The sequence below is a fragment of the Agromyces marinus genome, from assembly GCF_021442325.1.
In the GTDB taxonomy this organism is placed as follows: domain Bacteria; phylum Actinomycetota; class Actinomycetes; order Actinomycetales; family Microbacteriaceae; genus Agromyces; species Agromyces marinus.
Genome location: NZ_CP087879.1, coordinates 2448133 through 2504704 on the forward strand (window position 1 = coordinate 2448133; position 56572 = coordinate 2504704).

At 71.3% G+C, this 56572-nt stretch carries 51 protein-coding genes (1 of these 51 cut by a window edge); 16 read left to right on the top strand and 35 right to left on the bottom strand.

Annotation, left to right across the window (positions count from 1 at the left end; all coding sequences use genetic code 11):
* Positions 1-8: 8 nt before the first annotated feature.
* The 3 genes from DSM26151_RS11355 to DSM26151_RS11365 form a co-directional block, all read right to left on the bottom strand.
* Positions 9-1388, bottom strand: coding sequence for a cell division protein PerM (locus tag DSM26151_RS11355; protein ID WP_234659651.1), 1380 nt, complete (start codon positions 1386-1388; stop codon positions 9-11).
* Positions 1389-1418: 30 nt separating this feature from the next.
* Positions 1419-2843 (bottom strand): anti-sigma factor, encoded by a 1425-nt coding sequence (locus tag DSM26151_RS11360; RefSeq protein ID WP_234659652.1) that lies wholly within the window; start codon positions 2841-2843, stop codon positions 1419-1421.
* Between the two features lie 157 nt (positions 2844-3000).
* Positions 3001-3552: a hypothetical protein gene (locus DSM26151_RS11365; protein ID WP_234659653.1), complete on the bottom strand. Its 552-nt coding sequence runs from the start codon at positions 3550-3552 to the stop codon at positions 3001-3003.
* Positions 3553-3898: 346 nt separating this feature from the next.
* Between DSM26151_RS11365 and DSM26151_RS11370 the strand changes: the two genes are divergently transcribed.
* Positions 3899-6205, top strand: a complete 2307-nt coding sequence (locus DSM26151_RS11370) for a prealbumin-like fold domain-containing protein (protein ID WP_234659654.1) — start codon at positions 3899-3901, stop codon at positions 6203-6205.
* Positions 6206-6317: 112 nt separating this feature from the next.
* Here the strand turns inward: DSM26151_RS11370 and sucD are convergent, their stop codons facing one another.
* Together sucD and sucC are read right to left on the bottom strand one after the other, a co-directional pair.
* Positions 6318-7226, bottom strand: a complete 909-nt coding sequence (gene sucD / locus DSM26151_RS11375; protein WP_234659655.1) for a succinate--CoA ligase subunit alpha — start codon at positions 7224-7226, stop codon at positions 6318-6320.
* Positions 7227-7263: 37 nt separating this feature from the next.
* A complete protein-coding gene (gene sucC / locus DSM26151_RS11380; RefSeq protein ID WP_234659656.1) occupies positions 7264-8430 on the bottom strand; it encodes an ADP-forming succinate--CoA ligase subunit beta in 1167 nt (388 codons plus the stop codon).
* A 210-nt stretch (positions 8431-8640) separates the two neighbouring features.
* On the opposite strand from sucC, the gene DSM26151_RS11385 reads away from it, so the two are divergent.
* Entirely contained in the window at positions 8641-9363 is a 723-nt protein-coding gene (locus tag DSM26151_RS11385) for a VIT1/CCC1 transporter family protein (RefSeq protein WP_234659657.1), read from the top strand.
* Between the two features lie 104 nt (positions 9364-9467).
* Positions 9468-12485, top strand: coding sequence for an FG-GAP repeat domain-containing protein (locus DSM26151_RS11390; RefSeq protein WP_234659658.1), 3018 nt, complete (start codon positions 9468-9470; stop codon positions 12483-12485).
* A 144-nt stretch (positions 12486-12629) separates the two neighbouring features.
* Here the strand turns inward: DSM26151_RS11390 and DSM26151_RS11395 are convergent, their stop codons facing one another.
* The 3 genes from DSM26151_RS11395 to DSM26151_RS11405 all read right to left on the bottom strand — a co-directional run bounded on the left by DSM26151_RS11395 (position 12630) and on the right by DSM26151_RS11405 (position 17057).
* On the bottom strand, positions 12630-15113 hold the full coding sequence (locus tag DSM26151_RS11395) for an ATP-dependent helicase (protein WP_234659659.1): 2484 nt from the start codon (positions 15111-15113) through the stop codon (positions 12630-12632).
* 76 nt (positions 15114-15189) lie between these two features.
* The gene (locus tag DSM26151_RS11400) at positions 15190-15882 is read right to left on the bottom strand and encodes a response regulator (protein ID WP_234659660.1); all 693 of its coding nucleotides are present in this window, start codon (positions 15880-15882) and stop codon (positions 15190-15192) included.
* Entirely contained in the window at positions 15879-17057 is a 1179-nt protein-coding gene (locus DSM26151_RS11405) for a sensor histidine kinase (RefSeq protein WP_234659661.1), read from the bottom strand. Before DSM26151_RS11405 ends, DSM26151_RS11400 begins: the two co-directional genes overlap by 4 nt.
* 226 nt (positions 17058-17283) lie before the next feature.
* Between DSM26151_RS11405 and DSM26151_RS11410 the strand changes: the two genes are divergently transcribed.
* A complete protein-coding gene (locus DSM26151_RS11410) occupies positions 17284-18000 on the top strand; it encodes a hypothetical protein (RefSeq protein WP_234659662.1) in 717 nt (238 codons plus the stop codon).
* Positions 18001-18104: 104 nt separating this feature from the next.
* Here the strand turns inward: DSM26151_RS11410 and DSM26151_RS11415 are convergent, their stop codons facing one another.
* Positions 18105-18884, bottom strand: a complete 780-nt coding sequence (locus DSM26151_RS11415) for an ABC transporter permease (protein WP_234659663.1) — start codon at positions 18882-18884, stop codon at positions 18105-18107.
* On the bottom strand, positions 18881-19891 hold the full coding sequence (locus DSM26151_RS11420) for an ABC transporter ATP-binding protein (RefSeq protein ID WP_234659664.1): 1011 nt from the start codon (positions 19889-19891) through the stop codon (positions 18881-18883). The genes DSM26151_RS11415 and DSM26151_RS11420 overlap by 4 nt, the downstream gene beginning before the upstream one ends.
* Positions 19892-19952: 61 nt before the next feature.
* Between DSM26151_RS11420 and DSM26151_RS11425 the strand changes: the two genes are divergently transcribed.
* Entirely contained in the window at positions 19953-20966 is a 1014-nt protein-coding gene (locus DSM26151_RS11425) for a helix-turn-helix transcriptional regulator (protein WP_234659665.1), read from the top strand.
* A 9-nt stretch (positions 20967-20975) separates the two neighbouring features.
* Here the strand turns inward: DSM26151_RS11425 and DSM26151_RS11430 are convergent, their stop codons facing one another.
* Positions 20976-22019, bottom strand: a complete 1044-nt coding sequence (locus tag DSM26151_RS11430) for a glycerophosphodiester phosphodiesterase family protein (RefSeq protein WP_234659666.1) — start codon at positions 22017-22019, stop codon at positions 20976-20978.
* 175 nt (positions 22020-22194) lie between these two features.
* Between DSM26151_RS11430 and DSM26151_RS11435 the strand changes: the two genes are divergently transcribed.
* The gene (locus DSM26151_RS11435; RefSeq protein WP_234659667.1) at positions 22195-23004 is read left to right on the top strand and encodes a Bax inhibitor-1/YccA family protein; all 810 of its coding nucleotides are present in this window, start codon (positions 22195-22197) and stop codon (positions 23002-23004) included.
* A 105-nt stretch (positions 23005-23109) separates the two neighbouring features.
* Here the strand turns inward: DSM26151_RS11435 and DSM26151_RS11440 are convergent, their stop codons facing one another.
* Both DSM26151_RS11440 and DSM26151_RS11445 read right to left on the bottom strand, forming a co-directional pair.
* The gene (locus tag DSM26151_RS11440) at positions 23110-24387 is read right to left on the bottom strand and encodes an RNA polymerase sigma factor (RefSeq protein WP_234661884.1); all 1278 of its coding nucleotides are present in this window, start codon (positions 24385-24387) and stop codon (positions 23110-23112) included.
* A 91-nt stretch (positions 24388-24478) separates the two neighbouring features.
* On the bottom strand, positions 24479-24910 hold the full coding sequence (locus tag DSM26151_RS11445) for a YciI family protein (RefSeq protein ID WP_234659668.1): 432 nt from the start codon (positions 24908-24910) through the stop codon (positions 24479-24481).
* A 155-nt stretch (positions 24911-25065) separates the two neighbouring features.
* Between DSM26151_RS11445 and DSM26151_RS11450 the strand changes: the two genes are divergently transcribed.
* Both DSM26151_RS11450 and DSM26151_RS11455 read left to right on the top strand, forming a co-directional pair.
* Positions 25066-25299, top strand: coding sequence for a type II toxin-antitoxin system Phd/YefM family antitoxin (locus tag DSM26151_RS11450; RefSeq protein WP_234659669.1), 234 nt, complete (start codon positions 25066-25068; stop codon positions 25297-25299).
* Positions 25296-25706: a type II toxin-antitoxin system VapC family toxin gene (locus DSM26151_RS11455; protein ID WP_234659670.1), complete on the top strand. Its 411-nt coding sequence runs from the start codon at positions 25296-25298 to the stop codon at positions 25704-25706. Before DSM26151_RS11450 ends, DSM26151_RS11455 begins: the two co-directional genes overlap by 4 nt.
* 107 nt (positions 25707-25813) lie before the next feature.
* On the opposite strand, the gene guaA is transcribed toward DSM26151_RS11455, so the two are convergent.
* Genes guaA through DSM26151_RS11470 form a run of 3 tightly spaced genes read right to left on the bottom strand, consistent with a single transcriptional unit; the run spans position 25814 to position 28543 of the window.
* Positions 25814-27391, bottom strand: a complete 1578-nt coding sequence (gene guaA / locus DSM26151_RS11460; protein ID WP_234659671.1) for a glutamine-hydrolyzing GMP synthase — start codon at positions 27389-27391, stop codon at positions 25814-25816.
* Complete coding sequence (locus tag DSM26151_RS11465; RefSeq protein ID WP_234659672.1) at positions 27388-27882, bottom strand: DUF3817 domain-containing protein; 495 nt, start codon at positions 27880-27882, stop codon at positions 27388-27390. Before DSM26151_RS11465 ends, guaA begins: the two co-directional genes overlap by 4 nt.
* A gap of 10 nt (positions 27883-27892) precedes the next feature.
* Positions 27893-28543, bottom strand: coding sequence for a TetR/AcrR family transcriptional regulator (locus DSM26151_RS11470; protein WP_234659673.1), 651 nt, complete (start codon positions 28541-28543; stop codon positions 27893-27895).
* 71 nt (positions 28544-28614) lie between these two features.
* Between DSM26151_RS11470 and DSM26151_RS11475 the strand changes: the two genes are divergently transcribed.
* Positions 28615-29040 carry a VOC family protein gene (locus DSM26151_RS11475; RefSeq protein WP_234659674.1) on the top strand — a complete coding sequence of 142 codons (426 nt, stop codon included), beginning with the start codon at positions 28615-28617 and terminating at the stop codon, positions 29038-29040.
* 97 nt (positions 29041-29137) lie between these two features.
* Here the strand turns inward: DSM26151_RS11475 and DSM26151_RS11480 are convergent, their stop codons facing one another.
* The 4 genes from DSM26151_RS11480 to DSM26151_RS11495 form a co-directional block, all read right to left on the bottom strand.
* Positions 29138-29941, bottom strand: coding sequence for an SURF1 family protein (locus tag DSM26151_RS11480; protein ID WP_234659675.1), 804 nt, complete (start codon positions 29939-29941; stop codon positions 29138-29140).
* 91 nt (positions 29942-30032) lie between these two features.
* Positions 30033-31763, bottom strand: a complete 1731-nt coding sequence (locus DSM26151_RS11485) for a glycerol-3-phosphate dehydrogenase/oxidase (RefSeq protein WP_234659676.1) — start codon at positions 31761-31763, stop codon at positions 30033-30035.
* Between the two features lie 133 nt (positions 31764-31896).
* Entirely contained in the window at positions 31897-33027 is a 1131-nt protein-coding gene (locus DSM26151_RS11490; protein WP_234659677.1) for a GuaB3 family IMP dehydrogenase-related protein, read from the bottom strand.
* Between the two features lie 44 nt (positions 33028-33071).
* Complete coding sequence (locus DSM26151_RS11495) at positions 33072-34772, bottom strand: ABC-F family ATP-binding cassette domain-containing protein (protein ID WP_234659678.1); 1701 nt, start codon at positions 34770-34772, stop codon at positions 33072-33074.
* Positions 34773-34912: 140 nt separating this feature from the next.
* On the opposite strand from DSM26151_RS11495, the gene DSM26151_RS11500 reads away from it, so the two are divergent.
* A complete protein-coding gene (locus DSM26151_RS11500) occupies positions 34913-36067 on the top strand; it encodes a MalY/PatB family protein (protein WP_234659679.1) in 1155 nt (384 codons plus the stop codon).
* 25 nt (positions 36068-36092) lie between these two features.
* Here the strand turns inward: DSM26151_RS11500 and guaB are convergent, their stop codons facing one another.
* Entirely contained in the window at positions 36093-37595 is a 1503-nt protein-coding gene (gene guaB, locus DSM26151_RS11505; RefSeq protein WP_234659680.1) for an IMP dehydrogenase, read from the bottom strand.
* 243 nt (positions 37596-37838) lie between these two features.
* Here guaB and DSM26151_RS11510 point away from each other — a divergent pair, with 243 nt between their 5' ends.
* Genes DSM26151_RS11510 through DSM26151_RS11525 form a run of 4 tightly spaced genes read left to right on the top strand, consistent with a single transcriptional unit; the run spans position 37839 to position 41821 of the window.
* Entirely contained in the window at positions 37839-39161 is a 1323-nt protein-coding gene (locus DSM26151_RS11510; RefSeq protein ID WP_407650981.1) for a branched-chain amino acid ABC transporter permease, read from the top strand.
* Between the two features lie 15 nt (positions 39162-39176).
* Positions 39177-40157: a branched-chain amino acid ABC transporter permease gene (locus tag DSM26151_RS11515; protein WP_234661885.1), complete on the top strand. Its 981-nt coding sequence runs from the start codon at positions 39177-39179 to the stop codon at positions 40155-40157.
* On the top strand, positions 40147-41061 hold the full coding sequence (locus DSM26151_RS11520; protein ID WP_234659682.1) for an ABC transporter ATP-binding protein: 915 nt from the start codon (positions 40147-40149) through the stop codon (positions 41059-41061). Before DSM26151_RS11515 ends, DSM26151_RS11520 begins: the two co-directional genes overlap by 11 nt.
* Positions 41048-41821: an ABC transporter ATP-binding protein gene (locus DSM26151_RS11525; protein ID WP_234659683.1), complete on the top strand. Its 774-nt coding sequence runs from the start codon at positions 41048-41050 to the stop codon at positions 41819-41821. Before DSM26151_RS11520 ends, DSM26151_RS11525 begins: the two co-directional genes overlap by 14 nt.
* A 553-nt stretch (positions 41822-42374) precedes the next feature.
* Here DSM26151_RS11525 and DSM26151_RS11530 read toward each other — a convergent pair.
* The 3 genes from DSM26151_RS11530 to groES all read right to left on the bottom strand — a co-directional run bounded on the left by DSM26151_RS11530 (position 42375) and on the right by groES (position 45358).
* Positions 42375-43679, bottom strand: a complete 1305-nt coding sequence (locus tag DSM26151_RS11530) for an ABC transporter substrate-binding protein (RefSeq protein WP_234659684.1) — start codon at positions 43677-43679, stop codon at positions 42375-42377.
* A 264-nt stretch (positions 43680-43943) separates the two neighbouring features.
* Entirely contained in the window at positions 43944-44903 is a 960-nt protein-coding gene (gene rarD, locus DSM26151_RS11535) for an EamA family transporter RarD (RefSeq protein WP_407650983.1), read from the bottom strand.
* Between the two features lie 158 nt (positions 44904-45061).
* Positions 45062-45358, bottom strand: coding sequence for a co-chaperone GroES (gene groES, locus DSM26151_RS11540; protein ID WP_055894868.1), 297 nt, complete (start codon positions 45356-45358; stop codon positions 45062-45064).
* Positions 45359-45487: 129 nt separating this feature from the next.
* Here groES and DSM26151_RS11545 point away from each other — a divergent pair, with 129 nt between their 5' ends.
* On the top strand, positions 45488-46717 hold the full coding sequence (locus DSM26151_RS11545; RefSeq protein WP_234659685.1) for a class I SAM-dependent methyltransferase: 1230 nt from the start codon (positions 45488-45490) through the stop codon (positions 46715-46717).
* Here the strand turns inward: DSM26151_RS11545 and DSM26151_RS11550 are convergent.
* The 10 genes from DSM26151_RS11550 to glmS form a co-directional block, all read right to left on the bottom strand.
* Complete coding sequence (locus tag DSM26151_RS11550; RefSeq protein ID WP_234659686.1) at positions 46684-47178, bottom strand: hypothetical protein; 495 nt, start codon at positions 47176-47178, stop codon at positions 46684-46686. The two genes, DSM26151_RS11545 and DSM26151_RS11550, sit on opposite strands and share 34 nt — an antisense overlap.
* A 24-nt stretch (positions 47179-47202) precedes the next feature.
* A complete protein-coding gene (locus DSM26151_RS11555) occupies positions 47203-47616 on the bottom strand; it encodes a hypothetical protein (RefSeq protein WP_234659687.1) in 414 nt (137 codons plus the stop codon).
* Positions 47617-47989: 373 nt separating this feature from the next.
* Complete coding sequence (locus tag DSM26151_RS11560; protein WP_234659688.1) at positions 47990-48379, bottom strand: DUF4190 domain-containing protein; 390 nt, start codon at positions 48377-48379, stop codon at positions 47990-47992.
* A 163-nt stretch (positions 48380-48542) separates the two neighbouring features.
* Complete coding sequence (gene tsaD, locus DSM26151_RS11565) at positions 48543-49592, bottom strand: tRNA (adenosine(37)-N6)-threonylcarbamoyltransferase complex transferase subunit TsaD (RefSeq protein ID WP_234659689.1); 1050 nt, start codon at positions 49590-49592, stop codon at positions 48543-48545.
* Positions 49589-50101, bottom strand: a complete 513-nt coding sequence (gene rimI / locus DSM26151_RS11570) for a ribosomal protein S18-alanine N-acetyltransferase (RefSeq protein ID WP_234659690.1) — start codon at positions 50099-50101, stop codon at positions 49589-49591. Before rimI ends, tsaD begins: the two co-directional genes overlap by 4 nt.
* Positions 50098-50718 (bottom strand): tRNA (adenosine(37)-N6)-threonylcarbamoyltransferase complex dimerization subunit type 1 TsaB, encoded by a 621-nt coding sequence (tsaB, locus tag DSM26151_RS11575; RefSeq protein ID WP_234659691.1) that lies wholly within the window; start codon positions 50716-50718, stop codon positions 50098-50100. Before tsaB ends, rimI begins: the two co-directional genes overlap by 4 nt.
* 34 nt (positions 50719-50752) lie before the next feature.
* Positions 50753-51280 carry a tRNA (adenosine(37)-N6)-threonylcarbamoyltransferase complex ATPase subunit type 1 TsaE gene (gene tsaE / locus DSM26151_RS11580; RefSeq protein ID WP_234659692.1) on the bottom strand — a complete coding sequence of 176 codons (528 nt, stop codon included), beginning with the start codon at positions 51278-51280 and terminating at the stop codon, positions 50753-50755.
* Entirely contained in the window at positions 51280-52419 is a 1140-nt protein-coding gene (gene alr / locus DSM26151_RS11585; RefSeq protein WP_234659693.1) for an alanine racemase, read from the bottom strand. Before alr ends, tsaE begins: the two co-directional genes overlap by 1 nt.
* Positions 52416-52826 (bottom strand): holo-ACP synthase, encoded by a 411-nt coding sequence (locus DSM26151_RS11590; protein ID WP_234659694.1) that lies wholly within the window; start codon positions 52824-52826, stop codon positions 52416-52418. The genes alr and DSM26151_RS11590 overlap by 4 nt, the downstream gene beginning before the upstream one ends.
* Positions 52827-52917: 91 nt before the next feature.
* Positions 52918-54768, bottom strand: a complete 1851-nt coding sequence (gene glmS, locus DSM26151_RS11595) for a glutamine--fructose-6-phosphate transaminase (isomerizing) (RefSeq protein WP_234659695.1) — start codon at positions 54766-54768, stop codon at positions 52918-52920.
* Positions 54769-54860: 92 nt separating this feature from the next.
* Here glmS and coaA point away from each other — a divergent pair, with 92 nt between their 5' ends.
* The gene (gene coaA, locus DSM26151_RS11600; RefSeq protein WP_234659696.1) at positions 54861-55817 is read left to right on the top strand and encodes a type I pantothenate kinase; all 957 of its coding nucleotides are present in this window, start codon (positions 54861-54863) and stop codon (positions 55815-55817) included.
* Between the two features lie 15 nt (positions 55818-55832).
* Here the strand turns inward: coaA and glmM are convergent, their stop codons facing one another.
* A protein-coding gene (glmM, locus tag DSM26151_RS11605) for a phosphoglucosamine mutase (protein WP_234659697.1) crosses the window boundary here: on the bottom strand, positions 55833-56572 show its 3' portion. 622 nt of this gene lie beyond the right edge of the window; the window shows 740 of its 1362 coding nt (coding positions 623-1362); its start codon lies beyond the right edge, outside the window; its stop codon occupies positions 55833-55835.

Here is a 56572-nt window from a genome sequence, read left to right on the forward strand (position 1 = left end):
GAAACCGCCTATCGGCGACCTCCGCGCCCGAACCCGTCGAGCTCGACCGTCTCGTCCGAATCATCCGTACCCTCCGCCGGGCGCGGCTCGGCCGCGTCCCGGCCGGGGCCCTGCCCCTCGGCACGACGCACGTCACCCCACCACGGCGCGTCGTCCGGCACCGCATCCGCGAGCCGGTGGCTCCCCCGCGCACGCGCCGCGAACGCGCCGGCCACCGCACCCGCCGCGACGCTCGCCGCCGCAGCGCCGGCGACGAGCAGGGCATCGGGTCCGACCTCGGCCAGCCGACCCGGACCGGCCGCGCCCGCGGACGCCGCCGCGAGCACCCCGAGGACGATTCCGGCCACGACGCCGGACCCCAGCCCGACCGCGAGCGTCGCCCACCACGGCTCATTTGCCCGCTCCGGCTTCGACCGCGCCACGAGCACGGCACCGCCGAAGCCGAGCAGCACCGGAAGCCCCAGCCACAGGACGCCGAGCGGAGCCCCCTCAGCGGGGAGCCCGCCGAGCAGGGGCAGGCCGGGAACCGGGCCGAGGAGGGTCACGCTCGGCGACACGACCGTTCCCGCTCCGAGCGCGAACCCGGGCCCGAGCATCCAGGCCGCGGCCCAGATGATCACGTTCGGCAGGAGCGCCAACTCCAGCAGCGTGATCGCGAGTCCGCCGTCGATGCCGGCGCCGAGCGCCTGGTACAGGCCGATGATCGTCGGGTGGTCGATCGCGATCCGTGCGGTGACCAGCACCGCAGCGACCGCGATCACCCCGAGCGCCGAACCCACGCCCACGCGGATGGCGGTCCGCAGGCCGGCGACCGCCACCGCGGGCAGCGCATCCTGCTGCGACCGGACGACGGTCGTCGCGGCATCCGTCGCCCACCCGCTCCGCCCGATGGCGACCATGACGCCGGCGAGGACGCCCGCCCCCATCACGACCGCCGGAAGCACCGAGGCCTGCCAGATCACCGGCTGTGCGGCCGGGGCGGCCGCCGACAGCGCGAACGTCGTCGCGAGCGCCGCGGTCGTGACGACCGCCGAGACCGCACCCACGACGGGGGTGCCGCTCGCCGTGGCGCGCCGCCCGATGCGCATGCCGAAGGCGAACGTCAGCACCGCGAACCCGAGCAGCGCCACGCCGATCGTGAACGGCTCATCGGCCCCAGGCATGCCGACGGCCGCAGCCGTCTGCGCGTCGAGCTGCACGACGAGGTCGACGCCGTGCCCGAGCAGCCAGACATCGACGGCCCCGCGGAAGAACGCATCGACCGGCGCCGCGAGCCCGAAGTGGACCGCCCACAGCAGCATCGACGGCACGAGCGCGATGCCCAGTCCGACGAGCACCGCGATCGACGCCTCGAGGGCGGCGAGCAGGGCGATCGTCGTGCGTCTCATCGCACGCGAGCCTATCCGGGTCGCGCGGGCTCAGCCCGCAGGGCGTGCTGGCGGCTGGGGATGAACCGCCTCCGCCGCCTCAGCGCCGGGCGCGGCGGCATCGCCGCCGGGCGCCGCCGCCTCCCCCGCCGGGCGCCGCAGCAGCTGGACCAGCAGCACGGCGAGCAGCGCGAGCACCACGGTCCAGATCACCGTGGAGCCGGTGAGCGGCCGACTCGCGAGCAGCACGAGCGAGGCGGCGACCGCGATCCCGACGTACGCCGCGACGCGCCACCGGTCCAGTTGCTCGCCGAATCGGCCCGTGCTGATCCCGTGCCCGGCGGCGTTGCGGCGCACCGTGCCGAACCCGGCGTCGGCGAAGCCGCGCACCCGCTGCGCGGGCGCCGAGGATCCCGACATCCATGCGATCACCGCGACCGCGACCGCGAGGATCGCGAGGGCGCCGATCGTCGACACCATGAGTTGCGTGAGCCCGCTGAAGAGCGCCTCCGCGGCGCCCGCGGTCATGATCGACGGACTGACGGTGCCGACGAAGAACAGGCGGCCCGTGCCGAAGCCCGCGAGCGTGAGCAGCATGATCGCCGCAAGGCCCGCCCCGGTCCAGGCGAGCGCGACGCTGCGCCGCTTCGCGACGAGCACCCCAGCGGCGAGCAGCACGAGGACCACCCACGGCAGCCACGCGCCGACCGCGACGGCCAGCGCGTAGATCGTCTGGACGAGTACGAGCGAATCGGCCTGCACCACCTGCACGCTGAGGTCGACCGCCGGGATCGCCGAGGCGAAGCCGACGCCCTGGTCGAGGAGGCGCTGCTTGACGGCCTCGACGATCGGACCGAGTTGCACCGAGAGCGTTCCGTCGCCGCCGATCTCGAGCGCCGCCTCCGGGTCGCCCTGGAGCGCCGCCGTCAACTGCTGGTGCGAGACGGTCAGCGCCTGGCGCCACACGGCCGCGAACGCGTCGGAGGCGATCACCCGGTCGACGGTCGACCCGACGAGCGAACTGAGCCCCTGCGCCGCGGGCGCCTCGAGGAGCCCGAGCGCGTCCTCGGCGCGGGGCGGCAGGTCGAGGGCGCGGATGCCGTCGAACACGTCGGAGGTCAGCTGCGGGATGTCGACCTGTTCCTCGATCACGGTCGTGACCTGGTCTGCGACGAACGCCTGGACGTCGGGGTCCTCGGCGAGCGGGCCGAACGTGGCGACGAACCGGTCGGTGTCCACGAGCTCCGCCCGCGCCCAGGCGCTCACGACCGCGACGGGCGCCAGCAGCAGCCCGAGGATCACGAGCAGCGACGCGACCACCGTGCGCCAGCGTCGGCGCTTCGGCCGCGCAGGCGCCGCACCGACCTCGTCGGAGAGGTCGCGGGTCGCCGTGGCATCCGCTCGGAGCCGGTCGTTCTCGGCTTCGAGCTCGGCGATCCGCGCCCGCAGGTCGTCGTCGCTCGTCATCGCGCTCATCGCCGCACCATCCCTCTCCGTCGGCCCGACCCGCTCCGTCGGCCGGTCCCCTGCCGACGATATCGACGCGGGGGCGCAGCGGCGAGCGGTTCGCCCGGCGACACGCCGCGGCATCCGCTCCGGTCGGCCCGCCTCACGCGAGCGGACGCGCACGCGTTCAGTGCACCAGCGCCTTCAGCAAGATCATCGCGAGGCCGAACGCCGCCGTTCCGAGCGCACCCGCGACCTGCACGAGCGGCGATGCGCCGCGCCGCCGGAAGGCCACGAAGCCGAGCACCGCGAGCACGAGGACGCCGACCCAGAGCGCCGCCCACACCGCCCACAGGTCGGGCACCACGCGCGTCGCGCCGAGGAGCAGGATCGCCGACGGGATCAGCGCGGCGACGAGCATGCCGAGCGAACGGCGCAGCGCGATGCCGAACGCCTCGCCGAGTCCGACCGCGCGACCGTCGTCGAACCCGTGGTGGGCGACCGTGCCCGCGTAGACGTGCGCGGCCCAGAACACGAGGACCGTGAGGACCACGGTCCAGAACACGCGCCATGCGCTGTCGCCGTGGCCTCCCGAGACCACGATCATGCCCGAGACGAGGATGACGCCGTACACCGACTCCTCGGTGACGAAGCTCGATCGGAGCACCTGCGCGGCGCTCAGCGGTGTCGACTCGCTCCCGCTCGCCCGAACGCGCCGTCGGTCGCCGGTTCCACTCATCGTTCCACTGTGCCATGGTGTGCCCCCATCTGGGGTCATGAGGATTCCTCGATTTCGGTTCCGGTATCGACGGCGCAGGAGTACGGTGCGGAGTGGCATTACGACCACTACGGCGCGACGTACGCCCGCGACGACCTACCCACATCGCCGGACGCGCTGATGACGATCCACCCGAGCTTCGCCCGTTCGCCCGCAGAGGGGAACGTCCGGCCCGTCCGGACCGGACGACGCTGCGAACACGGAGACGATGATGCCTTCCACAACCCCATCCCGAACGCCCGCGGAACACTCGACGTTCCTGCGGCGATGTCTGCGAATCGCCGCAGGCGCCGGAATGCTCGCCCTGGTGAGCACGGCATTCGTCGCCGGTCCCGCGCAGGCGAACCACCCGGAGGTGAGCCTGGCAGGCAGCGACTTCGAGATCGACACGAACGCGAACCTCATCGTCGACGACGTCGGCCAGACCCCAGCATCGATCGACTGGGCGAGCGTCACGGAGAACCGCAAGGAAGACCTCCCCACCGGCTCGGGTGACGACTCCTTCACCCAGGGAAGCAAGGAGGACACGGCCGTTCCGGTTCCGGAGTTCGGCAGCATCCCGCCGAACAAGAGCGACCTGAAGTACTTCGGCCTGTACCGGGAGAAGACCGCGACGAAGGACTTCATCCACCTGTACTGGACTCGCGTGCAGGACCCGTCCGGCACGACGAACATGGACTTCGAGTTCAACCAGTCGATGGACGACTCCGGCAACGGCAAGACGCCGAAGCGAATCGAGGGCGACCTGCTCATCCAGTACGACCTCGCGAGAGGCGGCACGAGCCCGATCCTCTGGGTGGCCTTCTGGCTGACCGACACGACCTTCGACCCGCCCTACCGCACCGAGGCCGCAACCACCGCCGACTGCGTGGCCGGCAACTCCTTCCCCTGCTGGGGCAAGCGGATCAACCTGACCAGCGCCGCCCTCGCGACCGGATCGATCAACACCACCGCGATCGCCGGCGTCAACGCCGACGGACTCGGCGGGACCAACGCGCAGGGCCAGCCCCTGGGTCTCTCGGCGAGGACCTTCGGCGAGGCGACGGTCGACTTCACGCAGTTGCTGGGCACCACGGGCTGCACGTCATTCGGCAGCGCCTACCTGAAGAGCCGGTCCTCCGACTCGTTCACGTCTGCGGTGAAGGACTTCATCGCACCCCAGCCGGTGAACATCTCCAATTGCGGAACGGTGATCATCCGGAAGCAGACCGACCCGGATGGCGCCACGACGATGTTCGACTACACCAAGTCGTTCGCGACGTCGCCAGCGACCGGGAACACGTTCCAGTTGGCGGACGATGAATCGAAGACGTACAACAACGTCCTCTTCGGCACCGGCCTCACCGTGAACGAGGGCGATCTGCCCGCGGGGTGGAAGTTCGACCGAGTCGACTGCAGCGATAGCACCGGGGTCACTCCGGTGATCGCCGGGAAGCAGGTGACCTTCGCCCTCGACGCGGCGACCGACATCCTCGACTGCACGTACTACAACGAGACCGGTGGGACGGTCATCATCCGCAAGGAAACGGACCCGGCGACAGATCCGGCTGACTGGCAGTTCGGCTTCACGAAGGCGTTCTCGACGCTCGCGGCCTCCGATCCGACGTTCGACCTCGGCCACGGCCAGTACGTCCAGTTCGATGACGTCCTGCTCGGCGAGGACCTGACGGTCACCGAGGACGACCTGCCGGATGGATGGGACCTGATCTCCATCGATTGTGACGACGGCACTGTGACACCGACGGACGTCGATGTCTCGTCGGGGACGGTCACATTCGACATGGCGGACGCGGATGACGTACTCGACTGCACGTATGGAAACCAGACCGGCGGAACGATCATCGTCGAGAAGATCACCGACAGCGGAAGCGGTGAGTTCGAGTTCACCTCGACGACGCTCTCGCCGTCGCCCTTCACGTTGACGACGACCGGCGCCGGTGACGGCGGCAAGGACTCGAGGACGTTCTCCGACCTCGACCCCGGCACGTACGACGTTGCAGAGACCGTTCCGGACAACTGGAACCTCAACACCCCGACATGCGACGACGGCTCCGATCCGGCCTCGATCGGTCTCAGCCCTGGTGAGACTGTGACGTGCACGTTCGTGAACGTCCGCGAGGTCGGTGCGATCGAGATCACGAAGCTGCGCAAGCACGCGGCCGACGGTCTCGGTTCGGACCACCCGTTCGAGGGCGTCGAGTTCACGATCACGGGCGGCGAGTTGACCGAACCCGTCGTCGTGACGACCGACGAGAACGGGGTCGCCTGCGCCACGGGCCTGCTGGTCACCGCGCTCGCGGGCGAGGTGTACACGATCACCGAGACGGTCCCCGACGGCTACGCGCCGGTCGGGACGCAGACCGCGAACGTGACCGAGGCGGCCGACTGTGACGGAGCGAACGGCGGCGCGGTCAAGACCTTCGAGAACACACCGCTCACGAACGTCACGGTGAGCGTCGACTCGCAGGTTCCCGGCGGCACGTTCTCGAGCATCGAGTGCGACGTCCCCGGATCGGACACCGTGTCGCTCGCCGACATGATGGACGACCCGAGCATCACGATCGAGGACCTCGAGCCGAGGACGGTCGTGTGCACCATCGTGATCGACCCATGAGCTGAGGAGGCAGCTCGCACCTGACACGAGGAGCCCCGCCGGCATCGCCGGCGGGGCTCCTTCAGTGGGGGCTGGGTCGACGCGCGAGGCGTCGGCCGCGGCATCCGCTCGGTTATGCGCCCAGCGCCTCGTAGACCTCGCGCAGCAGGAGGGCCGTCTCGGACGGCGTCTTGCCGACCTTGACGCCTGCGGCCTCGAGGGCCTCCTTCTTGGCCTGCGCGGTGCCCGCCGATCCCGACACGATGGCGCCGGCGTGGCCCATGGTCTTGCCCTCGGGTGCGGTGAAGCCCGCGACGTAGCCGACGACCGGCTTGGTGACGTTGGCCTTGATGAAGTCGGCAGCGCGCTCTTCGGCGTCGCCGCCGATCTCGCCGATCATGACGATCGCCTTGGTCTCGGGGTCCGCCTCGAACGCGGCGAGCGCGTCGATGTGCGTCGTGCCGATGACGGGGTCGCCGCCGATGCCGATCGCGGTCGAGAAGCCCAGGTCGCGCAGCTCGTACATCATCTGGTACGTCAGGGTGCCCGACTTCGACACGAGGCCGATCGGGCCCTTGCCGGTGATGTTCGCCGGGGTGATGCCGACGAGCGACTCACCGGGGCTGATGATGCCCGGGCAGTTCGGCCCGATGATGCGGGTCGTGCCGCCCTTGGCCTTCGCGTGCGCCCAGAACTCGGCCGAGTCCTGCACGGGCACGCCCTCGGTGATGATCACGAGCAGCGGGATCTCGGCGTCGATGGCCTCGACGACGGCGTCCTTCGTGTAGGCCGGGGGCACGAACGCGATCGACACGTCGGCGCCCGTGGCCTGCATCGCCTCGGCGACCGAGGCGAAGACCGGCAGCTCGACGTCGGAGCCGTCCTGTGCCTTGTGCAGCACGGTCGTGCCGGCCTTGCGGGCGTTCACGCCGCCGACCACCTGGGTGCCCGCGGCGAGCATGCGCGCGGTGTGCTTGGTGCCCTCGCCGCCCGTGATGCCCTGGACGATGACCTTGGAGTCCTTGTTGAGGAAGATCGTCATTTCTTCGTTTCCTAGTCCTTGATCTCGACGGGCTCGATCAGCCGGCGTTCGCCAGCTCGGCGGCCTTGTCGGCGCCCTGGTCCATGTTCTCGGCGAGCGTCACGAGCGGGTGCGCGGCCTCTTCGAGGATCCGGCGGCCCTCGGCGACGTTGTTGCCGTCGAGGCGCACGACGAGCGGCTTGTTCGCGGCCGAGCCGAGCTCGGCGAGCGCGCCCACGATGCCCTTGGCGACCTGGTCGCACGCCGTGATGCCGCCGAAGACGTTCACGAACACGGCCTTGACCTGCGGGTCGCCGAGGATGATGCCGAGGCCGTTGGCCATGACCTCGGCCGACGCGCCGCCGCCGATGTCGAGGAAGTTGGCGGGCTTGACGCCGCCGTGGTTCTCACCCGCGTAGGCGACGACGTCGAGGGTCGACATGACCAGGCCCGCGCCGTTGCCGATGATGCCGACCTCGCCGTCGAGCTTGACGTAGTTGAGGTCGAGCTCCTTCGCGGCCGCCTCGAGCGGGTCGGTCGCGGCCTTGTCCTCGAGCAGCGCGTGACCCTGGTGGCGGAACTCGGCGTTCTCGTCGAGCGTGACCTTGCCGTCGAGGGCGATGACCTCGCCGTCCTCCGAGAGGATGAGCGGGTTGACCTCGACGAGCGTGGCATCCTCGCCGGCGTACACCTCGTACAGCTTGACGAAGACGTCGGCGACCTTATCGACCAGGTCGGCCGGGAAGTTCGCCGCGACGGCGATCTCGCGTGCCTTCTCAGCGGTGATGCCGGTACCCGGGTCGACCTCGATGCGCGCGAGCGCCTCGGGCTTCTCGACCGCGAGCTGCTCGATCTCCATGCCGCCCTCGACGCTCGTGAGCGAGAGGTAGGAGCGGTTGGCGCGGTCGAGCAGCACCGAGAAGTAGAACTCCTGCGCGATCTTCGCACCCGCTGCGACCATGACGCGCTTGACGACGTGGCCCTTGATGTCGAGCCCGAGGATGTCGCGGGCCGCCGCCTCGGCCTCGTCGGCGTCCTTGGCGACCTTGACGCCGCCCGCCTTGCCGCGGCCGCCGGTCTTCACCTGCGCCTTGACGACGACGACGCCGCCGAGCTTCTCGGCTGCGGCGCGCACGTCTTCGGGGGTGTCGGCGACGATGCCCCGGAGCACCGGCACTCCGTACTTCTCGAAGAGGTCTCTGGCCTGGTACTCGTAAAGATCCACGCTCTGCTTCCTATCGTTCCGCGCGAGAGTGCGCAGGGATGGGTGTGATGGGAGGCCCGGCTGTGAGAGTCTCGACGTCAAGATACCTCGATGTCGAGATAAGTCGAGCCGCGACCATGGTACTCCCCCGCCGCCCGGCCGCCGAACCCGCGGGCTGAGGCGAGCCTTCCCATGCTGGCGCGGCCTCGGGGCCGCTGGAAGACTGCCGACATGACGGATGCCACGGCCGAACCCCTGCACCGGACCGATCCGCACGAGGTCAAGGTGCACGAGAAGCTCAACTGGTTGCGTGCGGCGGTGCTCGGCGCGAACGACGGGATCATCTCGGTCGCCGCGCTCGTGGTCGGCGTCGCCGCGGCGACGACGAACCTCGGCGCCATCCTCGTCGCCGGCGTGGCCTCGGTCGCGGCCGGAGCGATCTCCATGGGCCTCGGCGAGTACGTCTCGGTCTCGAGCCAGCGCGACACCGAGCGTGCGCTCATCGAGAAGGAACGCGATGAGCTCGCGACCATGCCCGATCAGGAGCTGGCCGAGCTCGCGGGCATCTACCGCGGCAAGGGGCTGACTCCGGAGACCGCGCAGCGCGTGGCCGAGGAGCTGACCGCCCACGACGCACTGGGTGCGCACCTCGAGGCCGAGCTGCACATCTCCGAGCACGACGTCGTGAGCCCGTGGCATGCGGCGTGGGCCTCCGCGCTGTCGTTCCTGGCCGGCGCGGTCCTGCCGATGCTCGCGATCCTGCTGCCCCCTCCGGAGTGGCGCGTCGCGACGACGTTCGTCGCGGTCGTGATCGCCCTCGCGATCACCGGCTGGCTCTCGGCGTGGATCGGCGGGGCGCCGCGCACGCGGGCGATCCTCCGGGTCGTCACGGGCGGTGCGCTCGCGCTGGCCGTGACGTGGGTGATCGGCGGGTTGCTCGGCGGGGTGCTCTGACGGGCGTGTTCGCGTGTCCACCGAACGGGGGTGTGCGGATCCTCGAAGCGGGGCGTAGCGTCCGATCGACGTCTCGCGGGCGCGAGCGGACTGCGAGGGTCACCATGTCGGGTGCGATGTCGGGTGCGGGTCAGGCGTTCTCGAGGCGGATGTTCCTACAGGGGTCGACCGCGGTCGCCCTCAGTGCGGGCGCGTTGCCGGGCCTCATCGACCGGAGCAGCGCGAGCGCGCTGGCGTCGGTGGCCTCGCCGGTGCGCGCGTACGCCGAGCCCACGCTCGGCGGGGGTTCCGGCCTCGCGCTGCCGATGCTCAGCGACGGGTTGAACCTCGACCAGCCCCAGTACTACGAGACGATCCAGGCGGGTCGGCGCGTGTTCTGCAAGACGCGGCAGAATGCCGATATCGACGGCGACGGTCAGGATGAACTCATCTATCGAAACCCGGCCGGCATCAGTGCCTTCCGCTTCGACGCCGACACCGGGCAGTGGCTCGCGCTGCCGCCCTCGACGGCCTTCGGCGACGAGGCCGGATGGGACGAGGCGTGGTACTACCCCACCATCCAGACGGCCGACCTCGACGGCGACGGCCGGGCCGAGCTGATCGGCTGGGGCCCGAAGGGCGTCGAGGTGCACCGCTACGATCCCACCACCGAGACCTGGATCGATCTCGGCGTCGCGAATCCGATGACCGGCTCGCTCTGGGCGATGCCGTGGTACTTCCAAACGATGCAGTGCGCCGACATCGACGGCGACGGCCAGGACGAACTGCTGGTGCGGTACAAAGACGGTCTTCGAGCGTGGAAGCTCACCGGCACGTCATGGACGCAGCTCGCCACCATCAGCGCGATGTCGGATACTGCCGGATGGACCGAACTGAGCATGTTCGAGACGATCCAGTGCGCCGATCTCGACGGCGACGGCCGGGCCGAGGTCTTCGCGCGCAGCGCCGACGGGATCGTCGCGTGGCGGTACAGCGCGGGGCAGTGGGTGGCGCTGCCTGCGGGGCCGGAGCTCTCGAATGCCGAAGAGTGGAACTACCCGCAGTACTACCAGACCCTCCAGTCCGCTGACCTCGACGGCGACGGACGAGCTGAGATCTTCATCCGCAACAACACCCAGATCCGCGCGTGGAAGTTCACCGACACCGCCTGGCAGGAACTGCCCCTGGGTCCGATGATGGAAGACAGCGACGGCTGGGGCGACCCGCGGTACTACAAGACCCTCCAAGCCGCGGACCTCGACGGCGATGGACGAGCTGAGATCCTGGTCCGCGGCGGCTTCGAGATCCTGGCGTGGAAGTACACCGGCACCGGCTGGCAGTTCCTGTCTCCCGGCCCCGCGTGGTCGGACGCCGACGGATGGAACGCCAGCCAGTACTACCAGACGATCCAACCTGCGCGGGTCAAGACGAGCGCGGCCGCCAACCCGCACATGCCGGCCACCGAGTCGGGCACCCTCGACGTGCTCTTCGGCCGTTCCTCCCTCGCGATCGAGACGTACCGCATGCTGCCCGACACGAGCTGGACACCGACCTCGGCGCCGTGGCCGACGCTCGACGCAGCCTCGTACGCATACGCCGCAGAGCTGCTCGGCCTCATCGAGAGGAACGTCAGGGACATCTACGGCAACGACGTCGACCTGTCCGCATACGCGGACCAGCTCCATCCGACCCCGGCCCTGCCCACTGGATCGACCATCGACCCCACCCAGTGGGCCGCGGTCTGCGAACAGCTCTACACGGAGCTTCGCTGGGCCGACCAGGTGCAGACCTGGTACCACAACGTGCGTTCCCTCCTCACGGCCACCTACACCGGCGACGACATCGCCCTCCAAGCGGTCGCCGAGACGATCCAACTGAAGGACCCGTCGAGCACCTCGCTCACGCTGTCCATCCTGTCGTTCGTCGCCACCGTCGCCGCCGCGGGGCTCAGCCTGACGGCGACCCCGATGGCCGGCGCCGTCGCCGGCACCATCGGCGCGGCATGCACCCTCGCCGGCTCGACCAGCGGATCCGACAGCGACAAGGTGCAGGACACGATCGCGAACCTCGACAAGCAGCTCCTCGACGCCTTCGAGAGCTCGATCAGGTCGATGGACGACCAGCGTGGGGCGGCGACCGCCGATTACGGACTCATGGCCGCGATCGGCAGACAGATCATCGGGCAGGCACCGGCCTGGGCCTGGGACGATGCCGACCAGGACGCGCTCATGCTCGCGGGCCAACGCCAATACGCCCTGTCCGCGTGGAAGGCACTCGCCGCACCCTCCGGATGGAAGTGGTCGGTCGCCGGCGAGGACGACTACTCGGGCATCATCGATGAGAACGGCGGGCGGTACTACAACAACGGCTGGTTCTGGATGGCGGGCGGCTACCATGCGTACTCCTGGGATCCCGGCGACGACATCTCTTGGCTGTGCCAGTTCTACATGCTGCGGCAAGGCACATCGACCCTCATCGACGACACCGTGCTGCACACCCTCTTCGACGCGTACAACCCGGCGAAGGGCGTATTCCCGCTGGGCGCGAACCTGATCGACGCGGTCGCCGCCCGCCACGGCTGGCCGCGGCTGGGCAGCGCCGGCACCTCCAAGAGCGACTCGGGCTGCTCGGACGTCCCCGATCCCTGGACCGTCGATGGATCGAAGGGCGTCATCTCGGGGTCGCACGCGACTCTCGCGGCGACCGCCGGCACTGCCGCATTCGCCTCGCCCGCGCCCGTACCGACGGCGAAGTCAGCGAAGTCGGCGAAGCCGAAGAACCGCACTCGGCCCGAACGAGACCGGCCCAACCAACTGCACGCACTCGGTATCGATCTCGGTGTGAACGTCGAGCTCTCACGCGACACCGCGGGAGAACTGGTCGCCCTCATCCGGACGACCAACTACGGCCTCACCGCCGCAGAGGAGGTCCGGATCGTCAGCGCGAAGCTCGGTGGGCGCGAGGCCATCGGTCCGCTGCCGAGCCATCACCGCCACGTCGACGCAGGCGAGGCGATCTCGACGCATCTGCGCTTCGTCGGCGTGCCCGGCAAGGCGGGAAAGCAGGTCACGCTGAAGCTCGGACACTCCCACCTCGACGGAGACTACGCGACCACGCTTCAGCTGACACTGCCCACGGTATAGGCCGCCCACCGCGGGTGCAGACCGCCGGCAACGGTCGCCCCGGATCGCCATCGGCCTGCCCCCCATCGGGTCGGACCACGTCGTCCTCGATGACCCGGATCCACGGGCTCCCGTAGGCGGCGCGCTGCGCGCGGATCGGTCAGGTCAGAGCTTCTCGATCGGCGCGATCTTGATGAGGAGCTTCTTCTGCCCGGCGGTGTCGAATCCGACGTGCGCGATGCGCTTGGTGCCCTCGCCGGTGACCTGACGCACCGTGCCCTCGCCGAAGTCGGTGTGCCGGATCCGGTCGCCCGCTGCGAGGGTGAGATCGCCGTTGTCGCGCACGGTGCCGGTGACCCGGTTGGCCCACTCGGTCTTCGGCGCGGCCGACTTCGTGACGCTGAATCGCTCGAGGTCTCGGTCGCGGGTTCCCCACGCGCCGCCGCCCGCGCCGCCGCGGCGCGCGTTGAGCGCGCGCGGCTGGGAACCGCCGCGACCGTTGGCCATGCCGGGCGACTGCCGCCAGTCGACGAGCTCGTCGGGGATCTCCTGCAGGTAGCGGCTCGGCATCGCGACCGACACCTCGCCGAACTGGGCTCGGCTCATCGCGAGCGACAGGTAGAGGCGCTTGCGCGCGCGCGTGATGCCGACGTAGAACAGGCGGCGCTCCTCAGCCGGCCCGCCGGGTTCGGAGGCCGACATCTGGTGCGGCAGCAGTCCCTCTTCGAGCCCGGTGAGGAAGACGGCGTGGTACTCGAGCCCCTTCGCGGTGTGCAGCGTCATGAGCGAGACGGTGCCCGACGCGTCGTCGAGTTCGTCGGCCGCCGCGACGAGCGAGACCTGGGTGAGGAAGTCGACGAGGCTCGCGCCCGGGTTCTCACGATCGAAGTCCTTGGTCTGCGCGAGCAGTTCCTCGACGTTCTCGGCGCGCGTCTCGTCTTGCGGGTCGCGGCTCGTGCGCAGCGTCTCGACGAGCTTCGACCCCTCGATGAGGAACGCGAGCACGTCGGACACCTTCGCTGCGCCCGCGTTGGTGCCCTCGGCGATGCCCTGCTCGCTCGGCACGAGCATCGCGGCAGCCTCGTCGAGGAGCTTCGCGAGGCCCTGGATGGCCGTCGTGGCCTTGGGCCCGAGCCCGAGCCCGTCGGCGGCCCGCATCGCCTGCCGGAACGTGAGGTCGTTCGCCTCGGCGAAGCTCGCGATGGAGGTCTCGGTCGCCGGCCCGATGCCGCGCTTGGGCGTGTTCAGGATGCGCCGGATGGCGAGTTCGTCGAGCGGGTTCGCGACCGCGACGAGGTAGGCCATCGCGTCCTTGATCTCGGCACGTTCGTAGAACTTCGTGCCGCCGACCACGCGGTACGGCAGCGCCGAGCGCACGAAGATCTCCTCCAGCGCGCGAGTCTGCGCATTGGTGCGGTAGAACACGGCGATGTCGCGGTACGCGACGCCAGCGCGGTGCAGCGCCTCGATCTCGTCGGCGACGAACTGCGCCTCATCGTGCGCCGAGTACCCGGTGTAGCCCGTGATCTTCTCGCCGTCGCCGTCGGCCGTCCAGAGCTTCTTGTCCTTCCGGTCGAAGTTGTTCGAGATGACGGCGTTGGCGGCCGAGAGGATGTTCTGGGTCGACCGGTAGTTCTGCTCGAGCAGCACGACCTTCGCACCTGGGAAGTCGCGCTCGAACTCGACGATGTTGCGGATGTCGGCGCCGCGGAAAGCGTAGATCGACTGGTCGGAGTCGCCGACGACCGTCAGGCTCGCGCCGGGGATCGACCCCGAGGCATCCGTCAGCCCCCGCACGAGCACGCCGTGCTCGTTCAGCTCGGCGACGACGTCGGGTTCGACGGCGCGCGTCAGCTCGCGGATGAGCGAGTACTGGGCGTGGTTGGTGTCCTGGTACTCGTCGACGAGGATGTGGCGGAACCGCCGCTGGTAGAGCGCCGCGACCTTCGGGAAGGCACGGAACAGGTAGACGGTCTCGCTGATGAGGTCGTCGAAGTCGAGCGCGCTCGCGTCGCGCAGCCGCCGCGTGTACTGCCGGAAGATCTCGAGGAACATCACCTCGTTCGGGTCGTTCGAGTTGACGTTGCGCGCGTACGTCTCGACGTCGGCGAGCTCGTTCTTGAGCTTGGAGATCTTCGCCTGCGCGCTCGCGGGCGTGAAGCCGAGCGTGTCGGCATCGAGCTCCTTGATGATGCGCTTCAGGATCGTGCGCTGGTCGGCCGAGTCGTAGATCGTGAAGGTGCTCGACAGCCCGATCGACTCGGCCTCGCGGCGCAGGATCCGCACGCACGCCGAGTGGAAGGTCGAGATCCACATGCCGCCGGCCGCCTCGCCGAGCAGCGCCTCGACGCGCTCGCGCATCTCGGCCGCCGCCTTGTTCGTGAACGTGATCGCGAGGATCTGGCTCGGCCACGCCTCGCGCGCGTCGATCAGGCTCGCGATCCGGTGGGTGAGCACTCGCGTCTTGCCGGAGCCCGCGCCCGCGACGATGAGCAGGGCCGGGCCGCGGTACTCGACGGCCTCCCGCTGCTGCGGGTTCAGCCCCGCCGTGAGGTGAGCGGATGCCGCGGGGCCGGCGTGCGCGTCGGGGGCCGCGCCGGGCGCCTCGCGCCAGCCGGTCGGGTCGTCGGGGTCGAGGATCAGCGTCATGTCCCGACCAGTCTAGGCGCGGCATCCGACAGCGGATGCGGGGCGCCGAGGCCCCGGCTGCAACGCAGCCCACCGATCAGGCGTCGGCCTCGCCGACCCGCACCAGGCCACCCTCGTAGGCGAGCACCGCGACCTGCACCCGGTCACGCGCGTCGAGACGCGTGAGCAGCCGCGACACGTACGTCTTGACCGTCGACTCCGAGAGGAAGAGGCGCGAGGCGATCTCGGCGTTCGAGAGGCCGCGCGCGACGAGCCGGGCGATGTCGGACTCGCGTTCGCTGAGGCCGGCGAGCCGCGCAGTCGCCTCCGGGTGCGATGCATCCCCGCGTTCGGCTGCGGCGAACCGTTCGAGCAGTCTCGCCGTGACCGCCGGCGCCAGCATCGCCTCGCCGCGAGCGACCACCCGCACGCCGTGCACGAGGTCGTCCGGCGAGACGTCCTTCAACAGGAATCCGGACGCCCCGGCGCGGACCGCACCGAACACGAGGTCGTCGAGGTCGAACGTGGTGAGGGCGAGCACCCGAGGCGCCTCAGGCCGCGCGGTGATGCGGCGGGTCGCCTCGACGCCGTCGAGCACCGGCATCCGCATGTCCATGAGCACGACGTCGGGCAGGGTCTCGGCGACGCGCGCGACCGCCTCCTCCCCGTCGGCGGCCTCCGCGACGATGTCGAACCCGGCGCGCTCGAGGATGAGCCGGAAGCCCGCGCGCACGAGTTCCTGGTCGTCGACGATGGCGACCCGGGTCCGGGCGCCGTCGCCCCCGGTCATGCGCCGCCTCCCGCAGGCAGCGTGACCCGCACGGCCCACCCGCGACCGTCGCCCGTCGGCCCGGCGGCGAACTCGCCGCCGTACAGCGAGACCCGTTCGCGCATGCCCACGAGCCCGTGCCCCGGCGGCGCGGCGGCGACCCGTCGCTGCGTCGAGCCGGTCCCGACGCCGTCGTCCTCGATCGACACCTCGACACCCGAATCGCCGCAGCCCACCGCGACGACCACGCTCGAAGCGGCCGCATGCCGACGCACGTTCGTCAGCGACTCCTGCACGATGCGGTACACCGCCAACTGCTCCCCGGCGCTGAGCGAGGACGCATCGCCGTCGACCCGGTAGTCGACGGCGAGCCCCTCGGCCCGAGCCTGCTCGACGAGGTCGCCGACCCCGTCGACGCCGGGCTGCGGCGCGAGCCCGTCCTCCTCGTCTTCGCGCAGCAACGCCACGACCCGCCGCACTTCGGCGAGCGAATCCGCCCCGGTCGAGCGGATCGACTCCAGGGCGCGGCGGACGAACACCGGGTCGTCGTCGACCGCCTGCGCGGCAGCCCCGGCCTGCACGACCATGACGCTCACCGAATGCCCGAGGATGTCGTGGAGTTCGCGCGCGATCCGTGCCCGCTCGTCGGCGATCGCCTGCATCGCCGCCTCCCGCGAAGCCGCCTCGGCCTCGGACGCCCGCACCGCCGCATCGACCGCGCGCCGCTCGGAGGTGCGCAGGCCCCACCCGGCGCCGAACACGATGACGAGTACGGCCCAGTGGAAGATCAGCTCGCTCAGTCCCTGCAGCGGCGGCTGCGTGAGGTCGGCCAGGATCACGGTCGCGATGCTCGTGCCGCCGATGATCGTCAGGTCTCGAGACCTCGCGTGCCGCGCGGCCGAGTAGACGGCCAGTGCCAGCGGAACGAGTTGGCCGAAGAAGAGCACCGGGACGGCCCCGCCGGACACGACCGCCGCGACGACCCAGACGGCCGGGACCGCGACCAAGAGGATCGGCTTCGTGCGCCGGAACGCCAGCGCGACGGAGACCAGCATGATCGCCGCGATCGCAACCGCCGATGCGGGTGGCCCCTGGACCGACTCGAACGGCACCAGCACCTCGGCCAAGGCGGCCGCGGCGATCCCCGCCGCGAGGCCGATGTCCTGGGCGAGGTGCCAGCGTGCGCGGCGATCCATGACCAGAGGGTAGCGCCCAGCGCAGTCGCGGCGGTATCACCCGCGGTCGACACCTGCATCCACCGAAGATGACTCCGGCGAGCCCGAACGACCACCCCGGGGCATCCGCTTCGGCACCTCGCACCGATGACCGTGATGCCGGGTGCTCCCTAGCGTTCGAACCGACGCCGCACCGCGCGGCGACGATCGGCCGCATCGCCGGCCGATGCATGAGAGGAGTCGTCCCATGTCCCTTCCCGTCCTTCGCCGCTCCGTGGTCGCGATCTCCCTTGCCGCGGGCGCCGCGCTCGGCTTCGGCGGAATCCTGATCCAGCCTGAGACCCCCGCCGACCCGTCCGACTACGTCGAGTTCCTCGCGACCGCCCCCGCGGCCGTCGTCGGCCTCCAGCTGTTCCTGGTCTCGCAGCTCTTCTGGGCGGTCGGCCTCATCGGCGTGGGCCACCTCGCGGCACGCCGCTCCCCCGTGCTCGGCCTGCTCGGCGCGCTGCTCGCCGGCCTCGGCGCGTTCGGCCACGCCGTCACGGGCGGCGCACGACTGCTGCAGGTCGCACTCGCCGGGGACGGAGAGGCCGACGCCGCACTCGCCGCGTTCGGCGCGAGCGAATCGGGCGTGTTCGTGCCCTACCTGCTGTTCGGGCTCGTCGGCACCGCGCTCGGTCTGATCCTGCTGTCGGTCGCGATCATGCGCTCCCGGATCGCGCCCCTGTGGGTTCCGATCACGCTCATCGCCTGGGTCGTGATCGAGTTCGCGCTCTCCGGCCTGACTCCGTGGGCGCCGTACCTCGCGCTGGTCGTCGGCCTCATCGGCTTCGTCGCGCTCATCGTCGCCGTGTGGCGCAGCGACCTGACGGTATGGAGCACGGAGGCGGAGGCGCGCGCGGCCGGTTCGACAGGTCCGAGCATGCCCGCCGAGCCGGCTGGCGCGACCGACGCGCACGCCTGAGAGCCGACACCTGCTCCGCATCCGATCACGCGGACGCGAACGGCCGCCTCGGGACGGACCCGGGGCGGCCGTTCGCGCCCGAACCGACGAGCGCGGGCGATGCGTCAGCTCGACCGGCGCATCGCCCGGATGCCGACCCAGAGCCCGACGACCGCCACGGCGAGCGCGGCGACCCACCCCCACGCGATCTCGATCGCGCCGAAGTCGCCCGCGAACAGCGCCCGCTCGGCCTGCACGACCCAGTTGACGGGGTTCACCGCGGCGATCGCTCGCATCCACTCGGGGCCGGCGTCGAGCGGCAGGAGCATTCCCGAGAGGATCAGCAGCGGGAAGATGAGCGACTGCTGCACCCCCCAGAACAGCCATTCCCGGTCCTTCGTCGCGAGCGCGAGCGCGTAGCTGAGCGCGCCCAGCCCCACACCGAACACGGCGAGCAGTGCGAGCCCGGCGACGAGCCCGGCCGGGTCGACCCGGAACCCGAACGGCCAGGCGATGAGCACGATCACGATCGACTGGACGACGATCGGCGCGACCTCCTTCAGCGCGCGCCCGATGAGCAGCGAAGCGCGCGAGAGCGGTGCGACGAGGGTGCGCTCGTGCGAGCCGGTCATCATCTCGTACTGCAGGTTGGACCCGGTCGCGCCGGTGCCGAACAGCACGATCATCACGAGCACGCCCGGCACGAACCACTGCAGGGTCGCGCCGGCTGGCTGCCCGGACTGGCCGATGAGCAGCGGCGCGAACAGCCCGAGGAAGACGAGCGGCTGCAGCAGGCTGAAGATGAGCGTGAACGGGTCGCGCAGTGTGGGGCGCAGTTCGCGCACGAACACGTTCTTGGTGTCGCGCACGACGTTCGCGCGCACGGGTGCGGTGGTCTCGGTCATCGTGCCGTCTCCTTCGCGGGCTCGGGTTCGTTCTCGGCCCGGTCGGTCTCGCGGAGCGCGCGGCCCGTGAGCGCCAGGAACACGTCGTCGAGGGTCGGCGGGACGCCGGTGGCCGTGCGGACCCCGAGCCCCGCGGCATCCAGCGCCCTGATCGCGGCGGGCAGGAGCCCGTCGCCGGACGGCGCGGTCACGCTCACGCGTGCGTCGGGGCCGAGGAGCGGCTCACGACCGGTGACCTGCGCGAGGACGGGCAGGGCAGCGGATGCCTCGTCGGCCGAGTCGAACCCGAACGCGAGCAGGTCTCCGGCGAGCGTCGCCTTCAGCGCGGGCGCGGTGTCGTCGGCGATGACCCGGCCCTGGTCCATGACGAGCACGCGCTCGGCGTACCGGTCGGCCTCCTCGAGGTAGTGGGTCGTCACGAACACGGTCGTGCCGTGCTCCTCGCGCAGGCGCAGAGTGTGCTCCCACAGGTTGGCACGACTCTGCGGGTCGAGCCCGGTCGACGGCTCGTCGAGGAAGATGAGCGGCGGCGCGTGCATGAGCCCGAGGGCGATGTCGAGCCGGCGCTTCTGTCCGCCGCTGAGCTGCTGCACGGTCCGGGTGCGGATCGCCTGGAGGCCGAGCGATGCGATGAGCTCGTCGGCCCGGCGGGCCGCGTCGGCGCGACGCATCCCGTAGAACGCGCCCTGGCTGAGCAGTTCGTCGCCGACCCGTTGCGCGAAGCTCCCGCTGGTGAGCTGCCCGACGTAGCCGATCCGGGCGCGGACCTCGCCGGGCTGTCGCCGGATGTCGAATCCGGCGACCCGGGCGGTGCCCTCGGTGGGCGGGATGAGGGTCGTGAGCATGCGGAGGCTCGTCGACTTGCCGGCGCCGTTGGGGCCGAGGAATGCGACGAGCTCGCCGGGAGTCACGCTGATGGACAGGTCGGTCACGGCGGCGACGGGCTGCTTCTTCACCGTGAATCGCTTGGTGAGCCCGTGGGTCTCGATGATCGGTGAGGTGGTCATGAGGCAACGCTAGGAACCTATGCGGACAGTTTTCGTCCTGATTGTTCGGCATGATGGACGCATGGCCGAAACCACCGCGCGTGCGCTGAAGCTCCTCAGCCTCCTGCAGACCCACCGGCACTGGACGAGCGCCGAGATCTCCGATCGACTCGGCATCACCGAGCGCACCGTCCGGCGCGACATCGACCGGCTCCGCGAACTCGGCTATCGGATCGAGTCCTCCCCGGGCGTCACGGGCGGGTACCGACTCGAGGCGGGCAACGCCCTGCCGCCGCTCCTCCTCGACGACGACGAGGCGGTCGCGATCGCGATCGGCCTGCGCATCGCCGCCGAGCAACGTCTCGTCGACGGAACCCAGACCACGCTGTCGGCGCTCGCCAAGCTCGAGCAGGTCCTCCCGCCGGCGCTGCGCCGCCGCGTCGCAGCACTCGGCGAGGCCGTCCAGCCGACACCGGCCACCGGTACCGCCGTCTCCCCCTCGCTGCTCGGCGAGCTCGCACTCGCCTGCCGCGACCACGAACGGCTGCGCTTCGGGTACACGTCGGCGGTCGGCGAGGCATCCGAGCGCCGCGTCGAACCGCACGCCCTCGCGCCCGCCGCCCGCAACTGGTACCTGGTCTGCTGGGATCTCGATCGCGAGGACTGGCGCACCTTCCGCGTCGACCGCATCGAGCGGGTACAGCACACGCGCGTGATCGGCCCGTCGCGCGAACTCGAACCCGCGCTCCGCGACGAGATGGTGCTCGCCGCGTCCTCGTACTCGCCCCAGCGCATCGAGGCCGACGTCGTCATGGACCTCGACTTCGACACGTTCCACGAGCACTTCGGCCACTGGGGCCAGGGCGCGACCCCCGAGGGCTCGGCGCGCACCCGCTGGCCGATCGGCGGCGCCGACTTCCGCGAGGCCCTCTACGGCATGCTCTACATCCCCGAGGGCGTCGCCTTCGCGACCGACTTCCCCGAACCGCACCGCGCCGAACTGCGAGAGGTGCTCGGCCGCGTCATCCGCGCGCTCGACGCACCCGCGCCCGCGCCGGCCGGGTCCGCCGCCGCGAACGCCGGACCGCCCGGCTGACCGGCGTGATCAGCGCTCGTCCAGGCCGCCGCGCGCCTCGAGCCCGAGGTCTGGATGGTCGACGAAGATCCCGTCGACGCCCGTGTCGATGATCGCGCGGAACTCGCCGAGCCAATCGCCCCAGGCCCCCCGCGCGGTTCCCGTCCGGCGCGCGGGGGTCAGGAACCGGTTCTCGGGCCGGAGCGTCCACGTGTAGACCGACAGACCGGCGCCGTGCGCGGCATCCACGAACTCGGCACCCTCCAGGACGCCGGGACCGGCCGCGCCGCGCCGTTGCGGGCCGACGAGCCGCCGCTTGCCGACGCTGACCCCGGTGACGCGCTGCGCGAGGCCCAGCAGGCCCGCCTCGGTCGCGAAGTCGTCGTACCCGACCGCGGACGCTCCGTGCTCGAGGACCAGGTCGAACGGGGCACCGGCGTCCTCGAGGAGGAAGACCCTGGCTCCGCGGATGCCGCGCTGCCGGAGCCGATCGAGCAGCGTCGGCTCGAACGACTCCATGATGAGCCGGTCGCCGCCGCGCCCCCACCCGGCCGCGCCCAGCTCTGCGGCGAACAGCTCGTCGAGGGGCAGCCCGAGCTCCGCGAAATGGCTCGCATGCTTGAACTCGGCGACGAGGCCGATCTCCCGTCCGGACTCGTCGCTCGCGGCATCCAGCAGGACGAGCAGGTCTCGGAACCGGATCAGGGGGTACCGCCCGTCGAACGATGCCGAATGCTGCCGGATCGCGCCGAGCCGCTCGGTCGCGCGCAGGGTCGACAGTTCGGCCCACGTGAAGTCCTCGGTGAACCACCCCGTGAGCTCTCGGCCGTCGACCTCCCGGGTGGTGCGCCGCGACGCGAACTCGGGTCGCGTCGCGACATCCGTCGTGCCCGAGATCTCGTTCTCGTGCCGCAGCACGAGCACGCCGTCGCGGGTCGGGACGAGGTCAGGCTCGACCGCCTCGGCGCCGAGCGCGAACGCGAGCCGGTAGGCCGCCTCGGTGTGCTCCGGCCGATACCCGGACGCGCCGCGGTGCGCGATCACGAGCGGACGCGGGGCGGGGCGGGTCGGCATGGAGCCAGCGTAGCGACGCCGGCACGCGGCATCCGCCCCGCATCGCCCCGGAATTCCGGGCCTCCTCACGGCGTTGTCCCTGCTGGATCCACTAGGTTTGTATGGCGCGACCGCCCCGGTCCGCACGATTCCCCTCCACACGACGAACACAGCCGAAAGCAGAGGAACCACAGCAATGGCTCTGAACAACCCCGCCTTCTCACGCAATGAGGCGTTCACCTCCGGCCAGGGGGCGGTGGCTGTCGCACAGGACATGTCCGCCCAGCAGCTGAACGACCTGTACAGCCAGCCCGCGACCCTCCCCGACCGCGACGTCATGACGATCGAGGACTCGATCGCGAAGTCGGCCGCCGCCTTCGGCGTGCTGCTCGTCGGCGCGGCGATCGGCTGGCTGACCGTGCAGTCCATCCCGTTCCTCTGGATCGGCGCCGGGCTCGTCGGCTTCGTGCTCGCGCTCGTCAACGTCTTCAAGAAGGAGCCGTCGCCCGCGCTGATCCTCGCCTACGCGGGCGTCCAGGGCATCTTCGTCGGCGGCATCTCTGCCTGGTACGAGATGGCCTTCGGCGGCGGCATCGTCGCGCAGGCCGTCATCGCCACGCTCGTGGTCGTCGGCGTCACGCTCGCGCTCTTCGCATCGGGAAAGATCCGCGCGTCGAAGAAGGCGACGAAGATCTTCCTGGTCGCGATGGTCGGCTACCTCGTGTTCTCGCTCGTGAACATGGGCCTCATGCTCTTCAACGTGACCGAGGACCCGTGGGGCCTGCGCGGGGTCGAGTTCATGGGCATCCCGCTCGGCGTCATCATCGGCGTGCTCGTGGTCATCATGGCCGCGTACTCGCTCGTGCTCGACTTCGACTTCATCCAGCAGGGCGTGCGCAACCGCGCCCCGAAGAAGTACGGCTGGACGGGCGCCTTCGGCATCATGGTCACCGTCATCTGGCTCTACCTCGAGATCCTGCGCATCCTCGCGATCACGCGCGAATAGTCGCGCCGACGCAACGTCGCAGAACGGGCCGCTCCCTCACGGGGCGGCCCGTTCCGCGTCTCCCCCGCGCGCCGCGCGCCGCGTCTCGCGCGCCGCCGGCCGCGCTCAGGTCGGCGTGCGGGGCGCCGCAGCGCGGGCGAGCAGCACGGCGCGCTCGCGTTCGTTCGCGGTCAGGCGTGCGGCCTCCGCGAAGGCGGCGCGCGCGTCATCCGCTCGGCCGAGCCGCTCCAGGAGCTCGCCGCGCACGCCGTGGAGCGGGTGGTACCGCGCGAGCCGGCGATCGTCCGCGAGCGCGTCGACGATCGCGAGCCCGGCCTCGGGCCCGTCGGCCATCGCGACCGCGACGGCCCGGTTGAGCTCGACCACGGGCGACGGCGCGACCTCGGCGAGCGCCCCGTAGAGCGCGACGATCGCCCCCCAGTCGGTCTCGGCGACGGATGCCGCGACGGCGTGCTGCTCCGCGATGGCCGCCTGCAGCGCGTACGGCCCACGCCCGCGCCCGATCGCGTCGGCGCGGGCGAGCGCCGCGCGTCCACGCGTGATCGCCGAGCGGTCCCACCTGAGCCGGTCCTGGTCTTCGAGCAGGACCGGATCGCCGTTGGCGTCGATGCGCGCCGGGAAGCGCGCGGCCGTGAGTTCCATGAGCGCGACGAGCCCGTGCGCCTCGGGCTCGCGCGGCACGAGCGCGGTGAGCACCCGGCCGAGCCGGAGGGCTTCGCGACCGAGCTCGGGCCGCATGAGGTCGGGCCCCGCCGAGGCCGAATGCCCCTCGTTGAAGATCAGGTACAGCACCCCGAGCACGGTGCCGAGCCGCGCGGCGAACTCCTCCCGCGGCGGCACCTCGAACGGCACGCCCGCCTCGCCGAGCGTCTTCTTGGCCCGCACGATGCGCTGCTGCACGGTCGAGACGGGCACGAGGAACGCCCGTGCGATCTCCTCGGTCGACAGGCCGCCCACGACGCGGAGCGTGAGCGCGACGCGCGCTTCGCGCGAGAGCACCGGATGGCACGACACGAACACGAGCCGCAGCACGTCGTCGTCGATCGCGTCGGGGTCGTAGGGCAGCTCGCCCGTGGCATCCGTCGCCTCGGCCCGCTCGCGCTCGAGGTCGTGCGCGATCGCGGCGAGCCGCTCGTCGTACCGCTCGCGGCGGCGCCACCCGTCGATCGCGCGGCGCTTGGCGACGGTCGTGAGCCACGCGCCGGGATTCGACGGGATGCCGGAAGCCGGCCACTGCGCGAGCGCCTCGGCGAGCGCGTCCTGCGCCAGGTCCTCCGCGAGCGCGAAGTCGCCGACCGTGCGGGTGAGCGTCGCGACGATCCGCGCCGACTCGATGCGCCACACGGCCGCGACCGTGCGCCGGGCCTCGTCGGCCCGGCGCACCTCGGCGGCCCCGCGCGCCCGCGCGTCATCCGCTTCGGGCTGCTCCGGCCCGCCGGCACCCGCTCCGGCCGTCACGAGCGGATGCCGCGGCTCACGCCTTCGCGGCCCGCTGCGCCTGCTCCTCGCGCCATCCGGCCTCCTTCTGGATCCACTCGTTGTCCTGCGGGAACTCGTCCATCTCGTTCACGCGGCGAACCTCGAGGAAGGCGCCCGGCCCGAGCGGGCAGCGCTTGGCCCACTCGACGGCTTCCTCCTTCGAGGCGACCTCGATGATCCAGAAGCCGTTGAACAGTTCCTTGGTCTCGCCGTAGGGGCCGTCGGTCACGAGGGGCTCCTCGTTCGAGTAGTCGACGACGAACCCCTCGCTCGCGTCGGAGAGCCCCTCGCCGGCGAGCAGCACGCCCGCGTTCATCATCGCCTCGTTGTAGCGCCCCATCGCCTCGATGACCTGCTCGAAGTCGAGCTCCTGATACGCCTCGACGCCGCGGTCATCGGCCCGCATGATCAGCATGTACTTCGGCACGGTCTGCTCCTGTCGTGTGGGGGTCGCGTTTCGACCCTCTCACTCCGGACGTCGAACGGGAAGGGGGCGGATCGACACGCGACGCACGGTTTCGCTCGACCGGCGGATTGCGACCGCGCCTTCCGTTCAGACCAGTCGCCGACTAGTCTGAACCCATGAGCACCGTCGGCGCCTACGAGGCGAAGACCCACCTGCCCGCGCTGCTCGAACGAGTCGAGTCGGGCGAGCAGATCACCATCACGCGCCACGGAACGCCCGTCGCCCGACTCGTTCCAGCGCACCCCGAGGTGGCATCACCGGCCGACACCATCGCAGCTCTGCTCTCCTCCCGCGTCGGGTCGAGCCTCGGCGCCGACCTCCGCGCGCTGATCGACGAAGGCCGCGCGTGACGGGCGCGTTCGTGCTCGACGCATCGGTCGCGCTCAGTTGGTGCTTCGAAGACGAGGCCCGACCCGAGTCCGATGCACTGCTGCACCGTGTTGGCGGGAGCGGCGCGATCGTCCCGGTCATCTGGGAGTTCGAGGTCGCGAACGTCCTCGCCGTGGCCGAACGACGAGGGCGCCTGAGCGAAGCGGAGGTCACTCGGCGCGCGGCGCTGCTCCGGTCACTCCCGATCCACATCGTGCGCGATCTCGACACCGGTTCGCTCCTGCAGACGGCGCGCGCACACGCGCTCAGCGCGTACGACGCCGCCTACCTCGTCGTCGCCGAACGCGAGGGGGTGCCCCTCGCCACGCGCGACGCGACGCTGGAAGCGGCTGCCCGCGCAGCCGGGGTGGTCACCCTTCCCGCCTAGCGCGAGTCGGCGCGGCACGCCGCGTCTTCCGCACCGGCCACCCGACGACGGAGGGCGCGGACCCCTCGGTCCGCACCCTCCGGCTCAGGTCGCGCGCTCGCGCGACCTCACTCCCACTCGATGGTCCCAGGCGGCTTCGACGTGACGTCGAGCACGACGCGGTTGACCTCGCGCACCTCGTTGGTGATGCGGTTCGAGATCTTCGCGAGCACGTCGTAGGGCAGGCGGGTCCAGTCGGCCGTCATCGCGTCCTCCGATGAGACGGGGCGCAGCACGATCGGGTGACCGTAGGTGCGGCCGTCGCCCTGCACGCCCACCGACCGGACGTCGGCCAGCAGCACGACCGGGCACTGCCAGATCTCGCCGTCGAGGCCCGCCGCGGTGAGTTCGGCGCGCGCGATGGCATCCGCTTCCCGCAGGAGCTCGAGCCGGTCGCGGGTGACCTCGCCGACGATGCGGATGCCGAGGCCGGGCCCGGGGAACGGCTGGCGCCCCACGATCGCCTCGGGCAGGCCGAGTTCGCGGCCGATCGCGCGGACCTCGTCCTTGAAGAGGGTGCGGAGCGGCTCGACGAGTTCGAACTGCAGGTCCTCCGGAAGACCGCCCACGTTGTGGTGGCTCTTGATGTTCGCGGTTCCGGTGCCGCCGCCCGACTCGACGACGTCGGGGTAGAGCGTGCCCTGCACGAGGAACTGCACCTTCTCGCCCGACGCGGCCGCCTCGGCGACGAGGTCGCGCTCGGCCTGCTCGAAGGCGCGGATGAACTCGCGCCCGATGATCTTGCGCTTCTCCTCGGGGTCGGTGACGCCCGCGAGCGCGGCGAGGAACGTGTCGGCCGCGTCGATGGTGACCAGGCGTACGCCGGTCGCGGCGACGTAGTCCTGCTGCACCTGCTCGCGCTCGCCCTTGCGGAGCAGCCCGTGGTCGACGAACACGGCCGTGAGCTGGTCGCCGACGGCCTCGTGCACGAGCGCGGTCGAGACGGCGGAGTCGACGCCGCCCGAGAGCGCCGAGATGACCCGGGCGCTGCCGACCTGGGCGCGGATGCGCTCGACCTGCTCGGCGATGACGTTGTCGGGGTTCCAGTCGGCGGGGATGCCCGCGGCCTTGTGCAGGAAGTTCTCGATGACGTCCTGTCCGTACGGCGAGTGCTTGACCTCGGGGTGCCACTGCACGCCGTAGAAGCCCTGCTCGTCGTTCGCGAACGCGGCGACGGGCGTGGTCGCGGTCGAGGCGAGCACGTCGAAGCCCTCGGGCGCGACGGCGACCGAGTCGCCGTGGCTCATCCACACGGTCTGGTGCTCGGGCTGCCCGCCGAGGAGCGCGTTGCCGTCGTCGACGCGCACGGTCGCCGCGGTCGAACCGTATTCGCGGTGACCGGTGTGGGCGACCTCGCCGCCGAGCTGCTGCGCCATGACCTGGAAGCCGTAGCAGATGCCGAGCGTCGGCACCCCGAGCTCGAGGATGCCGGGGTCGAGCGACGGGGCGCCGGGCTCGTACACCGACGACGGCCCGCCCGAGAGCACGATGCCGATCGGGTCCTTCGCGCGGATCTCGTCGGCCGTGATCGTGTGCGGCACGATCTCGGAGTAGACGGATGCCTCGCGCACGCGTCGTGCGATCAGCTGCGCATACTGCGCGCCGAAGTCCACGACGAGCACGGGTCGCTGCTGGGTCTCGCTCACTGGGCGGCCTCCACGGGCTCGGAATCGGATGCGGTGCTCGCGACCTGCGCTGCGGCATCCGCTTCGCGCGTCTCGAGGTAGGTGCGGACCTCACGGCCGACGCGGGCCTCGAGGAAGAACGACAGGAACGGCACGATGCCGCCCGAGGCGAGGAGCACCAGGCGCGGGAACCGCCAGCGCATGAGGCTCCAGAGGCGGAAGTTGCTGAACAGGTAGACGACGTAGAACCAGCCGTGCGCGATGAGGATGCCGGTCGAGAGGTTCACGCCGATGCCGGTGGACTCGAGGCCCTGGGTGGTCTCGATGACCGGTTCGAGCGAGAGCACCCCGCCGGGGCCGAAGGCGTACAGCTCGAGGTGCCAGACGTACTTCAGCAGCATCTCGGCGCAGAGCAGCAGCAGCATGACGCCGGTGATGACCGAGGCGACCATGTAGAACTTCAGGGCGCCGCGGATGCGCGGGAAATCTGCCGGTTTTGGCGCGAGGGGCATGGCGTCAAGTCTACGTGGCGTGCGGCTGGGGGAATTCCGGATGCCGCTCGGCGGCAGGCCCGTCGGGGCGGCCGAGTCCGTCGAGCATCCGGGCGAGCGTGGTGATCGCGTCGTCGATCGCGCGTTGCGGGTCGTCGGCGCCGGCGCCGGCGATCGCGACCTCGTTGAGCGCGCCCGAGATCATCGTGGTGACCGTGGGAACGGAGTGCGTGCGGATGACGCCGGCGCCGACGAGTTCGGCCACGCCGTCCTCGAGCAGCAGCGCGCTCGAGTCGAGGTCGCCCTCGCGCCAGTCGCCCCAGCCGAGTACGGCCGGGCCGTCGACGAGGAGGATCCGGCGGACCTCGGGCGCGAGGCTGGCCTCGAGGAAGGCGCGGCAGCCGGCGAGGAACGGAGCGGGTGCGGGTTCGCCTCGTTTCTCCGAGCGTGCGACGTCGCGTTCGACGGCCTCGGCGACGGAGGTCTGCGCCCGCTCGACGACCGCGGCGAAGAGGCCGTGCTTGCTTCCGAAGTGGTGGTAGAGGGCGCCGCGGGTGAGGCCCACCTCGGCGACGAGGTCTTCGAGGGCGACCCCGGCGTACCCGGAGTCGGCGAAGTTCCGGGTCGCGACGCGCAGGATCTGCTCGCGCGTGCGTTCCCGCTGCTCGGCCTTGGTGGGCATCCGTCCTCCGACCCTTGACATACACACCGTATGTCACTCATGCTCGAGACACATACACACTGTACGTATCCATGGAGGGAACGACCATGCTCACCTCGAGCTACCCCGTCCTGTGCACGGACGACGTCACGGCGAGCGCACGCTTCTACGTCGAGCACTTCGGCTTCGAGTCCACCTTCGACTCCGACTGGTACATCAGCCTGAAGCACCCCGCGACCGGGACCGAACTCGCGCTGCTCGCCGCAGACCACGCCTCCATCCCCTCCGGGAACGGCGTCCCCGCCCGAGGCGTGCTCGTGAACCTCGAGTTCGACGACGTCGACGCGCTCGCGAGCCGACTCGCCGCCGCAGGCGTGCCCGTGGTCCAGGAACTGCGCAGCGAACCGTTCGGCCAGCGTCACGTGATCGTGCGCGACCCGGGCGGCGTGCTCGTCGACTGCATCACCGAGATCGAACCCGATCCGGAGTTCCTCGCGGCATTCGGGCGCGCGGACTGATCCCTCGCGCCCGGTGGGTGGCCGGGCCGTCAGTCGCGCGGCACGGTGAGTCGCGAGATCCGGTCAGTCGCGCGACCCGGTCAGTCGCTCGACCCGGTCAGTCGCTCGACCCGCCGACGGCCACGCCCTGCTCGGCCGCGGCGAGCTCGGCCTCCTCGCGCTCGCGCTGCACCGCGTCGAGCACGAGGCGGTACCAGAGGAACACCGCGAAGCCGGCGAACAGGACCCACTCGACCGCGTAGAAGACGTTCAGCCAGTTGAGTTCGCCCTCCTGCACGGGCGGCGGCGACACGATCGCGTCGAGGCCGGTGACGGGCTCGGCGGCCGTGACGTACCCGAAGTACACCGGCCGGTCGTCGTAGTCCGACCACACGTTGATGAGGTGCGCGACCGCGACCGTCGTCATCGACTGCGGGTCGGCCCCGTCTTCCGGGAGCACCGGCGCCTCGGACGGCAGGAACCGCCCCACGATCTCGACTTCGGCGCCCGATGCGGCTGCGGCATCGATCGCATCGAGCGCGGCACGCGCCGCACCCTCGTCGGCGGCCCAGCCGAACGCCACCGGCAAGCCGCCCGGCGTGCCGTCGGTGACCTCGAGGTGGGCGACCACCCACCAGCCGGCCGCACCGTCGTTCAGGCGGCCTTCGACCAGCACGGTGTCGCCGGGCACGATCGTGCCGCTGACGGCGACACGCTGCCCGGTCGCGGCCTGCGGCGTCGGGGCATCGGGCTCCACGAGTCCCGCGAACGGGCGCACCTGCTCGGTGGGCTGCACCTCGACCGTCGCCTGTTCGACCGCTCGCTCGACCTGCCACTGCGCGAGGAACGCGAATGCCGCGGCGACGCCGAGGGCGGCGAAGAGGGCGAGCACCCATCGCGGGCGCAGCATCATCCGGAGCATGTCGTCCGTGATTCTAGCCGCGCGCGATGCGTGGATCCTGCACGCCGGCCGCCGAGGCTCCTCCGGCGCCGGCCGGCCGACCGCCGCCCGGCTAGTCGACCGCCACGATGTCGGGCGCGGCGAGCCGCACGCGATCGGCGGACTCGTCGTCGGGCTGCTCCTGCGACGCGCGCTCGGCCTCGACCCGCTGGACGTACCGCTCGACCTCGAGCTCTTCGCGCGCGGCATCCCAGCCGAGCACGCCGCCCATGAGCTTCGCGGCGACCGGCGCCGCCGAGACCCCCCGATCCCACGCCTCGATCGAGATGCGCGTGCGGCGCGCCAGCACGTCGTCCAGGTGCAGCGCACCCTCGTGCGAGGCCGCGTAGACGACCTCGGCCCCGAGGTAGTCGTCGGCACCGGGCAGGGGTTCGCCCAGCTCGGGGTTCGCCCGGATCAGGTCGAGCAGCTCATCGGTCATCGTGCCGTAGCGGTTCAGCAGGTGCTCGATGCGCACCTTGTGCACGCCGAAGGCCCGCGCGATCTTCCCGCGCTTGTTCCACGCGGCCTGGTAGCCCTCGGCGCCCAGCAGCGGGATGTCCTGCGTCGTCGACGCCGGAACCCGTCCGTCCATCGCGTCGGCCGCGGCGTCGATCGCATCCTTGGCCATCACGCGGTACGTCGTCCACTTGCCGCCGGCGACCACCACGAGGCCCGGCACGGTGTGGGCCACGATGTGCTCGCGCGAGAGCTTCGACGTCTGGTCGCTCTCGCCCGCGAGCAGGGGCCGGAGCCCGGCGAACACGCCCTCGACGTCTTCCCGCGTGAGCGGGATGTTCAGCACCGCGTTGACGTGCTCGAGCAGGTAGTCGATGTCGGCCGCGGTCGCCGCGGGGTGCGCCTTGTCGAGGTTCCAGTCGGTGTCGGTCGTGCCGATGAGCCAGTGCCGGCCCCACGGGATCACGAACAGCACGCTCTTCTCGGTGCGCAGCAGCATGCCCATGTTCGACTGGAACCGGTCGCGCGGCACGACGAGGTGGATGCCCTTGGACGCGCGCACCTTGAACGTGCCGCGTTCGCCGACCATGCGCTGCGTGTCGTCGGTCCACACGCCGGTGGCGTTCACGACCTGCCTGGCGCGCACCTCGAAGTGCTCGTCGGTGTGCAGGTCGTGCGCCTTGACGCCCACGACGCGCTGGCCGACCTTGACGAACCCCTCGACCTTGACGCGGCTCGCGACGTGCGCGCCGTAGAACGACGCGGTGCGGGCGAGGGAGGCCACGTACCGGGCGTCGTCGACCTGCGCGTCGTAGTACGTGAGTCCGCCGACGAGCGCCCCGGGCGAGATGGACGGCGCGGCCCTGAGGACCTGCCGCTTCGAGAGGTGCCGGTGGTGCGGAACGCCCGGCGGCCGCCCGCCCGTGTAGCTGAAGAGGTCGTACAGCAGCATGCCCGCGCCGATGTAGAAGCGCTCGACCAGGGGCTTCTTCAGCGGGTACAGGAACCGCACCGGCTTGACCAGGTGCGGTGCGATGCGCTGGAGCAGGAGTCCGCGCTCGATGAGCGCTTCGCGCACGAGGCGGAAGTCGAGCTGCTCGAGGTAGCGGATGCCGCCGTGCACGAGCTTCGACGATCGACTCGAGGTTCCCGAGGCCCAGTCGCGCGCCTCGAGCAGCCCGGTCGAGAGCCCGCGCGTGACCGCGTCGAGCGCGGCGCCGGTGCCGACGATGCCCCCGCCGACGACGAGGACGTCGAGCTCCTTCTCCTTCAGGCGCGCGATCGCCGCCTCGCGTTCACCGGGTCCGAGCTTGGTCGAACGCGTCACCGACTTCAGTCTCGCCATCGTCGCTCCCCATCCCGGGCGGACCGTGGCTTCCCCGCCCCGTCCTCACCACGCTACCCGCAACCCCCGACGGGTGTCACGGCCGACGGCCGAACGAGCCGGGCCGGCGGCAACGAACGAGCCGTGCCGACGGCTACTGGGTGGCGGCCCGGTACGGCGCGACGACGACCTCGACCCGCTGGAACTCCTTGAGGTCGGAGTACCCCGTCGTGGCCATCGAGCGGCGCAGCGCGCCCACGAGGTTCGCGGTGCCGTCCGCAGCGGATGCCGGCCCGTACAGGATCTCCTCGAGCGGGGCGACCTGGCCGACCTGCACGCGCTCGCCGCGGGGCAGCTTCGCGTGGTGCGCCTCGGGCCCCCAGTGCCATCCGCCGCCGGGGGCGTCGGTCGCGCGAGCGAGCGCAGCGCCGAGCATGACGGCGTCGGCACCGCACGCGACGGCCTTGACGATGTCGCCGGACCGGCCGACGCCGCCGTCGGCGATGACGTGCACGTACCGGCCGCCGGACTCGTCGAGGTAGTCCCGGCGTGCGCCCGCGACATCCGCCACGGCCGTCGCCATCGGCGCGTGGATGCCGAGCGTGCCCCGCGTGGTCGAGGCGGCACCGCCGCCGAAGCCGACGAGCACGCCGGCGGCGCCCGTGCGCATGAGGTGCAGCGCCGCGGTGTAGGTCGACGCGCCGCCGACGATGACGGGCACGTCGAGTTCGTAGATGAACTTCTTCAGGTTCAGCGGCTCGGCGTTCTTCGAGACGTGCTCGGCCGAGACGGTCGTGCCGCGGATCACGAACAGGTCGACGCCCGCCGCCACCACGGTCTCGTACAGCTCCTGCGTGCGCTGCGGCGAGAGGGCTCCGGCGACGGTGACGCCGGCCGCGCGCACCTCCGCCAGGCGCGCGGTGACCAGTTCCGGCTTGATCGGCTCGGAGTACAGCTCCTGCATGCGCGAGGTCGCCTGACCGGCATTGAGGTTGCGGATCTCGGCGAGCATGGGCTCAGGATCTTCGTACCTCGTCCAGAGGCCCTCGAGGTCGAGCACCCCGATGCCGCCGAGACGGCCCATCATGATGGCCGTGCGCGGCGAGACGACCGAGTCCATCGGTGCCGCCAGGAACGGGATGTCGAACTGGTACGCGTCGATCGACCAGCCGACCGAGACGTCCTCAGGGTCGCGGGTGCGCCGGCTCGGCACGATGGCGATGTCGTCGAACGCGTAGACGCGGCGGCCCCGCTTGGAGCGGCCGATCTCGATCTCCTGAGTCACCCGTCAACCCTACCCAAGGCGCTGGTGGGCGATGGGATGCCGCCTCAGCGCGCCCGGGCGACGCGGACCTCGTCGAAGACCGGCTCGTCGGTCTCGACCACCTCGCCGTCGGCCCGGAACACGAGGTACCGGTCGAACGACCGCGTGAACCATCGATCGTGCGTGACCGCGACGACGCTGCCCGCGAACCGGCCGAGCGCATCCTCGAGCGCCTCCGCCGAGACGAGGTCGAGGTTGTCGGTCGGCTCGTCGAGCAGCAGCAGCGTCGCGCCCGAGAGTTCGAGCAGCAGGATCTGCAGGCGCGCCTGCTGCCCGCCCGAGAGCACCTCGAACCGCTGCTGGGCGGCACCGGCGAGCCCGTAGCGGTCGAGCGCCGAACTCGCAGCCTCCCGCGGCATCCCGTCGCGGTTCGCATCGCCCCGGTGCAGGATCTCGAGCAGGGTCCGGCCGCGCAACCCCGGCAGCTCGTGCCCCTGCGCGAACCAGCCCGGGACCACGCGCGCGCCGAGCGTCGCGGTTCCCCGGTGCGGCACGCGGGCGAGGGTCGCGCCGATGTCGGTGAGGTGGCCGGCCCCCGGGTCGGGGTCGGTCCCGCCCGCGGCGAGCAGGCGCAGGAAGTGCGACTTGCCCGACCCGTTCGAACCGAGCACCGCGACCCGGTCGCCGTACCAGACCTCGAGGTCGAAGGCCCGCATGAGGCCGGTCAGCTCGAGCCCCTCGCACACGACCGCCCGCTTGCCCGTGCGCGAGCCGCGCAGGCGCATCGACACCGCCTGGGCGGGCGGACGCTCCTCGGGCGGGCCGGCCACCTCGAACTTCCGCAGCCGTGTGAGGGCGGCCTGGTACCGCGAGGCCATGCCGTCGTTGTAGGTCGCCTTGACCTTCAGCGTCTGCACGAGCTGCGTCAACTGCGCGTGCTGCTCGTCCCAGCGTCGCCGCAGCTCGTCGAGCCTGGCGAAGCGGTCCTCGCGCGCCTCGTGGTACCCGCGGAAACTTCCGCCGTGCACCCACGCGGTGCTGCCGGCCGCGCCCGCCTCGAGCGTGACGATCCGGTCGGCGGCCCGCGCGAGCAGCTCGCGGTCGTGCGAGACGAGCAGGACGGTCTTGGGCGTTGCCCGGAGCTGCCCCTCGAGCCAGCGCTTGCCGGGCACGTCGAGCGAGTTGTCGGGCTCGTCGAGCACGAGCACCTGCTCGGGTCCGCGCAGCAGCGCCTCGAGCGCGAGCCGCTTCTGCTCCCCGCCGGACAGCGTGGTCAGCTCGCGCCACCTCGCGCGCTCGAACGGGATCCCGAGCGCCGCGGTCGTGCAGTGGTCCCACAGGACCTCCTGCTCGTAGCCGCCGGCTTCCGCATAGTCGGCGAGCGCCGTCGCGTACCGCATCTGGGCAGCCGTGTCATCCGCTTCGATCAGGGCGTTCTCGGCGGCCTCGAGCTCGATCGCCGCGCGCCGAACGCGATCGGGCGCGACCGAGACGAGCAGTCCGTGCACGGTCGGGGTCGCGCCGGGGGCGACCTCGCCCCGGCCGACGAACTGGTCCATGACGCCGAGCCCGCCGTCGACCTGCACGCTGCCCTCGTCGGGGCGCAGGTCGCCGCGGATGATGCGAAGCAGGGTGGTCTTGCCGGCCCCGTTCTGGCCGATGAGGGCGGTCGTGCGCCCCTCGGTGACGCGGAACGCGACGTCGGCGAGCAGGGGCCGGCCGTCGGGCAGCGAGAAGGAGACGCCGTTGACGTCGATGAAGCCCATGGTCGGTTCGATTCGGATCGAGAGGCACGGCGATGCCGCGGCGCCGGAAGGGCAGCCGACCAGCGTAGCCGAAGACGGATGCCGCGGCACAGCGCGTCGGGTCCGTTCCGTCGCAGGCCTCCGTGCGGCAGTCTGGAGCCATGCATCGCATCGCCGCCGACCCGCTCGACGTCCTCCGCACGCGCACGAGCGCCAAGTGGCGCATGTTCGACCCCGACGTGCTGCCGCTGCCCGTCGCCGAGATGGACTATCCGCTCGCCGAGCCCGTCGCCGAGGCCCTGCACGCCGCGATCCGCCGCTCCGACACCGGCTACAACTCGGGCAGCCTGCCCGTCGCCGAGGCGTTCGCGGGGTTCGCCGCCGAGCGGCTCGGATGGTCGCCCGATCCGCAACGGGTCACGTGCACCGCCGACGTGTCGATGGGCATCGTCGAGGTGCTGCGCCGGGTCGTCGCCCCGGGCGAGGGCGTGGTGATCTGCCCGCCGATCTATCCGCCGTTCTTCGACCTGGTGACCGAGGCGGGCGGCACGGTGGTCGCGGTGCCGCTCGCGGGCGGCATCGACGAGGGCTGGTCGCTCGACCTCGATCGGCTCGAGGCCGCGTTCGCCGCGGGCGCGCGGGCCATGGTGCTCTGCAACCCGCACAACCCCGTCGGACTCGTCCCCGCCCGCGACCAGCTCGCGACCCTCGCCGACCTCGCCGCCCGTCACGGCGCGACGATCGTCTCGGACGAGGTGCACGGTCCCCTCTCGCAGCCCGAGTCGAAGTACACGCCGTTCCTCACCGTCTCCGACGCCGCACGCGAGCACGGCGTCGCCGTCACCGCCGCGACGAAGGCGTTCAACCTCGCGGGGCTCAAGGCCGCGATGATCCTCACCGCGAGCGAGCGCGGCGACGCCGTCCGCGCGGCCATGCCGTACGAGGTCGAGTGGCGCATGAGCCAGTTCGGCTCGATCGCCACCGTCGCCGCGTTCCGCCACGGCGGGCACTGGCTCGACGGCGTCCTCGCGTCGATCGACGACAACCGGCGCCTGCTCGCCGACCTGCTCGCCGACGACCTGCCCGGCGTGCGGTTCCGGATGCCGCAGGCGACCTATCTCGCCTGGCTCGACCTGTCGGCGCTCGGCTGGGGCGACGACCCGGCCGTCGTCGCCCTGGAACGTGCTCGGGTCGCCCTCGCGGGCGGGCCCGGCTTCGGAGCGGACGCCGGCCGCGGGCACGCACGCCTGAACCTCGCCTGCTCACCCGAGGTCCTCGCCGAGGCGATCGCGCGCCTGGCCGACGCCGCGGGCTGAGCCCGCGCGCAGGCCCGCGCGCGAGTCAGCGCGTGTAGTTCGGCGCCTCCACGACGAACTGCACGTCGTGCGGGTGCGACTCCTTCAGCCCGGCGGGCGTGATCCGCACGAAACGGCCCTTCGCCTTCAGCTCGGCGACGGTCCGCGCTCCGACGTAGAACATCGACTGGCGGAGCCCGCCGACGAGCTGGTAGGCCACCGCCGAGACCGGACCGCGGTACGCGACCTGGCCCTCGATGCCCTCCGGGATCAGCTTGTCGTCGGACGGGACGTCGGCCTGGAAGTAGCGATCCTTCGAGTACGACGTCTTCTTGCCGCGCGTCTGGAGCGCGCCGAGCGAACCCATGCCGCGGTACGCCTTGAACTGCTTGCCGTTCTGGAACACCAGCTCGCCCGGGCTCTCGGCCGTTCCGGCCAGGAGGGAACCGAGCATGACGGTGTCGGCCCCGGCGACGAGCGCCTTGGCGATGTCGCCCGAGTACTGCAGGCCCCCGTCCGCGATGAGCGGAACGCCCGCCGGGCCGGTCGCGCGCGAGGCCTCGTACACGGCGGTGATCTGCGGCACGCCGACCCCCGCCACGACGCGCGTGGTGCAGATCGAGCCCGGCCCCACGCCGACCTTGACCGCGTCGGCGCCGGCCTCGACGAGCGCCTTCGCGCCCTCGTACGTGGCGACGTTCCCGCCGATCACGTCGATGTGCTCGAACGTCGGGTCGGCCTTCAGCCTGCGGATGATGTCGAGCACGCCCGCGGACTCGCCGTTGGCGGTGTCGACCACCAGGACGTCCACGCCCGCGTCGCGCAGCGCCTCGGCGCGTTCCCACGCGTCGCCGAAGAAGCCCATCGCCGCGCCGACGCGCAGCCGGCCCGAGGCATCCTTCGTCGCATTCGGGTACTGCTCCGACTTGTCGAAGTCCTTGACCGTGATCAGGCCCGTGAGCCGGCCCGCCTCGTCGACGAGCGGGAGCTTCTCGATCTTGCGCTCCGCGAAGATCGCGATCGCCTCATCCGGGTCCATGCCGACGCGGCCCGTGATGAGCGGCGTCGTGGTCATGACGTCCGCGACCTTCGTCGTCGGCTTCTCGAAGTCCGACACGAAGCGCATGTCGCGGTTCGTGATGATGCCGACCAGCACGCCGTCGGAATCGACCACGGGCAGGCCGCTCACCCGGTACGTGCCGCAGAGCTCGTCGACCTCGGCGACCGTGGCATCCGGAGACGTCGTCACCGGGTTGGAGACCATGCCCGACTCGCTGCGCTTGACCCGGTCGACCATGTCGGCCTGCTCGGCGATCGAGAGATTGCGGTGCAGGATGCCGATGCCGCCCTGTCGCGCCATGGCGATCGCCATGCGCGTCTCGGTCACCGTGTCCATCGCCGCGGACAGCAGCGGGGTCGCGACCGTGATGCGCCTGGTCAGGCGCGAGCCGGTATCGGCCTCGCTCGGGATCACGTCGGTGTGCCCCGGCAGCAGGAGGACGTCATCGTATGTGAGTCCCGTGAATCCGAACGGATCGGCCTGATCCATGTCGCCCCTTCGTCTCGAGTCGTGCTCGATCGCCCGCGCACCGCGGGTTGGGCGGGCTCGGGCGCATCGTCGCGGTGCCATCCAGTTTAAGCGAGTTTGCGCGCATGCCGGTCCTCGGATAACAATCGAGGGCCGTTTGTGCTCCGGAGTGAAACACGTGAGACATAATCGGCACGTACTGTGACGGCGTCGTCACAGGAAAGGCGAACCCGGCCGACCCCTGCCGGGACCTTTGGAGGTGCAGTGGAATCCACGCAATCAGTCCGCCCACGTTCCCGTGGGAGGTGGCTCCTCCTCCTCGGACTTCTCCTGTCCGCACTCACTCTGTCCGGCATCGCAGCGTCCCCTGCGGTGGCGGACGAAGGGGGTACGGACAGCCAGTCCGAAGAGTTCGAGTTCTTCTTCAGCGGCAATGTGAAGTACAACGACGAGGCGCTCGAGGGGGTGAAGATCACCGTCGAGGGCGGCGGGTTCGAAGCCGAGACCGAGACCGACGAGAACGGCCAGTGGACGCTCGGCGTCCCCGAGAAGTCCACGTACGAGGTCACGCTCGATGAAGACACGCTGCCCGACGGCGTCGTCGTCGAGGACGGACAGTCGACCATCGAGGCCGAGTTCGGGCTCACGAGCCGGAAGTCCGTGAACTTCTTCCTCGGCGAGGGCCAGCGGGTCACGGTCAATCTCCTCGACCAGGTGATCCAGCGGGCGGTCAACGGCATCAACTTCGGTCTGCTGCTCGCCCTGGCCGCGATCGGGCTCTCGCTCATCTTCGGCACGACCGGACTCTCGAACTTCGCGCACGCGGAGCTCATCACGTTCGGCGCCCTCATGGTCCTGACACTCGGCGTCGACTTCGCCTGGCCCCTGTGGCTGGCGATCGCGGGCGCGCTCGTGCTCAGCGCGGTGCTCGGACTGGGTCTGGACGCGGCCATCTGGAAGCCGCTGCGCAAACGCGGCGTGGGGGTGATCCAGCTGATGATCGTCAGCATCGGTCTCTCCCTGGCCCTGCGGTACACGTACCAGTTCTTCTACGGCGGCTCCACGAGGCAGCTTCCGGGAGCGACGCTTCCCTCCGACATCCGCTTCGGACCGATCGCGCTCTCGTGGGTCGACGTGGCGAGCATGCTCGTCAGCATCCTCGTGCTGCTCGCGGTCGCCTACTTCCTGCTCAGCACCCGGACCGGCAAGGCCACGCGCGCGGTCTCCGACAACGCGCCTCTGGCCGCCGCGAGCGGCATCGACGTCGACCGAGTCATCCGCATCGTCTGGATCCTCGGCACGCTGCTGGCCGGCCTGTCCGGCATCCTCTGGGCGTACTTCCGACCCGGTGTGAGCTGGGACATGGGCTTCCAGATCCTCCTGCTCGTCTTCGCCGCGGTCACGCTCGGCGGTCTCGGCACGGCGTTCGGCGCCCTCGTCGGATCGCTCATCGTCGGCCTCTTCGTCGAACTGTCGACGCTCTGGCTGCCGAGTGACATGAAGTACGTGGGCGCACTGGTCATCCTGATCCTGGTGCTGCTGTTCCGACCGCAGGGAATCCTCGGTCGTCGAGAGAGAATCGGATAGGGGGCGACTGCAATGATCGACTGGGGAGCAATCTTCGGAAACGCGGCCGTCGAGCTGATCAGCCCGACCACCGCCGCCTACGCGCTGGCCGCCCTCGGCCTCGCCGTCCACTTCGGCTTCACGGGCCTGCTGAACTTCGGTCAGGCGGGCTTCATGCTGCTCGGCGCCTACGGCTACGCCATCCCGGCGCTGAAGCTCGGCTGGCCGTGGTGGGCCTGCGTCCTGACGTCCGTCCTGGCGTCGGTGATCTTCGCACTGATCCTCGGCATCCCGACACTGCGATTGCGAGCGGACTATCTCGCCATCGTGACGATCGCGGCCGCCGAGGTGCTCAGGTTGACGTTCACGACCAACGAGTTCCAGGCCGTCACCGGCTCGGCCAACGGCCTCTCGGAGTACCAGCGCGACCTGCTCTCGCTGAACCCGCTGCCGGACGGCAGGTACGGGTTCGGCCCGTGGGTCTTCAGCGACCGCGCGTGGTTCTTCCTGATCATCGGCTGGATCATCGTGATCCTGGCCGCGCTGCTGACGTGGATGCTCATGCGCAGCCCGTGGGGCCGCGTGATCAAGGGCATCCGCGAGGACGAGGACGCGGTCCGCGCGCTGGGCAAGAACGTCTACTCCTACAAGATGCAGAGCCTCATCCTCGGCGGACTGTTCGGTACCTTCGCGGGCATCATCTTCGTGCTGCCACGCGCGGTCGTACCGAGCTACTTCCAACCGACGCTGACGTTCTTCATCTACGCGATCCTGCTGCTCGGCGGGGCCGCGACCATCCTGGGGCCCATCGTCGGCTCCATCGTCTTCTGGGTCCTCCTGTCCTTCTTCTCGGGCTTCATCGCCCGTGCGGTCGAGGCCGGATGGCTCCCGTTCATGACCCAGGTCCAGGCCGGCCAGATCCGGTTCATCCTCGTGGGCGTGGCGATCATGTTGCTCGTGGTATTCATGCCACAGGGCATCATGGGCAACAAGAAGGAGCTCGCTTTTGTCAAGTGAAATCCCCACCAACGGCAAGCCCGTCAAGACGACGGGGCTTCACGTCGGCGATGCAGCCCCGGGCTGCAAGAAGGTCGATCCGATCCTCGTCGCAGACGGCGTCAAGCGCACCTTCGGCGGCCTGACCGCCGTCGACGTCGAGCACGTCGAGATCCCGCGAGGCGCCATCACCGCCCTCATCGGACCCAACGGTGCAGGCAAGACGACGTTCTTCAACCTGCTCACCGGCTTCGACAAGCCGGACGAGGGCACCTGGTCGTTCGAAGGACGATCGCTCGCCCACGTGCCGGCCTACCGGGTGGCTCGCATGGGCCTGATCCGCACGTTCCAGCTGACGAAGTCGCTCGATCTGTTGTCGGTCATGGACAACATGAAGCTCGGCGCAACGGGCCAGTCCGGGGAGAACCTGTTCCGCGGTCTGATCCCGTCGATCTGGCGGAAGCAGGACGATCAGATCGAGGAGAAGGCACTCGAGATCCTCACCCGATTCAAGCTCGACGCGAAGAAGGACGATTACGCAGCGAGCCTGTCCGGCGGGCAGCGCAAGCTGCTCGAAATGGCACGCGCGCTCATGAGCGACCCGACCCTGGTCATGCTCGACGAGCCGATGGCCGGGGTGAACCCCGCGCTCACGCAGTCGCTGCTCGACCACGTCCTCGACCTCAAGGCGCAGGGCATGACCGTGCTCTTCGTCGAGCACGACATGCACATGGTCCGGCACATCGCCGACTGGGTCCTCGTCATGGCCGAGGGCAAGGTCGTCGCCGAGGGCGACCCGCACGAGGTCATGCGGGACCCCGCCGTGATCGACGCCTACCTCGGCGCCCACCACGACACCGACCTCGGGTCGACCGACACGGGCCACGTCACCGCCCTGAAGGAGCTCATCGATGACGAACAGTGAAGCCGCCGCGAGCGCCGTCGCAGAGCCCACCGGCGACATCGTGGTCGAGGTGCGTGGGGTCACGGCCGGGTACCTCCCGGGCGTGAACATCCTCAACGACTGCTCGCTCACCGCCCGGCAGGGGGAACTCATCGGCATCATCGGCCCCAACGGGGCCGGCAAGTCGACGCTGCTGAAGTCGATCTTCGGCCTGGTCAAGGTCCGCGAAGGCGGCATCTTCCTCCAGGGCGACGAGATCACCAACCTGAAGGCGAACAAGCTGGTCGCGAAGGGGGTCGGGTTCGTCCCGCAGACGAACAACGTCTTCCCGTCGCTCACCATCCAGGAGAACCTCGAGATGGGGCTCTACCAGAAACCGAAGGACCTCAAGCACCGGCTCGAGTTCGTGACCGAGATCTTCCCGGACCTCGCCCCGCGGCTCGCCCAGCGAGCAGGGTCGCTCTCGGGCGGTGAACGGCAGATGGTCGCCATGTCGCGCGCGCTCATGATGGGCCCGCACGTGCTCCTGCTCGACGAGCCGAGCGCGGGCCTGTCGCCGGTCCGACAGGACGAGGCGTTCCTGCGGGTCAAGGAGATCAACCGCGCGGGCGTGACGACCATCATGGTCGAGCAGAACGCCCGTCGCTGCCTGCAGATCTGCGACCGCGGGTACGTGCTGGACCAGGGCCGCGACGCGTACACGGGAACGGGCCGCGAACTGCTCAACGACCCGAAGGTCATCGGGCTCTACCTCGGCACGCTCGGAGCCGACGAGGAATAGCCCTCAGAGCGCCGCAGACGACGGGGCGGGGATGCGATGGCATCCCCGCCCCGTTCGGCGTTCACCGCGGCCGTGACGGCCCCGCAGCCCCGCCCTCCCCGCCGCCGCAGTCGCCCGCAGACGCCGGCGCCCGCCGCCGCAGTCGCCCGCAGACGCCGGACCGGTGGCCGGTCCCGGAATGATGCGGCTCTTCGCGATCGAGGGAGCAGGCGGATCCGGGCAAGGGCTGGCCGGGCGCCGAGGAATTCCTGAACACGAACGTTCGCCGCGCTTCGTCCACGGCGACCTCGCCCTGCCCACGCTGCCTCTGCACGCTCTCTGCGCCCGGCTCGACCGCCTTCGGCCGTCTCGATGGGCTCGGCCTCGCGCGGTGCGCGAATTCGCGACGGGTGCGCCGTGCGGGCCCGCGCACTGGTCGCGCCTTCGCGCACTCGACGATGTCGACGCGCGGCCGCCGCAGGCGCAGCGCCCGCGTCGCGGAGCCCGCACACGACGGCCCCGGAAACGCCGAAAGGGCCCCGGCCGAAGCCGGGGCCCTTCCTGGGGTTGTGGATCAGCCGTCGCCGATACGCTCGTACGTGTTGTCGTCGACGTACTGGAAGATGCCGATCGTGGCCTCGGTCGGGTCACCGTTCTCGTCGAAGGTGACCGGACCCGACGGGCCGTCGTAGTCGATCTGCGTGCCGTCGACGAGCAGCTCGGCGCCTGCGGCGAAGGAGTCGACCTTGTCGCCGTCGCCCGAACCACCCGAGACCTGCTGCAGGTACGCCGCGATGTCCTCACCGGCGACGCTGTTGGCCGCGAAGGCCGCGAGCGCCACGAGCACGACGGCGTCGTAGGACTCGGCCGCGTAGCTGTAGTCGGTCAGGGCCGGGTCGACCTCGAGCAGACGGTCGGTGAAGTCACCGAGCGTTCCGACGTCGAGACCGGGCAGCGTGCCCTTCGAGCCGGCGACGAGGCCGGGTGCGAAGTCCGCGCTGTAGTCGGCCAGGTTGCCGTCGACGAAGTAGAGCTGGTCGCCCGGGTAGCCCGAACCGACGAGCGCCGGCGTGATGATCTTCGCCTGGTCGAACGTGATCAGCGCGATCGCGTCGGGGTTCTGCGCGGTGACCTCGGAGATCTGCGCGTCGAAGCTCGAGTCGCCCTCGTTGAAGAGCGCTTCGGCGACGACCTCGCCGCCCGCGGCCTCGTAGGCCTCGCGCGTGAACTGCGCGAGTCCGGTGCCGTAGGCGTCGTTGAGGACGATCATGCCGAGGGTGGCCTTGCCGTCGGCAGCGATCAGGTTGCCGAGCACCTCGCCCTGGAGCACGTCCGACGGAGCGGTGCGCCAGTAGAGGTTGTTGTCGTCGTAGTCGGTGAAGTCGGCCGAGGTGTTCGCCGGCGAGAACTGCACGACGCCCGCGGCGACGATCTGGTCGATGACGGTCTTGGAGACACCCGACGACGCTGCACCGATGATCGCCGAAACGTCCTGCGAGAGGAGGTCGGTGACCGAGACGGTCGCGGTGTCGGTGGTGGTGTCGCCCGAGTCGCGGTAGACGACCTCGACCTGGATGCCGAGATCCGCGTCGTTGACGTCCTGTGCGGCGAGCTCGACGCCCGCTTCCTCGGGCGGGCCGAGGAAGGCGAGTGCACCCGACTGCGGCAGGATGGTGCCGATCTTCAGGGTGAGATCGCGCTCACCCGGCTCGATGGGCTGGGCGTCGCCGGCGTCTGCCGGCGCCTCGGACTCGGGCTCTTCTGTGGTGCCGCCCGTGCTGCACGCGGTGAGGAGGAGGGCGGATACGCCGGCGATGGCGATGCCCGTCCAAGCCGCGCGAGCCGAACGCTTGGCCGTAGCCCTAGCGATAACGCTCATGATGCTCCTTGGGACTGAAGGATCGGTACGATTCAGCGCCTTGCGACGCCGCTGTAGTCGACCGTATTGCCCGCCCTCGAACCGCACAAGATTGCGGCGATCACAACCCGGTAACGCACATGGAATCGTTATCGCGGCGTCATCCGGCGTCGCACTCACGCACGATTCCGCCGATCCAGCGCGGTTTCGCGCACGCGATCGCACAGCGGCCATCGCACCGGCAGGCCCCAGTTCGGGGGGAGCCCGGAGCGCGGAGCCGGCGCCTCAGACCGGTTCCAGCGTCGCCGCGCGACGCGCGGCACGCGCGCCCCGCACGAGGTCGAACGTGAGCACGGCAAGCGCGAGCCAGACGAGCGAGAACCCGATCCAGCGCTCCGGGGGCATCGGCTCGTGCAGCACGAACACGCCGACGAGGAACTGGATGAACGGGGCGAAGTACTGGATGAATCCCAGGTAGATGAGCGGAAGCCGTCGGGAGGCCGCAGCGAACAGCAGCAGGGGCACCGCCGTGACGGCACCGGCGCCGAGCAGGAGCACGGTGTGCCATCCGCCCTCGGTCCCGATGCTGAGGCCGCTGGTCGCGGCGACCACCGTCAGCAGCACACCCGCGACGGGCGCGAGCCACGCGGTCTCGAGCGTGAGGCCGGAGATCGCGTCGACCCGATGGCCGACGCGCTTCTTGATGAGCCCGTAGAACCCGAAGCTGAACGCGAGCACGAGTGCGATCCACGGCACCTGCCCGTAGCCGATCCCGAGGACCAGCACGGCGACGATCGAGATGCCGACCGCCGTCCACTGCACCGCGCTGAGCCGTTCGCGAAGGACGAGCACTCCGAGGAACACCGTCACGATCGGATTGATGAAGTACCCGAGCGCGGCTTCGACGACCTGGCCCGAGAGCGTGGCGTAGACGTAGGTGAGCCAGTTGGCGAAGATGAGCACCCCGGCCACGCCCATGATGAGCACGATGCGGCGGTCGCGCACCAGCGCGCGGAACGGCCGCCAGGTCCGCGTCAGCGCGATCAGGGCCGCGCAGAACACGAGCGAGAGCAGGATGCGCCACGCGACGATCTCGACGGGGCCCGTGGGCGCGAGCGCGATGAAGTAGACGGGGAGGAACCCCCACAGGGCGTACGCCGAGACCGCGAAGACGAGCCCGCTGCGGCTCACGCCGTCTCCCCGGGTCCCGGTCCCGGTCTCGGTCCCGGATGCGCTGGATGCCACTGCACAAGCCTAGACGCGCGCGGCCGCTCCCCGGCGCAGGGCGTGAGGGCGCTCATCGCGGGGCGCGGGCGGGCGCGCCGTCCGAGCCCGGAGCGGCGCGGAGACGCGGAACGGCCCGGATGCCATGGCATCCGGGCCGTTCGAGGCGTCGGCGTCGACTAGCGGACGACGACCGCGAGCACGTCGCGAGCCGACAGCACGAGGTAGTCCTCGCCGCCGAACTTCACCTCGGTGCCGCCGTACTTGGAGTAGATCACCTTGTCGCCGACGGCCACGTCGAGCGGGACGCGGTTGCCGTTGTCGTCGATGCGGCCCGGGCCGACCGCCACGACCTCGCCCTCCTGGGGCTTCTCCTTGGCGGTGTCGGGGATGACCAGACCGGAAGCGGTGGTCTGCTCTGCCTCGACCTGCTTGATGACGATGCGATCCTCGAGCGGCTTGATGGAAACCGACACGGTTGACCTCTTTCTTGACGAAGACTGGGGTTAGCAGCCTCTGAGTGAGAGTGCTAACCCGAGTCTAGGGCGGTTCTGGCACTCGTGCAACGTGAGTGCCAGCGGATGCCGCGGTGCTAGCGTGTCCGCGTGGAACGCGACGAGCTGGTGCGGCTGCTCTCTGCCGAGGGGCTCGCGCTGCTCGACTCCCTGCCCGAGTACTCGACGAAGTCCGACGTCGTGAAGACGGTCTCCGAACTGCGCGGTCGCGGCCACGACGCGGGCCTCGTCGCCGCCGTGCTCAGCCAGTCGCGCCTGCGGGCGAAGGCCCGCGCCAAGTTCGGCGAGTTCGCCGATCGCATGCTCTTCACCGCCCCCGGCCTCGAGCAGGCGACGCGGCTGCGCGTGGCGGCCCTGCACGCCGGCCGGTTCGCCAGGGCCGGCATCCGTCACGTCGCCGACCTGGGCTGCGGCATCGGCGGAGATGCGCTCGCCATGGCCGCGGTCGACCTCGAGGTCACCGCGGCCGAGGCCGACGAGGTGACCGCCGCCGTCGCGGCGTTCAACCTCACGCCGTTCCCCAGGGTGCGCGTCGTGCACTCGCCGGCCGAGGAGGTCGCGCTCGACGGCATCGACGCCGCCTGGCTCGACCCGGCCCGGCGGACGACCGCCGGCGGGACGACGACGAGGATCGCGGATGCCGCGGACTACTCCCCCTCGCTCGAGTTCGCCTTCGGCCTGACCGAGCGGATGCCGGTGGGCGTGAAGCTCGGCCCCGGAACGGATCGCGACGTGGTCCCGGCCGACGCGGAGGCCCAGTGGATCTCGGTCGACGGCGACGTCGTCGAGCTCGTCGTCTGGACCGGCGCGCTCGCACGCGCCGGCATCGGGCGCGCGGCGCTCGTCATCCGCGGCGATGCGGCGCACGAGCTCGTCGCGCCCGCGGACTCGGTCGACGCCCCCGTCGGTCCGCTCGGCGACTACCTGTACGAGCCCGACGGGGCCGTCATCCGGGCTCGCCTCATCGGCGACCTCGCCCGGTCGATGGGCGCATGGATGATCAGCGAGCGCATCGCGTACCTGACCGGCGACCGTGCCGTGCACACGCCGTTCGCGCGCGGCTTCCGCGTGCTCGAGCGGCTGCCGGCCGACGAGCGGGGGTTGCGGCGCGCGCTTCAGGACCGCGGGATCGGCACGGTCGAGATCAAGAAGCGCGGCGTCGACGTCGATCCCGCCGCGCTGCGCACCCGGCTGAAACTCCGGGGCGAGCGATCGGCGACCGTCGTGCTCACGCGCGAGGAGGGGCGGCACGTCGCCGTGCTGGTCGAGCGGATGCCACCGGAGGCTCAGGTGGGCAGCGCCTCGAACACGATCGCGTAGTAGCCGATCCAGATCACCGAGAACACCAGGCCGGTGATGCCCGTGCCGATCCCGACGAACGCCGCGGCCCGGCCGTGCTCCTCTCGGCGCAGGCCGAGGACGCCGAAGACGATCGCGGCCAGTGAGAGCGGGAGCATCCAGCCGACGAAGAGGGACGCCGCGGCGCCGATGGATCCGATCGCGGCCGCGACCCGGCTGTACACGCGTCGCTGCTCGTCGACGTCCTCGTACTCGACGACCTCGGTCGGGTCGGTGGCGGGTCGCCCGACCGTGAGCAGTTGGCCGGTGGGCAGCCGATGCAGTTCACCCGTGTCGTACGGCACGTCGTACTCGCGGGGCTCCGCACGGGGCGGGCCGGCGCGCTCGGGCGCGACGGCGCCGCCGGGCGGCACGGCGCCGCCGGGCGGCACTGCGGGCGCGACGGGATCCGGCCGGCCGGGGTCCGGTCGGCCGGGTGGCATCCGATCGTCCGTCACGAACCGGCCTCAGTACCCGGAGTAGTACGCGTCGCCGAAGGAGAACACCACACCCCACAGGACGAACGACAGCAGCGCGATGCCGACTCCGATGAAGCCGAGGATGATCCCCGTCAGCCACATGCCCTTCGCCGCGGGTTCCTTGCCGCGCCCGATGAAGCCGAGCACGACGGCCGCGCCGGGGATGAACAACTGCAGGATGCCGCCGACGAACGGGATGATCGCGATGGGCGAGCCGATGATCCCGATGATGCCCGCGATGAGCGAGATCAGGCTGAGCACGGGCGTCGGCTTGCTCGCAGGCGCCCCGTACGCCGCCTGCGGACCGCCGGCCGCTCCGGCGCCGCCGTACCCGTACCCGTACGCGGGGCCGGCGCCGGGCGCCGCGGGCCGACCCGGCGCCTGGTCGAAGGGGCCGGCCACCGGCGGCACCGTGGGAGCGCCGTAGGGCGATTCCGGTGCGCCGCCGGGCGAGACCGCCGGTGCGGCGGGCGGGGCCGGCGGCGCGGGAGGAGCGGGAGGCTCCGGGGCGCCCGGAGGTGCAGCGGGCGGCGCCGGCTCGGCCGGAGCAGGCGGCGCCGGCTCGGCGGGAGCGGGCGGCGCGGGCTCGGCCGGAGCGGGCGGCGCGGGTTCCGCGGGCTCGGCCGGAGCGGGCGGCGCGGGTTCCGCGGGCACGGGGGGCTCGACGGGCTCCTGGGGCACCGACGGCTCCGCCGGCGTCGGTTCCTCCGGCTGGTCCGGGCGGTCGGGTGTCGTGGGATCGCTCATGTCGAGCCCCTTCCGTGCTGCGGGTGGATCAGTAGGACGTGATGACGCCGCTGCTCACGGCCGTCGCGATGAGCGCGAAGTAGGCGATCAGCGCGATGATGCCGAGGACCAGCCCGACGTAGCCGATGATGAGGCCGGCGATCGCGAGGCCGCGGCCCTGCTCGCCGGTCTTCTTGATCTGCGAGAGGGCGATGTGGCCCGTGATGATCGCGACGAGCGAGACGAAGAAGGCCGACACGAGCGAGACGATCGCCAGCACGTTGGTCTTCTGCGCCGCGGGAGCCGCGTACGACGGCGTCTCGCCGTAGGTCGGGGCCGCACCGTACGCCGGGGCCTGCTGCGCGGGCTGCGCCGGCGGAGCCGGCGGCGGCGGCGGAACCTGGGACGCGTTCGGGTCCGGCGTGTTGGGGTCGGTCATGTGCTGCTTCCTCTCGTGCGTGCGTGGACCCGGCCATGCTGGCAGCGCCGATGTGCAGTGTCAACGATCGGCGGCGCGGGTCGTCCCCCCGCGAGCGCGGGATCTCCGCCCACCGTACCGCGCACGGCGCGTGCGGCGCATCGGGGAGGCTCCCCATGTCGGTTCAGGTCTGGATCTGCGTCACCGGAAGCGTCGAGTCGGCGCCGAACCCGAGCTCGGACGGCTCGTGACCGGCCATGATGAGCCGTGCCCCGAGCGCGGCGATCATGGCGCCGTTGTCGGTGCACAGCGACAGCGGCGGGATCCGCAGCGCGATGCCCGCGGCATCCGCTCTGCCCTCGGCGACCTCGCGAAGTCGCCGGTTCGCGACGACGCCGCCGCCGAGCAGCAGTCGCGGCACCCCCAAGTCGCTGCACGCCGCGATCGCCTTCGAGACGAGCACGTCGACGACCGCCTCGCGGAAGCTCGCGGCCACGTCCGCGAGCGGCACGGGCTCACCGGCCGCCTCGCGCTGCTCGACCCACCGCGCGACCGCGGTCTTCAGCCCCGAGAACGAGAAGTCGTAGCGGTGGCGCTCGAGGTCCTTCGGCCGGGTGAGCCCGCGCGGGAAGCGGATGGCGGCGGGGTCGCCGCCGACGGCCGCGCGGTCGATCTCGGGCCCGCCGGGGTAGGGCAGGCCGAGCAGCCTCGCGACCTTGTCGAAGGCCTCCCCCGCGGCGTCGTCGATCGTCTCGCCGAGCAGTTCGACGTCGGAGTCGAGGTCGCGCACGAGCAGCAGGGACGTGTGCCCGCCCGAGACGAGCAGCGCGATGCTGGGAGTCTCGAGCGGCGCGCCGCCGAGCAGGTCGGCGCCGACGTGCCCGACGAGGTGGTTGACCGCATAGACCGGTTTCCCGACGGAGAGGGCGAGCGCCTTGGCCGCCCCGACGCCCACCATGAGCGCGCCCGCGAGCCCCGGGCCGCTCGTGACGGCGACGGCGTCGAGGTCGCCGAGGTCGACGGATGCCTCGGCGAGCGCCGCACGGATCGTCGGCCCGAGCGCCTCGAGATGGGCGCGCGCGGCGACCTCGGGCACGACGCCGCCGTAGCGCGCGTGCTCGTCCATCGACGACGCGATGACGTTGGCGAGCAGGTCGGTTCCCCGCACGATGCCGACCCCGGTCTCGTCGCACGAGGTCTCGATGCCGAGCACGAGCGGTGCGTCGCGGTTCACTGCGGTCCTCCTGCGCGGATGGCGGTGTCGGCGGGTCGGGTGACGGCCGGGGGCACGTCGAGGCGCATGGCGATCGCGTCGACGCCGTCGGGTTGGTAGTAGCCGCGCCGGACGCCGATCTCGGCGAACCCGAGCGAGTCGTAGAGGTGGCGCGCGACGGGGTTGTCTGCGCGCACCTCGAGGAACAGTTCGGTGGCGCCGCGGCGGCGCGCCTCGTCGATGAGCGCGAGCATGAGCGTCCGGCCGAGCCCGGCACCGCGTCGGTCGGGGTCGACCGCGATGGTCTGGATGTCGCCCTGGCCGCCGCCGCGAGGGGCGAGCAGCCCGGCGTAGGCCACCGGCTCTCCGGGGCTCGCGTCGTCGACCGCGACGAGGTAGTAGGTGTGCTCGGCGTCGAGTTCGCCGCGCATCGCCGATTCCGGCCAGGCGTCGGTGTCGAACGTGGCACGCTCGAGTCGCATGATGCCGTCGAGGTCGGCCGGCGCCGCGCGGCGGAGCATGAGGCTCATCGCAGCACCCGCTTGCCGGCGGAGGGCGTCACGTCGGGTGCGCGGAGGTAGAGCGGTTCGTCGCGCGCGATCGGGAGCCGGCCCGCGGCGCGGGCGAGCGCGGCGACCGTGCCGAGCGCACCGGCTGAGACGGTTTCGGCGTCGAAGCGGATGCCGCGCGGCGCGGGCACCGCGTCGCGGGGCTCGAGCCGCGGGGCCGAGGATCGGGCGGGGAGTCCGGCGTCGTCGACACCGTCGTAGTCGGTGACGGCCGATTCGCGACGCCGGGCGTCGGTGACGACCTGGAGGGCGCCCGTCCCTCCCGCGGCGTACCAGGCGTGCGCGATCGCGTCATGGCTGACGACCGGGACGACGGGCACCCCGATGCCGAGCGCGAACGTGCGCGCGGCGGCGATGCCGACGCGGAGGCCGGTGAACGGGCCGGGCCCCATGCCCGCGACGACGCCCGACAGGGTCGCCGGCCGGACACCGGCTCGGTCCAGCACGTCTCGGATGCCCTCGCCGATGACCTCCGCGTGGCGCATGGTGTCCGCCGTGCCGACTTCCGCCAGCACCCCGCCGTCGCCGTCGACGACCGCGACGCTCGTGCCGGTGGACGTGTCGATCACGAGGAGCATGCATCCAGCCTAGATGCGCACGGAACGGCGGGGTTCAGGCGCTTCCGGGCCCGAGTCGCGCCTGGCTCGAGTATGCGGTGGCGGCCCACCGCGGCCCGTGTCCGACCAGCTCGACCGTCCGGGGCTCGTCGGCATCCAGTTCGTCGTCGTCGAGCGGCCCGCTCGCGGCATCCGCTTCGCCGCCCCGGCGCCTGGCGATCACGACCTCGAGCCAGGACTCCGCGGCGCCGTCGAGCAGCCCGGCGCCCCACTCGACGACCACGACCGAGCCCGCGAGGTCGAGGTCGAGGTCCTCCAGTTCCGCCGCGCTCCCGAGCCGGTAGGCGTCGACGTGCACGAGCGGGGGGCCGCCGACGAGCGTCGGGTGGGTGCGGGCGAGCACGAAGGTCGGGCTCTGGACCGGGCCGCGGACGCCCAGCCCGTCGCCGATCCCGCGCGTGAGCGTCGTCTTGCCGGCGCCGAGCGGCCCGGTGAGCACGACGAGGTCGCCGGCACGCAGTTGCCGGCCGAGGTCGCGCCCGAGCGACTCCATCGCCTCGGCGTCGTCGACGGTGCGGCGCATCACGGGGCCTCCAGATGCGTCCGGGGCACGCGGGGGCCGATGCGCGTGACGATCTCGTAGCCGATCGTGCCCGCGGCATCCGCCCAGTCGTCGGCGCTCGGGACCCCGTCGGCCGGATCTCCGAAGAGCACGACCTCGTCGCCCACGGCGACGTCGGCATCGCCCACGTCGACCACGAACTGGTCCATGGCGACCCGCCCGGCCACGCGGTGGCGCCGGCCGCCGATGACGACCTCACCGCGGCCCGAGGCATGCCGCGGGATCCCGTCGGCGTACCCGAGCGGGACCAGCGCGAGCGTCGTGGGGCGCGGTGCACGCCACGTGTACCCGTACGAGACGCCGGTGCCGGACTCGACGTGCCGCACCGCGGCCACCCGGCCGCGAAGGGTCATCGCAGGTCGCAGCCCGAGGTCGGCCGCGGTGGTGCCGTCGCCGAACGGCGGCAGCCCGTAGACGCCGATCCCGATCCGGACGAGGTCGAGCCGGGTCTCGGGCACGCGGAGCGCACCCGCGCTCGCGGCGAGGTGGCGCACGTCGGGGACCACGCCCGCCCGTTCCGCTGCGGCGACGCCGTCGAGGAACGCGGCGAGCTGGTCGCGGTCGTCGACGGGCGACGTGTTCGCGAGGTGGCTGAACAGTCCGCGGACCCGGATCCGGCCCTCGGCCTCGAGTGCTGCGGCTCGCGCGACGGCGGCGTCCCACTCGGTTCGGAGGATGCCGTTGCGGCTCAGGCCGGTGTCGAGCTTGAGGTGCAGGTTCGCCGGACGTCCGGCGCGGGCCGCGGCATCCGCCATGGCCTCGAGCTGGGCGATCGACGAGACGCCGAGGTCGACGCGCTGCGCGATCGCACCGTCGTAGCGGGCGTCGGGATCGTGCAGCCACGCGAGGACGGGCGCCTCGATGCCCGCATCGCGGAGCGCGAGGGCCTCGTCGATGTCGGCGACGCCGAGCCAATCCGCGCCGCCCTCGAGGGCCGCGCGTGCGACCGGTGCGGCGCCGTGCCCGTAGGCGTCGGCCTTGACGACGGCCATGACGCTCGCGGGAGCCACGGTCGCGGCGAGGTGCGCTACGTTCGCCCGGATCGCGTCGAGGTCGATCACCGCTTCGCGGAACGGCGAGCGGACGTGCCTGGGGTTCACCTGGCCTCCTCGTGAGGGCCGCCGAGCGCCTCGCGCGACGAGGCCGTGCGCGGGACGCCCCGCTCGAGCACCACGAACGCGCTCGCGATGCCCGCGTCGTGGCTCATCGAGAGGTGCACCCGGTCGATGCCGAGTCGCGCGACGTGCTCGGAGAGCTCACCCGACAGGGCGAAGTCCGGGTTGCCGTCGGCGTCCTGGACGACGCGCATGTCGTGCCAGCGGATGACGGCATCGCCGCCGAGCGCCTTGATGAGCGCCTCCTTGGCGGCGAATCTCGCCGCGAGGGAGCGCACCGGCCGCTCGCGTTCGCTCTCGGCGAACAGCCGATCGCGGAGACCGGGCGTGCGCTCGAGCGATCGCCCGAAGCGCGCGATGTCGACCACGTCGATCCCGATGCCCGCGATCACGCCCTGCCTCCCGTGCCCACGATTCGAGTCTGCACCACCGGCGCGCCGAGCGGGTGCCGGACCGTTCCGGTCGCCCGCTCGACGGCTCGGCCTACTCGACCGTGACCGACTTGGCCAGGTTCCGCGGCTGGTCCACGTCCAGGCCCTTCGCCTGCGAGAGCTCCATCGCGAAGATCTGCAGCGGCACGACCGCGAGCAGCGGCTCGAACAGCGGTGCCGCGAGCGGGATCCGGATCACCTCGTCGGCGAACGGCAGCACCGCGGCATCCCCCGCCTCGGCGATCGCGATCACGCGCGCACCGCGCGCGCGGATCTCCTGGATGTTCGAGACCACCTTCGGGTGCAGGCTCGCGGACCCGCGCGGGCTCGGCACCACCACGAACACCGGCTGCCCCGGCTCGATGAGCGCGATCGGGCCGTGCTTGAGCTCGCCGGCCGCGAAGCCCTCCGCGTGGATGTACGCGAGCTCCTTGAGCTTGAGCGCACCCTCCATCGCGATCGGGAACCCGACGTGGCGGCCGAGGAACAGCACCGAGCGCGTGTCGCTCATCCAGTGCGCGAGCTCGCCGACGCGGTCCGACTCCTCGAGCACCGTCGAGAGCTTGCCCGGGATCGCCAGCAGTTCGTCGACGTGCTCGGCGAGCTCGGCATCCGAGAGCGTGCCGCGCACCCGGGCGACATGCAACCCGAACAGGTACAGCGCCGTGATCTGCGCGACGAAGGCCTTCGTCGACGCGACGGCGACCTCCGGACCCGCGTGCGTGTACACGACCGCGTCCGACTCGCGGGGGATGGTCGCTCCCTGCGTGTTGCACACCGAGATCGTCCGGGCGCCCTGCTCCCGCGCGTACTTGACGGCCATGAGCGTGTCCATCGTCTCGCCCGACTGGCTGATCGACACCACGAGCGTGTGCTCGTCGATCACCGGGTCGCGGTAGCGGAACTCGTGGCTGAGCTCGACCTCGACGGGGATCCGCGTCCACTGCTCGATGGCGTACTTCGCGACCATGCCCGCATAGGCGGCCGTCCCGCAGGCGACCACCGTGATGCGGCGGACGTCCCGGAGCGACTCGTCGCCGAACGCCTCGAGCTCGGGGATCGCGACGACGCCGTCGACGACCCGGCCGCGGATCGTGTTCGCGACGGCGTCGGGCTGCTCCGACACCTCCTTGCGCATGAACGAGGACCAGCCGCCCTTCTCCGCGGCCGACGCGTCCCACGCGACGTCGAACGGCTCGACCTCGACGGGAGCGCCCTCGAAGTCGGTGACGGTCACGCCCTCCGCGGTGATCGCGACGATCTGGTCCTGGCCGATCGCCACGGCGCGCTTGGTGTACTCCACGAAGGCCGCGACATCCGACCCGAGGAAGTTCTCGCCGTCGCCGAGGCCGATCACCAGCGGCGAGTTGCGGCGGGCGCCGACGACGACGCCCGGTTCGTCACGGTGCACCGCGAGGAGCGTGAACGCGCCGTCCAGGCGCGAGACCGTGCGGCGGAACGCCTCCCGGAGGTCGCCCGTCTCGCGGCGCAGCCTGCCGAGGAGCACCGCCGCGACCTCGGTGTCGGTCTCGGACTCGAACGCGTGACCCTCGGCCTCGAGCTCGGCCTTGAGGTCGGCGAAGTTCTCGATGATGCCGTTGTGGATGAGGGCCAGTCGCCCGTCGTCGCCGAGGTGCGGGTGCGCGTTCCGGTCCGTCGGGCCGCCGTGCGTCGCCCACCGGGTGTGCCCGATCCCGGTGCCGCCCGGACGGATCGGGTGTCGGTCCAGCTCATCCGCGAGCACCTGCAGCTTGCCCGCGCGCTTGGCCGTCTCGAGGTCGCCCTCGGCATCCACGACGGCGACGCCCGCCGAGTCGTAGCCACGGTATTCGAGGCGGCGAAGGCCGCCCATGAGGACGTCGAGGCTGTTGCGCTCTCCGACGTATCCGACGATTCCACACATGGGCTCGATTGTATGCGTGCGAGGCTGAGCGGATGCCGCCCCCGGGCGGACCGCGGAACGGGCCCGCCGCGACGCGCGACTAGACTGTGCCGGTGCCGGAACCGCAGAGCCCGTCGACGCACACGCCGCAGTTCTCCCCGTTCGTCGAACTCGAGCGTGCGGCGTGGTCGGCCCTCGCCCCATCCATGCCGGCGCCGCTGCGGGAGACCGAGATCGTCCAGCTCCGCGGTCTCGGCGAGCCCCTCGACCTGCAGGAGGTCGCCGAGGTCTACCTCCCGCTCAGCCGCCTGCTGAACCTCTACGTCGGCGGCACCAAGTCCCTGCACGAGGTCACGAGCACCTTCCTCCGCGAACGCTTCGAGTCGACGCCGTTCGTGATCGGCGTCGCGGGGTCGGTCGCGGTCGGCAAGTCGACGATCGCGCGCCTGCTCCGGGAGCTGCTGGCGCGCTGGGAGCACACGCCCCGCGTCGAGCTCGTCACGACCGACGGGTTCCTCTTCCCGAACGCCGAGCTCGAACGACGCGGCCTCATGGCGCGCAAGGGGTTTCCCGAGTCGTACGACCGTCGCGCCCTCCTGCGCTTCGTCAGCGACGTGAAGTCCGGCGCACCCGAGGTCCGCTCGCCGTTCTATTCCCACCTCGCCTACGACATCGTCCCCGACGCGCAGATCACGGTCCGGCGACCGGACGTGCTCATCGTCGAGGGCCTGAACGTGCTCCAGCCGCCGAGCCCGGGCCACCGTCTCGCCGTCAGCGACCTGTTCGACTTCACGATCTACGTCGACGCGCGCACGCGCGACATCGCACGGTGGTACGAGGAGCGCTTCCTGAAGCTGCAGCGCGGCGCGTTCGCCAACCCGCGCTCGTACTTCCACCGGTTCGCGAGCCTCACCGAAGACGAGGCCCGCGCGCGGGCCCGCTCGATCTGGCAGTCGATCAACGAGCCGAACCTGCTGCAGAACATCCGGCCGACCCGGTCGCGCGCATCGCTGGTGCTGCGCAAGGGCGCCGATCACACCGTCTCGAGCGTCCTGCTCCGCAAGCTCTGAGGCCGCGACTCGGCCTCAGCGAGCCAGACGCTCCCGCACGACCTCGGCCAACCGGCTCGCGTGGGCGTCGGCTGCCGCCTGATCGGCGGCCTCGACCATGACGCGGACCATCGGCTCGGTGCCGGACGGGCGCAGGAGCACCCGACCCGTGTCGCCGAGCTCGGCCTCGACCTCGCGCACGGCGCCCGCGACGCCGTCGTCGTCGTGCAGCGCGTGATGGTCGACGTCCCGGACGTTCACGAGCACCTGCGGGTACACGGTCATGACCGACGCGAGCTCGGCCAAGGACTTGCCGGTGCGCGCCATCTCGGCGACCAGGTGCAGGCCCGTCAGCACGCCGTCGCCCGTCGTCGCGAACTCGGTCATGATGACGTGCCCGGACTGCTCGCCGCCCAGTGCGTACCCTCCGGCGGTCAGCGCCTCGAGGACGTACCGGTCGCCGACCTTGGTCTCGACCACGCGGATGCCGCGCTCGGCCATCGCGCGCTTGAGCCCGAGGTTCGACATGACGGTGACCACGAGGGTGTCGTCGGTGAGCAGCCCGCGTTCGTGCATCGACACCGCGAGGATCGCCATGATGCGGTCGCCGTCGATGACCCGGCCGTCCGCGTCGACCGCGAGGCAGCGGTCCGCGTCGCCGTCGTGGGCGATGCCGATGTCGGCTCCGTGCTCGACGACGGCGCGCTGGAGCTGCTCGAGGTGGGTCGAGCCGACGCCGTCGTTGATGTTCATGCCGTCGGGGTCGGCGCCGATGA

What these genes read in the sequence shown, in the direction of transcription:
- DSM26151_RS11560 (WP_234659688.1), bottom strand. Translation starts at nt 48,379, where the DNA reads ATGACCGACCCCAACACGCCGGACCCGAACGCGTCCCAGGTTCCGCCG.
- rimI (WP_234659690.1), bottom strand. Translation starts at nt 50,101, where the DNA reads ATGAGCCTCATGCTCCGCCGCGCGGCGCCGGCCGACCTCGACGGCATC.
- DSM26151_RS11550 (WP_234659686.1), bottom strand. Translation starts at nt 47,178, where the DNA reads ATGCCACCCGGCCGACCGGACCCCGGCCGGCCGGATCCCGTCGCGCCC.
- DSM26151_RS11465 (WP_234659672.1), bottom strand. Translation starts at nt 27,882, where the DNA reads ATGCCCCTCGCGCCAAAACCGGCAGATTTCCCGCGCATCCGCGGCGCC.
- DSM26151_RS11500 (WP_234659679.1), top strand. Translation starts at nt 34,913, where the DNA reads ATGCATCGCATCGCCGCCGACCCGCTCGACGTCCTCCGCACGCGCACG.
- tsaE (WP_234659692.1), bottom strand. Translation starts at nt 51,280, where the DNA reads ATGCGCCGCACCGTCGACGACGCCGAGGCGATGGAGTCGCTCGGGCGC.
- DSM26151_RS11475 (WP_234659674.1), top strand. Translation starts at nt 28,615, where the DNA reads ATGGAGGGAACGACCATGCTCACCTCGAGCTACCCCGTCCTGTGCACG.
- DSM26151_RS11400 (WP_234659660.1), bottom strand. Translation starts at nt 15,882, where the DNA reads ATGACCGGGGGCGACGGCGCCCGGACCCGGGTCGCCATCGTCGACGAC.
- glmS (WP_234659695.1), bottom strand. Translation starts at nt 54,768, where the DNA reads ATGTGTGGAATCGTCGGATACGTCGGAGAGCGCAACAGCCTCGACGTC.
- DSM26151_RS11420 (WP_234659664.1), bottom strand. Translation starts at nt 19,891, where the DNA reads ATGACCACCTCACCGATCATCGAGACCCACGGGCTCACCAAGCGATTC.
- DSM26151_RS11480 (WP_234659675.1), bottom strand. Translation starts at nt 29,941, where the DNA reads ATGCTCCGGATGATGCTGCGCCCGCGATGGGTGCTCGCCCTCTTCGCC.
- sucD (WP_234659655.1), bottom strand. Translation starts at nt 7,226, where the DNA reads ATGACGATCTTCCTCAACAAGGACTCCAAGGTCATCGTCCAGGGCATC.
- guaB (WP_234659680.1), bottom strand. Translation starts at nt 37,595, where the DNA reads ATGGATCAGGCCGATCCGTTCGGATTCACGGGACTCACATACGATGAC.
- DSM26151_RS11495 (WP_234659678.1), bottom strand. Translation starts at nt 34,772, where the DNA reads ATGGGCTTCATCGACGTCAACGGCGTCTCCTTCTCGCTGCCCGACGGC.
- DSM26151_RS11485 (WP_234659676.1), bottom strand. Translation starts at nt 31,763, where the DNA reads ATGGCGAGACTGAAGTCGGTGACGCGTTCGACCAAGCTCGGACCCGGT.
- DSM26151_RS11435 (WP_234659667.1), top strand. Translation starts at nt 22,195, where the DNA reads ATGGCTCTGAACAACCCCGCCTTCTCACGCAATGAGGCGTTCACCTCC.
- DSM26151_RS11470 (WP_234659673.1), bottom strand. Translation starts at nt 28,543, where the DNA reads ATGCCCACCAAGGCCGAGCAGCGGGAACGCACGCGCGAGCAGATCCTG.
- DSM26151_RS11360 (WP_234659652.1), bottom strand. Translation starts at nt 2,843, where the DNA reads ATGAGCGCGATGACGAGCGACGACGACCTGCGGGCGCGGATCGCCGAG.
- DSM26151_RS11385 (WP_234659657.1), top strand. Translation starts at nt 8,641, where the DNA reads ATGACGGATGCCACGGCCGAACCCCTGCACCGGACCGATCCGCACGAG.
- DSM26151_RS11525 (WP_234659683.1), top strand. Translation starts at nt 41,048, where the DNA reads ATGACGAACAGTGAAGCCGCCGCGAGCGCCGTCGCAGAGCCCACCGGC.
- DSM26151_RS11405 (WP_234659661.1), bottom strand. Translation starts at nt 17,057, where the DNA reads ATGGATCGCCGCGCACGCTGGCACCTCGCCCAGGACATCGGCCTCGCG.
- DSM26151_RS11450 (WP_234659669.1), top strand. Translation starts at nt 25,066, where the DNA reads ATGAGCACCGTCGGCGCCTACGAGGCGAAGACCCACCTGCCCGCGCTG.
- DSM26151_RS11395 (WP_234659659.1), bottom strand. Translation starts at nt 15,113, where the DNA reads ATGACGCTGATCCTCGACCCCGACGACCCGACCGGCTGGCGCGAGGCG.
- DSM26151_RS11430 (WP_234659666.1), bottom strand. Translation starts at nt 22,019, where the DNA reads ATGCCGACCCGCCCCGCCCCGCGTCCGCTCGTGATCGCGCACCGCGGC.
- DSM26151_RS11365 (WP_234659653.1), bottom strand. Translation starts at nt 3,552, where the DNA reads ATGAGTGGAACCGGCGACCGACGGCGCGTTCGGGCGAGCGGGAGCGAG.
- tsaB (WP_234659691.1), bottom strand. Translation starts at nt 50,718, where the DNA reads ATGCTCCTCGTGATCGACACGTCCACCGGCACGAGCGTCGCGGTCGTC.
- DSM26151_RS11410 (WP_234659662.1), top strand. Translation starts at nt 17,284, where the DNA reads ATGTCCCTTCCCGTCCTTCGCCGCTCCGTGGTCGCGATCTCCCTTGCC.
- DSM26151_RS11530 (WP_234659684.1), bottom strand. Translation starts at nt 43,679, where the DNA reads ATGAGCGTTATCGCTAGGGCTACGGCCAAGCGTTCGGCTCGCGCGGCT.
- DSM26151_RS11415 (WP_234659663.1), bottom strand. Translation starts at nt 18,884, where the DNA reads ATGACCGAGACCACCGCACCCGTGCGCGCGAACGTCGTGCGCGACACC.
- DSM26151_RS11390 (WP_234659658.1), top strand. Translation starts at nt 9,468, where the DNA reads ATGTCGGGTGCGATGTCGGGTGCGGGTCAGGCGTTCTCGAGGCGGATG.
- DSM26151_RS11355 (WP_234659651.1), bottom strand. Translation starts at nt 1,388, where the DNA reads ATGAGACGCACGACGATCGCCCTGCTCGCCGCCCTCGAGGCGTCGATC.
- DSM26151_RS11425 (WP_234659665.1), top strand. Translation starts at nt 19,953, where the DNA reads ATGGCCGAAACCACCGCGCGTGCGCTGAAGCTCCTCAGCCTCCTGCAG.